Origin of the sequence: Bacteroides sp. MSSM.1001136sp1_RTP21357st2_D2_RTP21359_211015, from assembly GCF_040913205.1 — a bacterium.
Lineage (GTDB): Bacteria > Bacteroidota > Bacteroidia > Bacteroidales > Bacteroidaceae > Bacteroides > Bacteroides ovatus.
The window spans coordinates 1-57,671 of record NZ_JBDFVF010000024.1; the positions used below are offsets into that span (position 1 = coordinate 1).

Genomic DNA, 57,671 nt, shown 5'->3' on the forward strand with positions numbered 1-57,671 from the left:
GCTTTATGAAGCGTAGCATCACGACCACGACACAAAAAGATAGTACCATCTATAGGATGCGTGAATAATGTATTGAAATCATCTCCATTTAAAGCCGGATAAGAGTTTTTAAAATTTTCTTTACGAAGTAGGTAATAAGCTCCTGCACGTTCTACATTCCCCTGCGGACAGTTCACAAACATAGTATCCCTGTCCACATTCCAGCCAAGTCCACTCGGAGCACTACTCCAACCAGCAGCACCATTAGTAATCACAGTAGCTATGGAATCCTTATCTAGATAAATTTTACGTAAACTATGTTCATTCTCGAAAAAATAAATGCAACGTTCGCCTGATGATTCGTCATAGTACATGGCAAGAGGAGTTTGAGTTCCTGCTTTATCAAAATTACCATCCGTAATAGAAGTATTGCCTTCACTATCTACTACACCGCACAACGTGCCGACAACTACATTATACTGATAAGAGAACTTTTGGTCAAATGTATAGGTAGCATTCAAACTTTTATCTTTATTCAATATATCCACCTGCACAGACCCTCCATCCGCACGGGAAGGAACAATACAATAAATCTGTGTACCGGAAGAGCTAACAACCTTCGCTTCCTTACCACCGACAACCACTCGTATCAGTGAGGGATCAGTCCCAAAATTACTACCATTGATAAACATGTTCGTGCGTACAGCACCTTCCAAAGGAGAATAGTCAGTAAAAACAACTTCAACATTAGGATCAGAAGCTACATAAGACGGAAGATTTACTTCCACATTTTTGTCCATGCAACTACCCAATCCACCCAAGCAAATCAAGGAAAACAATACAAACCTAACCTGTTTCCCTCCTTTTTTTGTTTTAAAAAGGCTTTTCATTGTATTAAATTATTCGTTAAACAATAAATATAAAAATCAAAAGAAAAAATAACTATGCATTATTCCAATGTGCACTATTAACGAAATGCAAAATAAAACGCTATCCTATTAATAGAATAAAAATAACGGTTCAATAAATGACAAAAACAGGTCAAAAACCTATAAAACAGCTATCCTAGTATGTTTTGGAGCACTTTTACTATTTTAGCTTATGTTGTGTGCTTTTCTCTATTATCATCCAACCTATATCTCCCCCCCCGAAAGTGATATTACATATAGCATAGTTGTATAAATGGTCATAAAAATACAAACTCTTTCTAAAATGGAGCAACATCAGAAAATATCAACTACAGTAGTATCTGGCTTGCCCTTCATTACTTATATAAAAAAATAGTGGGAGCTTTTATCACCCCACTATTACATTTCTCATACTATTGCTTGCTCCAGCAAATAGATTGCAAAAACCAAGCTTTATTTTCGTCATTCAAACCCTGACGCTTCAAAACCTCCGGGAGGTCAGTATAACTTTTCCAAAAATCGGAAACTAAAGAAGAGATCTTCTCCGGTGCATAGATTACCGCTTCACTCAGACTTCCCATTTTACCAAATTCTTCCTTAAAGCAAATATATGAATCACGGTATTTTAACTGCTCCATAGATTTAGCTATTCGTCTAGATACTCCCAACAAGCCGTTCATATCAGCTGTTTCCGTAGGATAAACTATTTTAATAACCTTTTCCTGATCACATGACAAAACAGGCAAATCAACCGAAAGAGCAAACTCTTCACCCAAATATTCATATTTGGCAGGTTGACCATTTACAGTGACAGACTGAGGAACAAGTGATGAGAGCACTTTCACTTTGAATGAACGAGATTCAGGCATATCTTTATATCGGCCATCACGTTTACCGATAACAATCGTTCGTTCCTGCCCTTGGCTGAAAGATGTTAATTTAGTCACAGCATATTCCGAAGCATAGTTCTTATCATTTCCATTATCTTCATAAAAATTAAAGGACGAAATTCCATTTCCACCAGGGAATACGGTAACAACAACCTCCTCATCATTACCGTTCAGGTTCATCACCTTTCTTGTATACATCGGCAATACCGCTCCCGCTTTTACATAAATCGGATATTCGTCAATAGCAAAAGGACGTTCCACTATTTGTCCTCCTTTCAGTAAGGTACCTGTATGCAACTCATACCATTCACCTTCGGGCAGCCACACACGCACTTGTACATAACCATCTTTTGCAGGAGCTGTGGCAGGAGCAACCAGAATATCATCTCCAAACATATATTCATTACGGAACTCATATGCTTCCTTATTATCCGGATGATCATAATACATCGGACGGCAAAGTGATAATCCTTCATCATAACCTTTACGAGCCATTGTATAAATATAAGGCGCCATCTCATAACGTTGCTGGATTGTCTTACGAAGAACATCACAATATTCTTTGTTGAATACCCATGGTTCCTTATTCAAACCGGCACTTTTTTGAGAATGTGTACGCATAATCGGGCTTAAGGCTCCGAATTGCAACCAACGAGTGTACATTTCCGGATCTATACTTTCACCGATATGTCCTCCTAGGTCATGACTCCAATAACCATATAATACATTGGAAGCTGTCGAGTTGAAGTAAGGCTGAAAATCTAATGATTTCCATGAAACAACTGCATCACCGGAGAACCCCACCTGATAGCGATGATTACCCAAACCTCCCCAACGGTGATATAGCATCGGACGTGTGTCCCTGTTCTTTTCCATATTACTAAAGAAAGCATAATTAATCCACCAAGTGTTGCTCAAATTCTTCACCTTCGGATCATATATCCTTTGTTGCCAGTCCAGCCACCAAAAATCAACACCATCTTTCTCCATTGGCGTCAATACATTCTTAAACATATTTTTAATAAACTTCTTATCTGAATTTATCCATGGAATAGTCTGTTTGGACTGAGGATCAACTCCCATATCTTTTGCTAATCCAGAATATTTTTCTTCATAAGAAGCTACTCCATCCGCCGGATGTAAGTTAAGGGTGATTTTCACATCATTCTGTTTCAAGTATCCCAAAAACTCCTTTGGGTTCGGGAATAAATCACGATTCCATGTCCAACCGGTCCAACCACCTTTTCCTTGTTCTGTATAATGCCAGTCCATATCTACCACCAATACATCCAAAGGAATCTGATAAGTATGGAAATTATCAATCAGATTACGGAACTCCCTGTCAGAATATAACCAATAGCGTGACCACCAATAACCAAATGCATACCGGGGAGGTAATGGTACTTTTCCCGCAAAGAGGGTATAATCTTTCAAGGCAGCTTTATAGTCATGTCCATATGCCATGAAATACCAATCCTGTCCGCCATTAGCCGGACGCTCTTTCACCCAATCCCAATCTTTATTATCATCAAACAAAAGTCCCTGAGAATCATCAATCAGAGTCCAACCGTCCGTAGCCAACAGGCCATCTTCCAGTTTCAGTTTATCACCTTTCTTTGTATCAGCCACCCATGTTTGTGTCTGTGTATCACCATCCATACCATCCAATGTACGATAGGTTCCTTTCAAGTTGCCCTTCTGTTGCATACCGGGTTTCCAAGTAAAAGGTAATATTTCTTTAGAGGCAGTGATAACCAAGTTCTTATCTGTAAACTGTCCACTCTTTTTCTTATAACGCATCTTCATTTTGGAAGTCGTTATTTCAACCCATCCTCCTCTTGTTTTTAGCTTGTAATCTACCTGGGGATAGTTACGATTCACAACGATGTGAGATCTATCGTCCACGAATTTCCCATCCGGTGCATATTCCAGACGGATTGCTCCATCAGAAATGACTGTAAATCTTACATTGCCATCTGTATAAGCAATATTTCGCTGTGTGTTTTGCGCATGCAATACAAATATAAAACTCTGCATGACACAGAGTAAAAGCAATAATCCTCTTTTCATGATAACATTTAAAAGCAATAAATTTATAATTCGAGAATAAAATAGGGTCGTTGCAGTTATCATAGCTACAACCACCCTATGTCAACTACTTACTCTTCTTGAAAGTCGGAGCTTCCGCCTTCACAACCGGTCCGTCCCCTACGAGATACGGCCAATCATCGTCATCCCAATAAACTCTATCAAGCAATACTACACGACCTAAAGATGGATCGGCAGTCCGGTAAGCATGATAGATAATCCAATCTTTACCTTCATCATCCTGCACTATTTCAGCATTGTGCCCTGTCCCCAGAAACGCATCATTTCTGTGTATCAGTACCTCATGTTTATTATCATTCATGTTGTCACCTGATTTATTCAAATAAGGACCAAAAAGCTCGGTGGAACGACATACAACTGTTTGGTATGTACTATTTGCACCGTCACAGCAAGTACCTGTAGAGCAGAACAAATAATAGTATTTACCTCTTTTCAAGATATATGATCCTTCATAAGCATTGGTACCTCCAGTATTGGCAGCAACCTGTATTTTTGTCGCTTTTGCATTTTCAATACCTCCTTTCAGTCCAAGACCGTCTTCAGTCAATTCAATACCCCAAATACCATACCAGCTTCCCCAGAAAAGATATTTTTTACCATTATCTTCAATATAGAAAGGGTCGATACTATTATGAACATCGATCTCATTGCTACGGAATAATTTGCCTTGATCGGTAAACGGTCCTTCCGGCTTGTCCGAAACAGAAACACCAATACCACAAGTTGCTCCACCTCCCCACTTGGACAAGGAGTAATACATCACATATTTTCCATTGATATAATTGATATCCGGTGCCCAAATACCTGCTTCCGGTTCCCATGACGGTTTTTTATCATCCTCGTAAGCACCGCCCACATAAGTCCAGTGAACCAAGTCTTTGGATTTGTGTATCCATGTATTTCCTCCGGTAGCATACAAATAGAAATATCCGTCTTCCGCTTTTATCACTGTCGGATCCGGATTATCGGAATCGATGACAGGATTTGAATACCACACTTTGTCTGCCAATGGAGCTTGTTCTGCTTCACCTTTCTGTTTATCGCTGTTACCACACCCCCATGTAAGCAGGGAAAATATTCCAAGCGTAATTGTATGTTGTAAGTATAACATAAGTTCTCAGTTTTTATTAATTTTACTAATCTATTCCATACTCGAATTCAATTCAACACCAGGTCCCAATACAATATGGATTATGGAAGTCTTTGATTCTTTGTCCGTTTCTGAAGTAATTGGCATACCATCCGACTGAAACGCTTTCAATGTAATGCTAAACTGAGCTTCTTTTTCGTCCACTCCAAAAGCTTTCATATATTCCATTATCTGTTGATTGGTAAAAAGCTGTTCGCGTACTCCGTTATAAGTAAGTATGCTTTTATCTTCCACACCCATTGTTTCAGTTATTTCTCCATCTACCTGCAGTCCTAAAGTCATAACATACTTCGATGCTGTTTCTATATCCAGCCAACGGTAGACAAAAGCAACCCCATCCATATTTTCCTGTGTAATCTGTACATAATAATCATCAGATTCCACTTCTACTCTCGGTACACGTGGTTGTGGGTCACCCTCACTTTCCACATCTCCACATGCTCCCAATACAAATATATTAGTAAGCAGATATAGTATTATAAACAGTTTTTTCATGATTTTCATATTTTAATTTACTTCTTATGGAGATTATTCAGTCGGCTCCAAATATATCTTCATCTCATTAAGGTCTACTGTCAAAATGTATTTACCATCAGCAGCAACAATCCATTTCAAGTCACCGCCATTATCCTGATACCTTGCTTCTCCGAGTTCATGTTCTACGCCCGGATTTGCTCCTTGTGAAGGAGCAAAAAAGAATTTTCCTGCAAAATCTGCTCCATTCGGCTCCAACGCCAACTTAAACTCTTTACCGCCATAAAAGTTACCTGTATACGTCCAACGTTCTGGATGGCGTGGATCATTATTCACAAATGCACCTTCCTTTTTCATTTTACCCCAATCCCATCCGATGGTACTGGCATCGCCAACAATCCAAATCCCACCTTGCGGTAAAGGGTAAATACTAACGATATTCACATCCAAACGATTTAAGTCCACAACTATTGTATAGGTACCGCTTTTTGTGTTTTCAAACATCTCACCATTCCCTGCTTCTGCCACATATTGCAAAGAATTATCTCCATTCTCAGCTTTCATGTAGCATGGATAATCAGAATCCGGACTAAGTGCAAAGAAGTACTCACATGGCTTCAATTCTGCTGTCGACTGATATACTCCTGAACCCACAACCTTCTCGGTCATTCGGCGAACAGTTTTCTCTCCAGCATCATCCACCATCACCATATATATCGCAGTAGCATTCTTATCATATCCGATCACATTCAATTGCGTCTTCGACAACTCCGGTTTCAAGTATTCTACAGATGAATTGACCTGTCCTATAACCTCTGCTTCAATAGTCACCTTATCCCCAGGAAGTATACTCCAAGAAGCCAGTATATCATTTAACTCCTTATGCGTGAAACTAATGGAACGCTCTTCCGATTCAATCTCATACAAATCTGTCACATTAGAGTGTAAGTCTGCCATATACATTCTGAAAAAATAGGTGATAGTAGCATCAGCTCCTCCACGTTGAGCTGCAGCATCCCATGTAAATATAACAGCTGCTTCATTCTCTTTTTCTTTCTCCAAAGTAATTTCAGAAGAAGAAGCCTTCAAAAGCATCTGATCTACAGGAGTTTCAAGCGTGTAATACTCCGGATCTTTATTACAGCTCGCTACTATCAACATAAGAAAGAGCAAGCATATTAGTTTCATTATCTTATTCATAATTATGCTTTTCATTTAATTAATTCCAGAAAGGCGCCTGAACCAAGTTCGTGTTCTTATTCATTTCATCTATATATACCGGGAACCAGTACATCGCCCTTTTCCACACACGTGTCTGGAATACGGTTCTCTTATAAAATTCCTGACTATTTGTTCCTGCGAAATTCATACCATAATCATCTCCACACATCTCCGGGAGCTGTTCCACAATTCTCCATCGACGGATATCCGACCAGCGTGATCCTTCACAGCAAAGTTCAACACGGCGTTCCATACGAACTGCCTCACGTACTGCCAGTTGATTGTCATCTACATGAATGTATTTTGCATCATCTGCCGCTACGGCATCCAACGTATATTGGCGCACGCCTGCACGTTCACGGACTTTATTCACATATTTTAATGCATCCTCACGAGATGCTCTATTATCATAAGCCTCATTAACAGCCTCAGCATAATCCAAATAGGAAGCAGCTAAACGATATAGGAACATTTGACGCCATTTGTAACTACCATTCTTCGGATTATCCTGTGAATATACTTTCTTACGAACCAAATAACCATTTTGGGGTGCATCATGTGTATAATCATTATCTTTCTGATTCTTAAAGAATTCGAATTTACGCTCTGCCAAAGCATACCAAGAACCATTATAACTTACTGTAGTATAAAAACGAGGTTCGCGATTACAATACATATTATATGTACCTTCGGCAGTTATTTCTCCCTTTTGCCCTGTACCACCAGTCCAATTAGTAGATCGGGTTTCTGTCTCCGTTGAAAAACCTTCTTCTACATATTTCGAATTATCATCGTCTTTCGGAAGCCCATTCTTCATGAAGAACGCGTCCACCAAACCTTGATATACACCTAAACCATTTCCACCACCATATTCTTTAGTTACAGCTTTATTCGTATAGAACTGGTAACTTTGATAAGCATCTTCTTTTGTATATGGGAACAATATCTCCTTATTTCCATCTTGAAATTTCGTAAACCAAAGATTTTCAAGCGAAGTAAACGGGTCTATTTCTCCCTCATCATTATATTCTACGTACAAACGATAACCGGCTTGCTCTGCTACATCAAGCAATCGTTTGCAGGCTTCTGCCGCTTTCACCCATTTTTCCTGGCTATAAGTAGAATTGAACAATTCCTCACCTTCTTTATTCTTATGTCCAATGTACCACTCATTTCCATTTACCAACGGACTTGCAGCAAATAATAACATCTTCGCACGAACAGTTAGACACATAACTGAAGTTATACGACCATATTTCTCCACACTCTGCCATACAGCAGGCAATTGTTTAGATGCTTCCAACATCTCATTATCCAAATGGCTGACAATCTCATCAAAAGGTCTTTGTCCGACCATTAAATCTGAAAGAGTAAAGTCAGTCGGAGCAATGTAATTCGGTCTAAATGGGATAGGACCGTATGTCTCCAATAATTGCCACCAATAATAGGCCGCAAGGAAACGTGCTTCCGCTTTCATATAATCCACTTCTCTCTGAGGAAGGTCGGAATCAGGTAATGCATGTACACGTTCTATAAAAATATAAGCCTGACGTATTTTTCTCGGAAGACCATCCCAGAAATTTCCTGCCCATTGTGTATTCGGTGTCCATCCACCAAAAATCTTGGTGATATTGGGCCAGTCCCATTGCTGCCAACGTGCAGAAGCAGTCAAGTCATCTGCAAACACTTCCCAACCATACGTATTTAACCAGTCATTACCCGGATTAGGGATACGGCTGTATACATTGGCCAGCCATGATTCTACTTTTGTCTTATTCTCAAAGACCATGTCTATATCAATTTCCGTATCCGGTTCTTTATCAAGATACGTACAGGAACCCAACGATACGATGCCTATTAAACCAGCAACTATATATTTCTTAAGTTTCATTATCGTCATTTTTTTTAATTAGAAATTCAGGTCAACTCCAAACATTACAGAACGCATAGCCGGGTAACGCAGACCGGTGTTCGTATTTAATTCCGGATCCCACAGTTTGAAAGGAGAGAAACAGAATAAATTATTACCACTCACGTAAAAACGAATAGCTTTAGAATGTATCTTATCAGTTACAGATTGCGGTAAAGTATATCCAAGTTCCAGCGTTTTCAAACGCATAAAACGCATATTCTTTTTCCACCATGTAGAATTCCGGTAGTTCTGTCTGTTAGGTTCCTCCGTCAATCTCGGCCAGAATACATCTTGGGAAGGATTCTCTTCTGTCCATCTGTCGTTATAATTAGAGTAGACATTGCCTTGTAATGTTTGTCCACTGCCCGGAATGAAATACGTAGTTCCACCAATCACACGATAAGTATCACCTGTTCCCTGGAAGAAGAAATTCAAATCCCAGTTTTTGTAGCTCACATTACCTCCGAAACCATAAACAATACGCGGGTCTACCGTTCCACCAATGTATCCTTCATCCGCATCAGTGATAATGCCATCGCCATTCATATCTATATATTTGATATCACCGGGACGTACTTTTGAAGCTCCAACGTCCTGTGTCGGTATACCGAATTTCAAATTACCATTCGCATCGAAATCATCTTCTGTAAACAATCTTTCTGCCTGCAATCCATACAAAGTATTTAATGAACGGCCTGTCAATCCTCTGTATGTACCTTTCACAGTTTCTGGCTCATCGTATTCGTCCACCCTATTAATAGCATATGTGAAATTAGAACGGAAACCTACAAACCAATCTTTATTAATTTGTTTATTATAGTTTAAGGAGAATTCCACACCGCGGTTAGTCACTTCACCAAAATTGGCCCAAGGGTTAGTCAAGAATCCTGTCTGTGAAGGAATAATCTTACGCTGCATAAAGATATTGGTACGTTTTTCTTTGAAAACATCTACCTGTAATTCCAATTCATTCCATAATCCCAGTTCAAAACCAAGGTTCATTTTCAGAGCTGTTTCCCAGGTAAGATTTTCAACTCCAACTTCTCCTTCTGAAATACCGGTACGACCAATCTGTCCTGTATCACCCCAGTTATACTTATCTGCATTGGTATTCAATGTTGTTATATAGGCAAAACGGCGTCCTCCGATATCATCATTACCAACTTTTCCTATAGAACCTCTTAATTTCAATTTACTCAATGTATTTCTGAAACGATCCATGAAAGGTTCTTCAGACAATAACCATCCGACTGCCACAGAAGGGAAAAAGCCGAAACGTTTACCTTTAGCAAAATTCTCTGAACCATTATATCCAAAGTTGAACTCCGTCACATAACGGCTATCGAAAGTATAAGACAATCTACCCGCAATACCTTGTTTTCTATAAGGTTGTACACTACCATTATCATAACTTTGCTGATTATACAGAAACAATGCATCTACGTCATGCTTTCCGAAAGTGTGAGCATACGTTAATGTTCCTTCAAAATAAACCCTCGAATTTCCATATTCCCCTTTATTTCCATGTCCCAAAGAGTCATCTCCATATTTAAGTACAGAATGAATCAGATTACCTTCAATGTCACGTCCGGTAGCAATACTATGATAAGTAGCATCCTTTCCCCTTGTAATCGAACTCTGATTCCAACGGTCGAAAGAAAAGGTTACTTTCGCTTTTAATCCCGGCGTGATCATCTTCAGATTCTGTTCAATAGCAAAGAGTGACTGAATCTGTGAAGCTGTAACTACGTCGTAACCTCGCTGTGTCACCGCTGCCCAAGGGTTCACATCATTAATAGCCATAATTGGAATAGTCCCATCTGAATAGCGGGCAGGATACACGAAAGGAGAAGTTATAAACGCTCTATCAAAAGCATCGTCCGTACTAAATGCCTGTTTGCGGTGTGTTTGGAGGAACCCACCGACATTTAAACGCAGCACTGTTGTCTTAGTCACATCCAAGTCAACATTCGCACGCATATTATAACGAGTTAGTTTCGTTCCTGTATCATAAGGCAAAGACTTATCCGTCTCCATGATTCCCTTCTCACCGAAATAAGAACCAACCAACGAATAGCGCAGGAAATCGGAACCACCTGATACAGTCAGATTCGCACGAGTAGAATAAGCATAATCCTTTGTTATTTCATCCAGCCAATTTACATCCGGATACAAATCTCTGTCATAACCATATCTCGTTCTGTCAATCTGCTCCTGACTGAAAGGCAAACGCGACTTATTCTCTGTTATTTCATTTATCAATGCCATATGATCGGCTGCCCCAATAAAATCCGGAAGTTTTGTCGGCTCTGCAATAGAATGTTCCACACGCAAATTGACAGAAGGAGCTCCTACTTTACCACGCTTCGTATTGATAACAATGACACCATTTGCACCACGTACACCATACATAGCACTCGCCGATGCATCTTTCAATACTGAGAAAGATTCAATTTCAGCGGGGTCTATATTATTCAAGTCGCGCTCGATACCATCTACCAACACTAACGGAGATTGCCCACCGGAGAAAGAAGCAATACCGCGAATCCAAAAATTCGAGGAATCGTAACCCGGTTCTCCCGAACGTTGAACCGCTATCACACCGGCAATCTGTCCTGCCAGATTATTAGACAAAGAGCGTGTGGCACCAACCTGTAACTTCTTAGGCTGTAATGTCTCGATAGAACCGATAACCGACATTTTCTTCTGACTACCATATCCAGTAACTACAACTTCATCCAAGGCTTCAATATCTTCTTCTAAAATTACATCAAAATTAATCTTACTTCCAACTTTTATTTGTTGAGTTTTGAAGCCAATATACGAAATCTCTATTACAGAATTCTTTCCGGGTACATTCAAATAAAAATGTCCGTCCATATCCGTAATCACTCCAGTCCCTGTCTGTTCCAGTACACGTACATTCACACCAGGAAGAGGATTCTTGTCCTTATCGGTTATCGTACCACTGATACGAATACCTTTCGCTTGCTCCGACATATTAGTCTTACCAGACATAGAAGAATGTTCCGGTAAAGCGGAGTTAGCGCTTGTTCCATAATAGAACAACAAGCAAACAAACAATGCTTTCTTCAAGTCCATAATATTAAATTTAAAAAACTCATAATAAATACTTTATCTCATATTGAGTGAGAGCAAAAGTAGACAACTAATACAAAATGCAATAAAATAGATAGACCAATAATTAAAAAAAATCGTTCAAAATGAAATTAAAATATAATTGAGATATCTTCTGACCTATTTCTGTCATTTTAAGAAATGTTCCGCACGCCCCGGAGTCAATAACTCCCACAAAGAAGCGACTGTCCATCCCGGTGCGAAGATATCGTTATAATACCCTTTCCCATTTTTGCCATAATCCCAGTTGGTATGTTGAACGACTTCCGGATAAAAACCGGATTTGGCAATTCCACATAGATGCCCTTCATGAGGTAACAATTGGCGCATGGAAGTAGAAATCACCTCCGCGAAATGGGCAAAACGTGGCTCCTTATATTCCTTTGACAACCATTGCAGTACCGAAGCAAATTCAAAAACAAACACATCAATATGGTTATTTTCTACAGAAACATTACCCCAACCACGAGTTTTTAGACCGATATCACCCAACATCTGACCTTGAGCAAAAGGAACGTCCCATACATAATACCATGACAATGCAAAATAAGCAGCCTTTCTTGTCAGGTCGGCATAATGACGATGCTCATCTCCTTTCGTTATCAACGAAAGATAATAAGTTGCCGTAGCAGCATAAAGAGAAGCCTCTTTATCTTCACAATTGGCATCGAGAGTAGATGAAAAATAGTCAGCTTTAGATATCAAGACTTTCTCCAAATAATCTGCTGTCCTTTTAGCACTAGCTAAATAACGTTTATCCTTAAAATATTTATATCCCATTATTAAAGGTAAAGTGGCCGAGGGTGTACTTCCTCCACTATTATCGACTATTGTAAAATCATCGTGGAATTTACGGGGGAAACTGCCATCTTCATGTTGCAACTGCAGAAGTATATCGAGCATATTTTTCATCTTTTGTTCCCATTCAGGATGACGACGGCCATTCTCCCTTTCATAAGCAAGAAAATGAAGCATAGCATAAACTCCTTCTGATTGACGACGAATACTATGTACAGGATCTTCATACCCTCTATCAAAGTTTACCGATTCTTTAAAGAAACCAGCCTGGGTAAAGCCATTCTTCAAATAACTATCGAATACTTTCATACTGTTTTCTTTCAGATCTTCTCTGCCACATTGCCAACTATATTCCCAAGCATTGAATGCATTAAGGAGTACACGGCCAATAAAACCAACTTCTGCCTGACCGTTACTCTGACAATCAGCAGTCCGCAAATGAATACCCGAATTAAAAGTCAACGAATTACCAGTCACCAGACTATTCACAAAAAAACGGCTCATAACTTCTTTCATATCCTCAATAGAATAAGGAGTATCAACCGGAACCGGAGCATAAGTGTCATAGCTATACTCCCACGCATTCCGAATAAAATCAGAATAATCATCAGCTTTATTCTCCAAGATCTCCCATGTCAGTAACATTGTTTCTCCTTTTCTCAGAGACTGAAAAGCCTCTACCGCCGGAGCCAATGTTAATTTTCGAATATAGCTTTTAGGTGCTTCACGGTAAGGAAAACCGAAAGAAAGTGTTGCCACTCCATTCTGATTTTCGAATCCAGTAAAACCTATTGAAGTTTTACCTGAAAGAATGATTTCTCCCTCTCGATGAGTAGACAAAACCTCATTAGCAAAATTGTCTATACGACTCACCGTCACAAAGCTTTTTTCCTTTTCTGAATAAATACCTGTAAGAGGAGCACTCAATCTATCCTCACGCACCAACCAGCTGTCTGATGTATGAAATGAAGGTGCTTCCTTAGGAGATCGCAGATTGCGACGATACCAGAACCCCGGCATATAGAACTGGCAATCATCATGATTAAAACCGGTTGACAACTGCTCGCTAAAATTAAAATAAACATCCTCTAATGCAGTTAGACTGACATTGATACGTAACTTACCATTCATATCCTCCATTCTCTGAGTTATTACCATCGGAATACCTTTGGAAGGTTCCAACAGATAAGATGAACAGTCATTCTTCAACTGCCGCATATCCAGCGAGTATTTTTCCGATTCATTTCCCGGTACTTTTAAGGAAATAGATGCTGAAATCTTTTCTGGAGTATAATTGACGGCTTCAACAGCCTCAACATATAACCCAATAAGTATTCCACAAAATAAGCATTTTAAATTCATGTAAATTCAATTAAATGAATCAGTAATAAAATAAATACTGGTTCTGTTAATACACTAATAATTCATTTTCAAACTTGAGCAACAGCTAATATTTTGTAGCCTGTGTGATACGCAACAAAAGTATGGAATTCTACCAGCTTAGGATATTAAAAACAGGTCAATAAATGAAATTCCAGTCTCAATTTCCCTCCCAAAGTATACATCTTCTGACTCTTATTTACGCAACCGAAAAAATTGAACTCATTTCTGAAGCCGGACATATGTTTTACCATCCGGTCCGACTCCTTTAACTACCAACTTCTTCCAATGTCCTGGCAATTTCGAAGGCAATTGTTTAATACCGCTATCTGTAATTTCCAAACCACAAAAGCCATTGATTACAGCCTGCAAAAGTCCTCCCGCACCAGTTGAGAAATAAGGATTAGTACCTCCTGCACCTTCAGAAAGTACACCGAACGGAGGTAGCTGGTTGGGACGGAAGCTTTGCACAAATAATTCATAAGCCTTATCCCCTTCACCAAGACGTGCATATTGCAAAGCCAATACAGAGAATGACATTGCGGGGCCTCCTTTGTCAATCTTTCCCTCATAATACTCCAAATCCTTACGAATTTCTTCCGGACGGGTAATCAGGTTCAATGGATATACCAGTAAATTAGCATCCGCCTGCTTGATAACCTGTCCATTATAACCATCATACTCCATAGTCACTCCATTTTCAAATTTGGGGATGCGCAACTTTGCTGCTATTTCCTTCCAAATTACTGGAGCTTTAAGCCCACATATGGAAGCAGCTTTAGCAGCATCCTGTAATGCGCGTATAACAGTACCGTTCGTGAAGGCATTATCATCACCCTCTGCGTATTCATCGGCACAAACCACATTACGAATCGAATAAGAACCATCGTCATTCTTTTCTACACGACTTACCCAAAATTCTGCCACTTTCTCCATTAAAGGGAATCCTTCTTCACGCAACCATCGCTGATCGCCACTCATACAGTAATAATTCCAGGCCGCAATGGCGATATCAGCTGTGATATGATGTTCAAAAGGACCAGTCAACGCCCAAGTCGGACACGCTTCTTCTCCTGCATCATCACTTTCCCAAGGAAACATAGCCCCATCATATCCATAACTTAATGCTTTCTGGCAAGCAGCTTCCAGCCTATCTGTACGATAATCCATCATTGTTCGTGCAATGCCCTGATTCATAAAGAGCATAGGCGGATACATCCAAAATTCGGTATCCCAGAAAATATGCCCATTATATCCCTGTGAAGAAAGTCCAAAAGGAGGTATACTCAACCGACTTCCTTTGCGTGCATTGGAATACAGATTATAAAGTGCAAAACGCACAGTACGCTGTGCTTCATCATCCCCCTCAATCACAATATCACCTTTCCACATCTCGTTCCAGAGTTTCCGATGCCCATCCATCAGACGCGTCAATCCCTCTTTCGCACCATAAATCACTTCACGATCTGACTCATTGTATGGATCTATAAAATCACGTCCGGTACAAACAGCACCTAATAAAGTAAAAAAGAATTTCTCTCCTTTCTTTAATGAAATAGAAATCTGACCACTCCCATTATATTGTTGCTGCACACTGGAATTCTTATCATAAATAAATGCGGAAGAAGCTGAAACTTTTTGTTCGCGGTATTTTGATAAAGCCCAAGTACGCACTATTTTTATATCATTCCCATTAACATTCACATTGACCAGTTTCGAACCTATGTTTTTATACTCATCAGGTATCTCAATAGGATTTGACACTGTCAAATACATATCCCCCAGTGCCACAACCTCCACACGAACCAGTCCTGCATAAGGTAAATTTCTTAGAGCACAGATGCTATAAGATACATCCGCTTTTCCATCACAAGTGAAGTGCGTATTATGGGTAGCCTCTTTCATATCTATACACTGTTCCCATCTCGAAATATTATCACCATTTACAGTCTGTCCATTAATTTGCATTTGCAAATTGAATGGATTGATTCCTCGTAAAACACGACTCACATCTTGAGGAGTAGCAGAATCAAAAACATGGTTTAGCATGACATGGCGAATAGAAAACGGTTCTTTCCACGGCAGGATACCAATCCCCCCATTGGCAACTGTTGCCCCGTAATAAGTTCCGTGATAATCAGTTGTCTGTATCTTCCACAAACTATCCTGTCCATTTGCCTTAATAGTGAGAGCTGATACCAGACAATAAAATACGATAAATAGATTTCTCATATAAAAAATAAGATATTTAATTTGTTAATGACATCCGACACAAAAATAGGGCGTATCTGCCAGTCATTAGGAAATAACCTGACCAAATGATGTGACAAATAAACCAAAAGCGTACTAAAAATAATATTTAAGCCAATTTTGTTACCAAAATTGGCTTAAATCAAAAGACAGATTATTTTATCTTATTTAAATACGTACTTCAATCGGTTTTCCATTCGTAATCTTACTTCTTTTTACAATCTTATGATCCTTTTTTATCAGAACCAACAGTTTGTCATCTTTATCGCGCTTCACCTCAATATCGAATATGGAACCAAATGCACAGATACGTTTCAATGACATCGTATTCCAACTTTCCGGTAGCTGCGGTGTCATCATAAAAGCATCCAATGCAATGGGACGGATACCGAACAACCCCTCGGTCATAATGCGACAATACAAAGCACTTTCTGTGGATAAATGCCTTTGGTTTCCCTCCGGCCACGCTTCCACTGCGTAAGGAACATGATCACCCAACAAACGAGTAGCAGAGTATTTATCCAAATATTCAGTAGCTATATCTCTGGCACCACAAGAGTAAGCCCCCCGGAAAGCATAGAGTGTAGAACGATCCCAATAAGTAGAAGTACCCGATTGAGTTAACAACCCATTCTCCATCCACAGTTTATCAGAGAATAGAGCCTCCACAGTACCTTTCGCCTGATCATAAATACCCATAGTCAGAGGAATGCAAATCCATGAACGCAGCACTGTATTACCATCATAATAACGATAGGTATCATACCCCTCTACATTACGGGCAAAATATGCATCAATATTCTTATAAAGTTCAGCAGCCCTATCCTGATAAGACTTTATCTGTTTATGTTCTTTTTTCAGTGCCTTTCCCAAATAAGCAGCTGAAACCAAGGCATCATAATATAATGAAGATGTACATAGATTGGCTTTTCCGGCAGGAAAACGATTTTCAAGTTCATCAGAATCAGATTTTACCACCCCATCCGCATTCAGCTGGCGATGACAATATTCCAGACACCATTCAATCAGCGGCCACAATTTTTCAGCCTCATTACAATTACCGGATGCCAAAGCATAACGTGCTGCGCCATAGCCAACCATTGCTACATCACCACGATCACCCGCAACACCAAAACAATCAATCCCTTCTGCAATTATAGATGAAGGTAAAGGTTTATACTCATCATTCATATAGCGCATAAACAACCCGAATGAATCCATAGCCGAACGGTTTCCGGCTTGATAACCTAAATATGGAAAAAATGGATTGATATATTCGGCCTGATCATTCGCCCAAACAGCAGCGTAATAAGCTTCTCCACCTGGGCTCTGCATATATCCGCCTTTAGTATCAAATATGCTTTCCGAACCACGTATCTTGGCAAAAGAAAACATAGTATTGATTACGTCACTCGGAGTCTCTAACACAAGGTTACCCTGTATCTGACTCAAAAATCTCCGACGTGCCAGAAGTTCATTATTAACATCCAACGCCAACTCCTGATCATGTTTCTTATATCCTGCATAGATTACCTGAAACCAGGCCTTTTCTCCGGCTTTCAGTAGATAAGTACCATCTTTTACCGGAGAAGAAAGGGTAGCCGTTAATGTATAACTGCCTTCCACTCCTTTTGCCTCATCAGTATAATAAGAAAGAGTGGTCGATGGGAGCTGAACTGTCTGTGGGTGATCTGTCGTATTCTCCAACTCATATTTCTCACAGAAGGCCGGTTGTGACGTGGAAGGAAAAAGTGTACGTGTCAACGAAATCCCTCTAGTAGCATATACACTCTTTACAGTCATAATTCCATTCAGCGATACAGTCTCTACCTTTTCACCTACTAACGGCTGGCCATTTACAAGGCATAAATGTGCCCAGTCTCCATTAAAATGATGCTGCAAACTACCATGGGTATCATTAGGGATAGTACGAAAAGTAGGTAAAACCATATTCCGGTCAATCACCCATTCACCAGCTTCATTAACACCATAGCGCAATACTGTTGAAACTTTCAGTCCACTCATTTCAATATGGTCATTATGCACACCATTCACTCTCCAGCAAATACTGTCAGGTGAAGTAATCACCCATCTCGTTATCTCACTGGCATTCAGAAAACTGGTATACAATCCAATTAGTAATAGTGTAAACCACAAAGTCTTTTGTCTGGTCATCATATCTTATCGTATTATTAAAATTTTCACACTTATAAATTATAAATCCTCAATATAACAGATGATATAGAGTGAAATACAACTCTATATATAATCTACTCTTCTTTCGAATTAACAAAATCCTTAGGCAATACCCCAAATTGCTTTTGGAAACATTTAGCAAAGTAAGACGGAGAATTAAATCCCACCATGTAGCAGATTTCATTCACCCGGTTTTCTCCCTCTTTCAACAATTGAGCTGCCTTTTTCAAACGCTCCAGGCGTAAGAACTCATTCGGACTCAAATCCAACACTCCCTTTATTTTCCGATAAAAGTTAGACCTGCTCATATTCAGGTTATCTGCCATGTCATCCATGCTAAATTCAGGATTGGCATAATTAATCTGAATTACTTCGTTCAACCTTTTGATAAATTCCTCATCAGCTTTTGTTAAAGCCATTGTATTAGCAGCTATAAAAGGAGACTCCGCAAAAGCTTGACGCAGTTTCTCTCTATTCTGAATAAGGTTAGAAGCACACGCTTGTAAATATTCTACAGAGAAAGGTTTTTCAATATAAGCATCTGCTCCCAGTTCCATCCCCTCTATCTTTGATTGTATATTGGTCTTGGCAGTCAGCAGGATAACCGGAATATGGCTGTAATTCAAATCCGACTTAATCGTCTTACACAATTCGAAACCATCCATCACGGGCATCACAACATCACTTATCACCAGATTCACATAGTTACCATCAAGCACCTTCAATGCTTCTGCACCATTAGTAGCTGTCAACACTGTATAATCTCTCGACAATTGACGAACAACAAAAGTAAGCATATCAGGATTATCTTCTACTACCAGCACAGTGGGACGGTTATCTTTCCTTCCCGCCTGTTCGGCAGGGATTTCGTTTACCCTATCAATTTCCACCTCCGCCTCTGGGGTTAAAGTGATTGTCATATCCTGAACGACCGGTAAAGTCAGACAGAAAATGTTACTTTCTTCTCCTGTCTCCATAGCCAAAGTTCCCTGATGTAATTCAGCCAACGAGCGAGAGAGTGCCAAACCGATTCCAGTGCCAGTAGTCACCTTTCCATCCTCTTGCTCATTGAAACGAACAAAAGGTTTAAAAATCTCCTCTTTCATTTCATCAGGAATGATTACTCCATCGTTTACTGTGCGAATACGGAATAGATTATCATCATCAGTTTCGGGTATTTCCAGCATTACATGTACATAACTCTCGGCATATTTCATTCCATTGTTCAACAAGTTGCTGATGATCTTCGTAAATGCTTCCTGATTAACATGGGCATAGAAATCTTTTTCTGGTACCTGTAAGGTAAATTCCAACCCTTTCTGTTTTGCAAGAGAAGTGAAACGTACATGAGTTTCCTTCAATACCTCTGTTATATTGCATTTTGCAAAGTTCAACCGGAATCCCTGGCTTTCCGTCTTGCGGAAGTCAAGTAGCTGATTGGTCAGATTGAGTAATCGTTCCGTGTTCTGTTTCATGACGTTCAAGTCTTCACGGGTTTCAGCATCCACTTGTTTTTTCAGTATGATATTTTCCAACGGACCTTTAATCAATGTCAACGGTGTACGTATCTCATGAGCTACATTCGTAAAAAAGTCGATCTTTGCATGATAAACTTCACGTTCTTTCTCCTGCTCAAACTTCTCCATCTGCCTGCGATGCTTGTTGTTACTACGCCTCTTGAAATATATAATTACATACAAAGAACAACCTATAATCAACAAAGCATATACAAAATAAGCCCAAACAGAAAGATAGAAAGGAGGAAGAATATGTACTTTTAATGATATTCCATTTTCATTCCATACTCCATCACTATTAGAAACCTTCACTTTGAATGTATAATTGCCATATCGCAGATTGGAATAAGTAACAATAGGGCTTTCGCCAATTGTCAGCCAATCCGCATCAAAACCATCCAATTTATACATGATTTTACTCATTCTTGGAGCTTGAAAGTCCAATGCTGTTACCCGGAAAGAGAAAGAGTTCTGACTAGACTGAAGAATAAGTTCATCAGAGAAAGTGATACTCTTTTCCAATGGAGATCCCGGTTCACCGACATACACTTCTTTGCCAAACAATAGGAAATCCGTAATCACAATAGATGGGAGCGACCTATTCTCTGAAAAGGTCTTCGGATTGAAAGCGATAAAGCCGTCGATACTTCCCAGATAAATCGTACCATCTTCCGTCTCCAGGCTGGAGTGGTAATTAAACTGATCGCCCAGCAAACCATTGGAAGTAGTATATACTTTCATTGCTCCGGTAGTAGGTTGGAAACATACGAGGCCATTATTCGTTGTCAGCCAGAAAAGTCCATCTTTATCTTCCACAATCTGATAAACGACATCATTTGGCAATCCGTCTGCCAGATTATAGCTGGTAAAGGTTTCCGTTTCCGGATGAAACAAACAGAACCCTCCGCCTTGAGTTGTCAACCAAACTTGCCGGTGAGAATCTTCGAAGATACTTACCACTTTATCATAAGGAAGGCTTTTCGGATTATTTTCATTATGCAAATAATTCTTCCATTTCTTCTCACTTACATTATAACAGTAAGCACCGTTTGCGTAAGTGGCCAGCCAGAGGTTTCCTCCCGAATCTTCTTTTATATCATATACAAACCGGCCATTCAGTTCCGGTATCCGGTCAAAATCATCAGATTGTCTGTTGTAGCGCAACAAACCGAATAAAGTACCCAGATAAATATCCCCCGTCGTCGTTCGGCAAATGGAGAAAACGCTATTATCTATCAATGAACGGGGCGAGTCTGTCTTCTGATAGGTTTTCACAATAGCTCCTGTACGAGTATCCACCACTTTTACTCCTTTCGAGAAAGTTCCCACCCAAAGATTATCATCAACCAGGCACAGTCCGTGAACATTTGTAAAAGCATTACTTGGCGTAAAGAAAGAAAAAGTCTTGGTTTTAGGATTAAAACGATTCAAGCCACCATCTTCCGTACCAATCCATAGAATTCCCTGGTTATCTTGACAGAACTCACGCACTCGTTTCCCGTGCAGGCCATTCTCTATTCCTTTCGGATAATATTTCTCGAAGTTCGTATAAAAACGGGGATAGTAGTTTATACCGCCGAAGTAAGAGCCAATCCAAATGCCACCCTCACGATCTTTACACAATGAATAAATGGCATTATCGGATAAAGAATAAGGATCATTAATCGAACTGCGCAAATGAACGTACTTACCTAGCCGGAGATTATAGATATAAAGTCCCGACTCTGCACCAATCCATAGTTCATTGTCAGAAGCAACCAACAGTTCACGACAGAAAACAGACTCCCCGGATTCATCTTCGAAAAGTAAATCATGCAATTTGTTTGAAGTCAGATTCAATTCTTTCACTCCTCCTTTTAAAGAACTTATATACAAACAGTTGTATGCACCTTTTACAATACAGGTCACTACGTCGTTCGCATAAATTTCCTTGTTATTCACAGGCGATAAATAAGGATGGAGAGTTTTCAGACGGTCTTTCGAATAGAAAAGTCCATCGCCATAACAGCCGATCCAAAGGGTTCCGCTATTGTCAAAAGCAAAAGTCTCAACATTGGTGGTAAGAAAGGAGAAGTTCTGTAAGGTATAGTTCTGAAGCTCTCCTTTTTCCAGATTATAACAGAACAATCCCTGTGATTCCACTGCCATCCAGACACACCCCTGATTATCTCCGGAGATAGCCGTCACAGTATGTTCTATCCTTGTATTCTCTACACTTTGTTTGGTAAAATGCTCGAAAGAATCTTTTTCCGGATAATAGATATAAAGCCCTACGTCCGTACCCACCCAGATACTTCCTTTTTCATCCTCGTAAAGTGCCGTGATGAAATTATTGCCTATGCTCCGCTGACTACGGTCATCATGCTTAAATTTACGGAATGACAGACCGTCATATCTGTTCAGTCCATCCTTGGTGCCGAACCACATAAAGCCCTGCTTATCCTGTAAAATTGTATTTACTGTATTCTGCGATAATCCATTCTGTACACTTAGATTTTTGAAATAATAGTGTTCGTCTGCCACTTGAGCGTGACAGAGTATCTGATAACAAATAAGACAGATTAAAAGAGTCAGGGTTTTCTTCATACTATGTGTTTTCTATCCTTTCGTTTTGAGTTACCAAATGTAGGCAAAATCATAGCGGAAAGATAGTAAATATGTCTCAATGAATGAAAGAATAGTCCTATTTTTCTATTCGGATACACGCATCAACTGTTATAACGGCTCTTTGCGCAGCTAAAAACGGATTTATATCCATTTCTTTGATTTCTGTAGCGAAACGTAGCAAGGCGGACAAACGAACAATAGTTTCAGCAAATTTATCTTCTTTGACTCTCTTTTGTCCACGTGTTCCCTGAATAATTATATAAGCACGCAGTGAATGAATCAGAAATCTGCACCGACGAACGAAAGCTACTAGCTCCTCTTTATTATCGGAAACAAACTCATCTACCAGCGGAGTACCGGCAGCATGCAGTAATGCTTGTACGTAATTGGAAGCAATATAACCATTCTCCGGAATAGAATCAATAATGCGACGAATCCTCAAAATGTCTACCCCGCACCTTCGGCATAGACGATAATGTTCCTACAAAGACAAAATAAATTCCGAATAATGAAAAAGGTATATCAAAAATTCCATAATGAAAGTTTTTTTTAACATACCTCACATTCTTTTTACCTATCTGTTTCAGTCTTTACAGCTGAACCGTTACCCAAAAGATTAGGCCAAGCTTTATCATCCCAGTAAACTCTATCAAGCAATACCACACGCCCTAAAAAAATACCTAGTAACCAATAAAGAAAAAACGGTTTAATACAGAAGAAGATTCAGCCAGCAAAGCCTTACGCTGTTCGCTGTCAGCAGCAAATAAACTGGTAGACAAGATTTCCCCTATTGATCCGTTAGTTGTTACTACAGCAATTTGTTTGACGCCCTCCACCAATTTTCCATTTTGGGGAGAAACAATGTGCCGACCGTTGGGAGAGTCATTGCCGGAGGTTGTAAGGCATTCGTTGTGAAGAAGTATATCATTAATTTTCCATCCCGAACCTACCGGATGATTACCCAAAGCAAGAATAGAACTGTTTCCCATATTTATCAATGCATTTTCTATCAGAGCCTCATTCAATATACCTCTGATTGTTTCCAAAGCATATCCCTTGAGAAAGCCGGACAAATTGATAGTTACTCCCGGCTGTGAAAAAGCGACACTACGATCTCCGGCAGATAAATGTACTGAATGTATAGTGTTCTGGTTGTAATTCTCCGAATGAACTGTGATATCGAAGCATCCCAAAGTCCTGCCATTATATTCCAGACATAAATCGATCATTGAATAAAGTTCTTCGCTAAGAACAACAGGAGAAACAGAGGCTGTCCGGTTGAGAATAGACAATTCGCTGGCCGGATCATAAAAGTTCGCCATCTTTTCCAGCCGACACAATGCATCATAAATACGATTGACCACAAGCAGCAACTCCCCTTCCGGTTTCCGGCTGCATAAGATAATATCCACCCGTGTATGCATGGAAAGGAACCAGGCATAAAACAAGGAGTTACCATCATTTGACGGTTTGTATAGATGTTGAATAGTGGTCTGCATCGTATAAAACACAAATTAGGCACGGATTACACAGATTACGCGGTTTTTATTTCATTAGAGTAACCGTGAAACCCGTGTAATCCGTGCCTGAATAAAAATCATAAAGGAGTTTTGACGTATCTCCTAATAACTAGAAAACGGAACTATTTCAGTTCTTTAATCTTCACGTTCTTGAACCATACTTCATCTCCGTGGTCCTGAAGAAGTATATTACCTTCCTCCGGATTTCCGAAATTAGGCCAGTTTTTATATTTACTGTATGCTACCAATGCATTCCACATATCATTGTTACGATCATACTCAATCAGCTTAACTCCGTTCAGCCAATGTTCTACATGATTGCCTTTTACAATGATAGTAGCAGTATTGAATTCTTTCTTATTGAAAGGTTTATCTTTAGGAGCCGGAATCAAGTCATACAACGAACCCAGCTTTCTGTTGCCTTTCACACCCAGTTTTGCATCAGGATGCTTGTCATCGTCAAGAATCTGGAATTCGCAACCGATAGCAGAGCCCGCACCTTTATTCATATCCGGGTTTACGAAATATTTAATTCCGCTATTGGCACCTTCAGTAATCTTAAAATCTACTTTCAGAATAAAGTTCTTGTATTTACGGGTAGTCACAATATCACCGCCATTAGCAGATTCAGCGCCACCACTCTTCATTACTTTCAGAATACCATTTTCTATCTTCCAACCTTTCGCGGGGAAAGTAGAAAGTTTAGCACCTTTCCAGCCTTCAGTCGTTTTTCCGTCCCATAAAAGCGCCCATCCGTCTTGTGCTTCATTTGGTGAAATTGTATTGGCAATCAGATTCACTTCGGGTGCAGCTTGCGCTTTAGGAGTCTGATAGCGTTCTACGTCCGTCGTACAAATGCGGATATCTTTCCAACTAACTGTTTTACCTTCATCTGCCGCATTTCCAATAGCATGCACTTGCAAAGCAATAAAGCCCACAGGAGTCATATCATCCCAAATATTAGCACAAGGTACTCCGTTTATCCAGGTACGAATCGAATTACCAACAGCCTCAATACGGGCTTTATTCCATGCATTATTCTTAAAAGCGGTTTTTGCCGACGGATTCAACGTCAAAGGATAAAGCCAGTTTCTACGTGCCTCATCATAAATGCCACCCGACCAAGCGCGCTTCGAAGGATCAATCTCAAACTGATAACCGTGTACGCGGCCTTTCTTATAATCCTTCTTGCTTTCACTGCGAAGCTGTACGCCGGAATTTAAACCATCATCTATCTTGAAATCAAATTCAAGGATAAAGTCACCATAATTCTTTGTCGTTGCCAAGAATGTATTGGGAGTTCCCATCTTAGATACACCGACAATAGCGCCATCTACAATTTTATACTCGGCTTTGCCATTCAATTTCTTCCATCCTTTCAGGTTTTTCCCGTTGAAAAGAGGTTCCCAGTTTTGTGCGCCCAACGAAGCGGCACAAAATAAAAGTAAAGTTAATACAATATTTTTCATGATTATTTATTGGTCCTTCTCCATCCCCTTCTCCTAAAGAAAGGAATGGAAAAAGCTGTTTCTATTTATAATTTATAAAATTCATCCCAACCTTTACGCGGCGGAAGTCCCGCCAACATTGCATTAGCAAATTCATTATTTGTAATCTGTTTCGTGCGGCTGTCAAAGAACAGCTGTGTATTAAGCCGTTGAGCCATTACACCCAGTGAGAACACCTGACTCAAAACACCGTTGATTTCGAACGGTGAGCGCGTCTTTTCAATGCCGTTACATGCCAATAAGAAGTTCTCGAAGTGATTGGAAGGACTTTTAGGAACCTTCGGTAATTTGCCAGCCATCTCTTTCGCTTTCTCTTCCGGGATGATAGACAAAGTGCTTCCATGACTCCCCCCTTTAAAGATTAAATCTTTCGTATAGATAATCTTTCCCGGATTCAATTTAGCCGAAGGAGTATCTCCCTGATTCGTCGAAGGAATGTTCGGATCCAATCCCGAAACTCCATAACCGGCAGGAATAGGAGGAAGATTATCCAGACCGTCATACCAAGTAATGTCTACCGGTGGCATCCCTTTACGTTGCGGGAAACGGAAGAGAATCGTGGAAGAATAAGGGAAGAAATAATCATTATGACCATTTGCGTATTGCATGGTGACTTCATAAGGCAACCCCAGTTCCAGGAACTCGTGAGCCGTATCGAGGATATGCGCCCCCCAGTCGCCCAATGCACCCATACCAAAATCATACCAGCAACGCCATTGTCCTAAATGATAATCTTTATTATATTCGTGATAAGGGGTAACTCCGAGCCAGGTATCCCAGTCCATATCTTTCGGCAGTTGCTGTCCCGAAGGAAGTTTATAGATATTAGTGTCCCATTTATGCCAACGGCGCGGGTTATTCATGTGGGCAGTGATAGCAGTTACGTCTTTGATAATTCCCGCATCCATCCAAGCTTTAAACTGGAAATAGTTTGCTTCAGAATGTCCCTGATTTCCTACCTGGGTAACCAAGTTAGGACGTTTAAGCGCAGCTTGCATCAACAATTCCGCTTCATAGAAAGTACGGGCCAGCGGTTTTTCTACATATACATGTTTTCCGGATGCCAATGCCAGCATACTGATCGGGAAATGTGAATGGTCGGGAGTAGCAATCGCCACAGCATCAAACTCATTACCGGCTTTATCAAACATCTGGCGGAAATCTCTAAACTGTTTTGCCTTCGGATATTTAGCCATAATCTTTTGCGTATGTTTGGCACCCATGTCCACATCACATAACGCTACCACTTCTACCATACCTGTCCGCGCAAAATCTTCAATAATCTGTTCACCGCGGTTACCAATGCCGATATAGGCTATCTTTACCTTGTCACCTCTTCCTTTCTTGGGTGAAATCGTTTGAGCATGCAGTAAGTCACCTGCCCCCAACGCCAATCCGGCAGAAGCCATTGACATCGTTTTCAGAAAATCTCTTCGTGTTACCATAAGTTATTTATTTTCATTGATATTGATTAAGTTCGTGAACGAGTAAACAATGCCCGTAGCCCATTAAACAAGAGACGCAAAATCCCCCAAAAAGCATAAAGCACAAAAGTAAATATGATGATATAAAAAATAGAAGTTATCATCTCCGTAAATGGCGCATGATAAGCTATAATTGCATAGAGGTGTATCAAATTGGATACTACGAAACAAACGAGTAAAGTAATTAACTCTATTTTCTTTCGTCGTGCGGTTACAATCGTGTCTTTCATACTGCTTCGGGTGTTTTTACAGATTGATGGTTCAGATAATCTATTTTATATTCATCGGGGAAGTAGAGCATCCGCTCTTCCTCCAGTGCCTGATGTCCCAGCAAACAAAGCATACTTGCATAGTATCCTTCTTCCGCTATTCTTTCCGGTTGTTTTTGTGTTATGACGGCTTCAACGAACGCTTCCAGCAACAAGGACGTACCGTCACTCTTAGGACGTTCTCCAATAATGAACTCTCCAGTGTTCTCATTTGCAGTTTCCGGAGCCCAACTCGTTCCGGCAAAAGGAAGAGAATCGAAAACTTTGTTTTCCCAATCATTCACCATCTGCAGGAAAGCCGGTGCAGGAGCCACATTCTCAAAGTAATATTTTCCCTTTTCCGGTTCTACCGTACCAAGGTTACCCATGATCTGTTCTTCCAGTCCATAGAATTTATTGGATATAACGGAGTCGAACGTCATCTTCACCCCATCATCAAAGACATATACACAACTCACATTATCATACACATCCCTGCCATCCTTCCAATAAGTAATGGCACCATGCCCCATCACCTTCTCGGGAATCTTACGCAAAGCCCAACTTCCGATCTGAAGCTGGTGGCAAGCGAGTTCCGTCATCAGTCCCTTCGAGAATTCCTTGTAAAGACGCCAGTTTATCAGGCGTTCCAGATTGGGTGAAGGTACCGAGCGTCTCCAATCGCCATTCCGGTTCCAAAAGGTACGGATTGCATTTATTTCACCAAAGGTACCCGCATGAATCATCTCCATCGCTTTGATGTAACGAGGGTCGAACAAACGTTGTTGACCAGTGAAGAAAATCTTTCCCGTGCTACGATGTTTCTGATACATACGGTAACACTCTTCCATCGTAAAACCTATCGACTTCTCACAAAATACATGCTTTCCTGCGTCGAAAGCATCCAAGACGATTTTACAATGCGAACTAAGAGGGGTAGCTACGAGTATGGCATCTATCGACTTATCTTCCAGCACTTCTCGGTAGTCACCATACACTTTGGCATTAGGCACAAGTTCCAATGCGCTCTCGATAGACGGTTTATAAATGTCGCACAATGCTACGATCTCGACTTTGGGGTTCTTAGCCAGAAATCCCATTAAAAAACGTCCCCGGGAACCAGGACCGATTATTGCCAGACGGCACTTTTCGTTTGAGGTGTTCGTCACCTCCGAAAAAGCAGAAAGCCAAGGGCTTGCAGCAAGAAGAGTGCCAGCCCCGGCTATGCCTAAATTCTTTAGAAAATCCCGCCTGCTAATAGGGGTATGTTTCATGCTTGTGGTATTTAAGATTATAATTGGTTTATTTGAAAATCAGTTATTAAATACAGGTGCTTTTTGTGTTTCGTAAGAAGGAGATCCTCCCTCTACGTAAGGCCAACCTTCTTGGTCCCACTTGATTTGGTCCAACAACAGAATACGTCCGTTCTCCGGGGTCGATCTTGAAAAACCATGATACAGAAGCCAGTCTTGTCCGGCATCATCCCGGATAATCTGCGAACCGTGCCCATTGCCTACAAAATGATCATTCGCACCTATCACCAAAGAATAACCATTCTTCAACATCGGTTTACCGGTCTTGTCTTTGTACGGGCCCCATACTTTCTTGGAACGTCCCACTACGACTTTATATGTACTTTTCACTCCTTGACAACAACTTCCTATGGAGGCAAACATATAATAATAATCGCCGTGCTTATGGATATAAACAGCTTCAAAAGCAGTTCCCGCTATTCTCTTTTTTTTCGCTCCCGGCATGATCGACAGCCCATCCGCAGTCAGTTCAATAACATATATTCCCCGGAAGCTGCCCCATACCAAATAGTTTCTCCCCTCATACTGCAGGAAACTGGGATCGATCGAGTTCTGCACACCGATCTCATTACTGCGGAACATCTTGCCATGATCCGTAAAAGGTCCCTGCGGAGAGTCGGCCGTAGCCACCCCAATGCCGCACGTTTGTTCTCCTCCCCACACCGACATTGCATAATAAAGCACATATTTACCGTTAATATAATTAATGTCAGGTGCCCAGATTCCAGCTTTAGGTTCAAACCTGGGACGAGTTTTATTCGTGAATGCAGTGTTGCAATACGTCCATTCCACCAAATCTTTCGACTTCATTATCGGAACGTTTCTGGTAGATTCAGTAGCATACACATAAAAGTAACCATCTGCAGCTTTAATCACCGTAGGGTCGGGCATGGCAATATCTACAACCGGATTCTTATAACTCACTGCAGACTTTGTCTGTGCTCTCCCCTGCGAAAGACAAGCACCTATCATGAATACGAAAACGAACAAATTTACATACTTTTTCATCAAATCATTCTTTTAAAAGCTCCTTTTTACCTTATCTTTATAGCTATAAATTAATATTAACTTACAAAATCTTTGGGTAACACTCCAAATTGCTTCTGGAAACACTTGGCAAAATAAGACGGAGAATTAAACCCTACCATATAGCAAATCTCATTTACCCGGTTTTCTCCTTCTTTCAATAATTGAGCAGCCTTCTTCAAACGTTCCAGTCGAAGATATTCATTCGGACTCAAATCCAAGACTCCCTTTATCTTCCGATAGAAATTAGAACGGCTCATATTCAGGCTATCCGCCATATCATCCATACTAAATTCCGGATTACTATAATTCACCTGGATAACCTCATTCAACTTCTTTATAAAATCTTCGTCAGCTTTTGTCAACGCCATCGTATTGGCTGCCACAAAAGGAGACTGTGCAAAAGCCTTGCGCAGTTTCTCCCTATTCTGAATAAGGCTGGAAGCACAAGCCTGTAAATATTCCACAGAAAAAGGTTTCTCCAGATAAGCATCTGCTCCCAGTTCCATTCCCTCTATCTTAGACTGGATATTCGTCTTCGCAGTCAACAGTATAACGGGAATATGGCTATAATTCAAATCTGACTTAATTGTCTTGCACAGTTCAAAACCATCCATCACAGGCATCACAACGTCACTAACCACCAGATTCACATAATTACCATCCAACACTTGTAACGCTTCCTCCCCGTTAGTAGCAGTCAATACAGCATATTCTTTCGATAGCTGACGCACTACAAAGGCAAGCATATCCGGATTATCTTCCACAACCAGCACTGTAGGACGGTTATCTTTCTTTTCCGCCTCTCCAGCAGGAATTTCGCTCATCCTGTCTATTCCTGCTTCCGGTTCCGGTGTTAAAGTGATTGTCATATCCTGAACTATCGGCAAAGTCAGACAGAAGGTATTATTTTCTTCCCCTGCTCCCATAGCCAGGGTTCCTTGATGCAGTTCTGCCAATGAACGGGAAAGAGCTAAGCCGATTCCTGTTCCAGTGGTCACCTTTCCGTCTTCTTTTTCATTGAAACGAACGAAAGGTTTAAATATCTCCTCCTTCATCTCATTGGGAATAATCACCCCATCATTCTCTGTACGAATACGGAATGAATTATTATCATCCGCTTCCGGCACTTCCAAAGATATGTGTACGTAGCTTTCAGCATACTTCACCCCATTGTTCAACAAATTACTGATAATCTTCGTAAACGCCTCCCGGTTCACATGTGCATAAAAGTCCTTTTCAGGCACTTGCAAGGTGAATTCCAAACCTTTTTGTTTGGCAAGGGAAGTGAAACGTACATGAGTCTCCTTCAAGACCTCCGTTACATTACATTTCGCAAAATTCAAACGGAATCCCTGACTTTCCGTTTTACGGAAGTCAAGTAACTGGTTAGTCAGGTTCAACAATCGTTCCGTATTCTGTTTCATTACGTTCAGGTCTTCCCGTGTTTCCGCATCAACCTGTTTCTTCAATATAATGTTTTCCAACGGACCTTTAATCAATGTCAACGGCGTACGTATTTCATGGGCCACATTGGTAAAGAAATCAATCTTTGCATGGTAAACTTCACGTTCTTTCTCCTGCTCGAATTTTTCCATCTGCCTGCGGTGTTTGTTGTTACTACGCCTCTTGAAATACATAACTGTATATAAAGAACAGCCAATAATCAGCAAAGCATACACACAATACGCCCATATAGAAAGATAGAAAGGAGGAAGAATATGCACTTCCAATATCACTTCATCGTCACTCCATACTCCATCACTATTGGCAACTTTCACCCGGAAGGTATAATCACCATATCGAAGATTGGAGTAGGTAACAATAGGGCTTTCACCAACTGTCAACCAGTCTGTATCAAAGCCTTCCAACTTATACATAATCCGACTTGTCTTAGGAGCCTGAAAATCCAGCGCAGCTACACGGAAAGAGAAAGAATTCTGATTAGACTGGAGAACAAGCTGGTCAGAGAAAGTGATACTCTTTTCCAACGGAGAGCCCGGTTCACCAGCATATACTTCCTTTCCAAACAGAAAGAAATCAGTAATTACAATAGACGGGAGAAACTTGTTCTCCGAGAAATTCTTGGGATTAAAAGCGATAAATCCATCGATACTACCCAAATAAATCGTACCATCCTCGGCCTCAAAACTCGAACGATAATTAAACTGGTCGCCCAACAATCCATTGGAAGTGGTATATACTTTCATCACTCCGGTTGTGGGCTGGAAGCAGACCAAACCGTTGTTGGTTGTCAACCACAAAAGACCGTCCTTGTCTTCTACAATCTGATATACGACATCATTCGGCAAACCAGCAGATAAATTATAGTTGGCAAATGTCTCCGTATCCGGCTGAAAACGACAGAATCCTCCTCCTTGGGTAGTCAGCCAGATTTGCCGGTGAGAATCTTCAAAGATGCTCAAGACCTTGTCATACGGAAGGCTCTTCGGATTATTTTCATCGTGCAAATAATTCTTCCATTTCTTTTCACTCACATTGTAGCAATAGGCTCCATTAGCATAAGTTGCCAACCATAGATTTCCTCCGGAGTCCTCCTTTATGTCATACACAAACCGACCGTTCAGTTCCGGTATCCGGTCGAAATCATCAGACTGTTTATTATATCGGAGCAAGCCGAACAAAGTTCCCAAGTAAATATCACCAGTCGTTGTGCAGCAAATAGAGAAAACACTATTATCTATCAATGAACGGGGAGAATCCGTTTTCTGATAGGTTTTCACGATAGCTCCCGTACGCGTATCTACTACTTTCACTCCTTTTGAAAAGGTTCCTACCCAAAGATGATCTCCAATTAAACATAAACCATGCACATTGGTAAAAGCACTACTGGGCGTAAAGAAGGAGAATGTTTTGGTCTTGGGGTTGAAACGATTCAGACCACCGTCCTCCGTACCAATCCACAAAATACCTTGATTATCCTGACAGAACTCACGTACTCGTTTCCCACGCAAACCATTATCAGTCCCTTTGGGATAATATTTCTCGAAATACGTATAAAAACGAGGATAGTAATTCACACCGCCAAAATAAGAGCCAATCCAGATGCCACCCTCGCGATCCTTACACAATGAATAAATAGCATTGTCGGATAAAGAATAAGGGTCGTTGATCGAACTGCGCAAATGAACATACTTACCCATTCGGAGATTATAAATATAGAGTCCCGATTCTGCACCAATCCACAATTCATTGTCAGAAGCAACCAGCAGTTCACGACAAAAAACAGACTCTCCACTTTCATCTTTAGAGAGTAAATCATGCAGTTTGTTAGAGGTCAGGTTCAGTTCTTTCACTCCTCCTTTTAAAGAGCCTATATATAGACAATTATATGCTCCTTTCACCAGGCCTATCACGACATCATTCTCATAAGTTTTTTGATCGTCTACAGGTGATACATAAGGATGAAGGGTTTGCAAACGGTCTTTCGAATAGAAAAGTCCATCACCATAGCAGCCAATCCAAAGGGTTCCGCTATTATCGAAAACAAAAGACTGGACATTGGTGGAGATAAAAGAAAAGTTCTTCAATGTGTGGTTCTGGAGTATTCCTTCCTCCAGATCATAACAAAATAGCCCCTGCGACTCTACCGCTATCCAGACACATCCTTTGTTGTCTCCGGAGATTGCAGTTACGGTATGCTCTATTTTCGTGTTTTCTGCGCTCAATTCAGCAAAATGCCGGAAAGAATCTTTTTCCGGATTATAGATATAAAGTCCTACATCCGTACCTACCCAGATATTTCCTTTTGCATCCTCATAAAGAGCTGTGATAAAATTATTACCAATGCTCCGCCGTGTGCGGTCATCATGTTTGAATTTGCGGAATGACAAACCGTCATATCTATTCAAACCATCTTTTGTGCCGAACCACATAAAGCCCTGCTTATCCTGCAAAATCGCATTGACCGTATTTTGAGATAACCCGTTCTGTACACTAAGATTTTTGAAATAATAATGCTCGTCCGCCATTTGCGCATGGCAGCCGATCTGATAGCCGATTAAACAGATTAAAAATATGAGAACTTTCTTCATAAACATACGTGTTTTCTATCCTTCCGTTTGAGTTACCAAATGTAGGCAAAATCACAGCGGAAAGATAGTAAATATGTCTCAATGAATGAAAGAATAGTCCTATTTTTCTATTCTGATACGCGCGTCAACTGCTACAACGGCCTTTTGCGTTGCCAAGAGCGGATTTATATCCATTTCTTTGATCTCTGTAGCGAAACGTAGCAAAGTGGACAAACAGACAATAATTTCAGCAAATTTATCTTCGTTGACTCCCTTTTGCCCACGTGTTCCCTGAATGATTTTATAAGCACGCAAAGAATGAATCATTGAATAAGCTTCTTCGTAAGAAAGCGGAGCCAAACCGGAAGATACATCTTTCAGCACCTCCACAAAAATACCTCCCAAACCACAAAGTACCACGTGACCGAACTTCTCTTCATATTTTGCGCCAACAAACAGTTCCGTACCTTTCAGCATCGGCTGTACCATAATTGCTCTTGCATCAGGTATCTGCATCATACGATCAAATTCCAGTGCCAGATGTTGCTCACTTTTAATGTTCAGAACGACACCGCCGACATCTGATTTGTGCACAGGGCCAACCACTTTGGCAACTACCGGAAATCCGCACCGACGGGCAAAAGCTACTATCTCCTCTTTATTATCGGAAACAAATTCATCTACCAACGGAATACCGGCAGCGTGCAACAATGCCTGTACATAATTGGGAGCGATATAACCATCCTCCGGAATAGAATCAATAATACGACGAATCCTCGGAACGTCCACTCCGAACAATTCTATTTCAGGAACTGCCGGTTTAGGAGCATTGACGATACGTGAAAGGGCAGTACCCAAGGTCACTTCGTCTGCAAAATTCACATGCCCTTTTGCCAGGAAGGCGGAAACCTCCGCTCCGGCTGTATTAATGGAAGGAAGAATGGGAAAAATCGGTTTCTTGCAAGTCTGCATCTTTTCATGAAGCACATCATACATTTCAAACATAGTAACCAATCCCGGAGTTCCGAAGATAGCCATCATGGCGTCTATATTATCAAGCTTTTCCTCGCAGTAGTCAATGCAAAGGCGCAGATGTTCCGGTGTTCCGGTAGCCAGAATATCAATAGGATTCCCAACGGCAGCACCGGGGAATAGTTGGGCTTTTAGTTCCTCGGCTACTTCTCCCTCCAGCTTAGGCACATTCAGTCCGCCTTTACTCAAGGCATCTGTCAGCATCACTCCCGGGCCTCCGGCATGAGTGATAATGGCAAAATTCTTTCCTTTCAATTCGGGTAAAGTAAACACGCAACCTACGGTAGTCAATTCCTCACGAGAGAAACAGCGCACAATCCCTGCTTTACGGAACAAAGCCTCTACTGCCGAATCGGAACTGGCGATTGCTCCTGTATGGGAAGATGCCGCCCGGCTTCCGCTCTCCGAACTTCCGGCTTTGATTGCCGCAATCTTGCACCCTTTTCTAATCAAAGACGAAGCATGGAATAACAACCTGTCCGGATTCTGAATACTTTCAATATAGAGTAGTTTCAGATGAGAATCTTTTTCGGGATCGAAGTTCTCATCCATAAATTGCAATACATCTTCCACGCCGATCTGCTTGGCATTTCCCACCGACCAGACTGAATTGAACTGCAAACCTTTTGTTACGGCACTTTCGAGAATAAATACCGCCGTAGCACCGGAGCTAGAAATCAAGTCCACCCCTTTGGGGTTTAAGTTAGGAATCGGCTGGCTGAACACGCTATGATGCCATGTATTCATCAATCCGATGCAATTAGGACCAATCAGCGAAGCACCGTATTTATTGACTGTTTCCAAAATACGTTCTTCCAACAGTGCTCCTTCGTGAGTTTCTTCACCAAAACCTGCCGAGAGTATGATAAATGCCCTGGTTTGTTTCTTGCTAGCCAATGTTTCCACCATATCAGGACACATCGAGGCAGGCACAGCCAACACCGCCAGATCTGTGTCCGGCAGATCATTCACGTCCGCAAAGGCGGGAACTCCCTGTACTTCCTTTTCCTTCGGATTCACCGCCCGAAGTTCTCCCCGATAACCTCCATTTATCAAATTCTTTAATATTGCGCCACCCGGCTTATGCACATTATTCGATGCCCCTACTACGACAATGCTTTCAGGACGAAGCAACTGGGTTGTTATCATATCATGCTTTGGTTTTCGTTTAACTTAGGTACAAATATATTCTTTCTTACGAGAAAAAAGAAAGAAAAAGGGGAGAAATATAGATGGAAATAGATGATAAAAGAGGAAATGAGCAAGAAATTATATAGATTATACTGACTTATTGAAATGCAAAGCTATAATCTTACCATGTAATTCTTATCATTAGAACAGAATATTACTTTATGCAGAAAAAATGGACATAAAACTCATACAGAATCAAAAATATACAAGATGAGTCCGGAGTATATTGGAAAACTTGAAGGATAAGCAAGTTGCATAATCCATATTCACACAAAACAGACTTTAAATCATTCGATTCAACATCAAAAAGGCAAAATTCCTAATTTCAGGAGCAGATTATTGCAAATATAAGTTCAAATAGAAACAACTCACATGTTACCTATTCGACAGCAACCAGCACAAAACAAGTATTCTAAATGCCCTTTTGTCCTTTCGTTTAAAAGCAAGAAAGTACTTCTCACTGACCAATAAACCGTTTCTTTAAAAGGAACGAAGTCTTCCTTTAAAAGCAATGATTCATGATTCTATCAACAATCATGAATATTCACTCATTTGTATTCAAGAAAGATTACTTATTCCGCATATTCATACAGTATTTTATACGTCACTTCTTTTATTAGAATACAATTTAGATACTCCTAATCTGTTTCAATCTTAAAAATAGAACATAATAGAAAATATAAAAATACCCCGATACAAATTCGCTATTTTCTAGCCAACTTATATCAGGGTAAAACACTTTCTTTTTACCTGTTTTTTTATTACGAAACGTTCCTGTTTCATTCTGTGACCACTTTTCAATGAAATAATCTGTGTTAATCCGTGTAATCTGTGGTGAAAAGTCATTATCTTTGCACATTGCAAAGTTGAAAACAACAAAAATCACACTATATAATGGAAAAGAAATTCAAAAGAACCACCGTCACATCGGCACTGCCGTATGCGAACGGTCCTGTCCATATCGGTCACCTGGCGGGTGTATACGTGCCGGCAGATATCTATGTACGCTATCTGCGTCTGAAAAAAGAAGATGTATTATTCATCGGAGGTTCGGACGAACACGGAGTGCCTATCACCATCCGTGCCAAGAAAGAAGGAATTACTCCACAGGATGTAGTAGACCGTTATCATTCGCTGATTAAGGAATCATTCAAAGAGTTCGGTATCTCATTCGACGTGTATAGTCGCACCACTTCACCGACGCATCACCAACTGGCTTCGGATTTCTTCAAAACATTATACAATAAAGGAGAATTCATCGAAAAAACATCCGAACAATATTACGACGAGGAAGCAAAAACATTCCTTGCCGACCGTTATATCACCGGAGAATGTCCTCACTGCCATTCGGAAGGCGCTTACGGCGACCAATGCGAAAAGTGCGGAACCTCACTTTCTCCTACAGATCTTATCAACCCGAAAAGCGCCATCAGCGGTAGCAAACCGGTAATGAAAGAAACCAAACACTGGTATCTTCCTCTCGACAAACACGAAGCATGGCTGCGCAAATGGATTCTGGAAGATCACAAAGAATGGCGTCCGAACGTATACGGTCAATGCAAAAGCTGGCTCGACATGGGTCTGCAACCACGTGCCGTGAGCCGTGACCTTGATTGGGGTATCCCTGTTCCCGTAGAAGGAGCAGAAGGAAAAGTGCTCTATGTATGGTTTGACGCTCCGATCGGATACATCTCCAACACCAAAGAACTTCTTCCCGACAGCTGGGAAACATGGTGGAAAGATCCAGAAACGCGTCTGATTCACTTCATCGGAAAAGATAATATCGTATTCCATTGCATCGTATTCCCTGCCATGCTGAAAGCAGAAGGCAGCTATATCCTGCCGGACAACGTGCCGAGCAACGAATTCCTCAACCTCGAAGGAGACAAGATCTCTACTTCCCGCAATTGGGCCGTATGGTTGCACGAATATCTGGCTGATTTCCCCGGAAAGCAAGACGTACTCCGCTACGTACTGACCGCCAACGCACCGGAAACGAAAGACAACGACTTCACTTGGAAAGACTTCCAAGCACGCAATAACAACGAACTGGTAGCCGTATACGGCAACTTCGTAAACCGTGCAATGGTGCTGACTCAAAAATACTTCGACGGTCGCGTACCCGCACAGGGCAGCTTAACCGACTACGACAAGGAAACGCTGAAAGAATTCGCAGACGTGAAAGCAGAAGTAGAAAAACTGCTCGACGTATTCAAATTCCGCGATGCACAGAAAGAGGCCATGAATCTGGCACGTATCGGAAACAAATACCTGGCCGACACCGAACCGTGGAAACTGGCTAAGACAGATATGGAACGTGTAGGAACCATCCTCAACATTTCCCTGCAACTGGTTGCCAACCTTGCCATCGCCTTCGACCCATTCTTGCCGTTCAGCTCGGAAAAACTCCGCAAAATGCTGAACATGGATACTTTCGAATGGTCTGAACTGGGAAAAGATAACCTGCTTCCTGTAGGCCATCAGTTAAACAAACCGGAGTTATTGTTCGAGAAGATCGAAGACGCTACTATCGAAGCACAGGTACAAAAGCTGCTCGATACAAAGAAGGCAAATGAAGAAGCCAACTACAAAGCTAATCCTATCCGCCCGAACATCGAATTCGACGACTTCACGAAACTGGATATCCGTGTAGGTACCATTCTTGAATGTCAGAAAGTACCGAAAGCGGATAAATTGCTGCAATTCAAAATCGATGACGGACTGGAGACACGTACCATCGTATCAGGTATTGCCAAGCATTATCAACCGGAAGAGCTGGTAGGCAAACAAGTTTGCTTCATCGCTAATCTCGCTCCGCGCAAACTGAAAGGAATCGTCAGCGAAGGCATGATTCTTAGTGCCGAAAACAACGACGGCAGTCTGGCAGTTATCATGCCGGGACGTGAAGTGAAGCCGGGCAGCGAAGTAAAATAATAAAACTAGAATAGGGAATACATGAAAAGCTATCATCACGCATAGCCTTTTCATGTATTCTTTGCAAATAACATGAGCGAGAATCAGTCACTAAAAGAAAAGACAGCCAAAGGACTATTTTGGGGAGGATTCAGCAACGGCATACAGCAGTTGCTAAACCTACTTTTCGGAATATTCCTCGCGCGATTACTCACTCCGTCAGATTATGGAATGGTGGGAATGTTGGCCATCTTCTCCCTCATTGCCAGCTCGATACAAGAAAGTGGTTTCACAGCTGCCCTTGTTAATAAGAAAGAAGTGACGCACAATGATTACAATGCCGTATTCTGGTTCAACGCGGCCATCAGTCTGTCGCTGTACCTGCTGTTATTCCTCTGTGCACCGCTTATCGCTGACTTCTACGATACTCCCGAACTGACACCACTGGCACGTTATTCTTTTATCGGCTTCTTCATTGCCAGTCTGGGAATATCCCACAGTGCCTATCTCCTGCGTAATCTGATGGTCAAACAGCGGGCATTGTCTTCGGTTATCGGACTCACCGTGTCCGGAATCACCGGAGTCACTCTTGCCTACTTTGGTTTCTCTTATTGGGGAATTGCTACGCAAAGCATCGTTTACGTAACCATCAACACAGCCTGTTACTGGCATTTCACCCGTTGGCGACCAAGCTTGCAGTTCAACTTCACCCCGATTAAGGAAATGTTCGGATTCAGTGGGAAACTACTGGTTACCAATGTATTCAATCACATCAATAACAATCTGTTTTCCGTGATACTGGGTAAATTCTACAGCGAAAAAGAAGTAGGATATTACAACCAAGCCAATAAATGGTGCGGCATGGGACAACTCTTCATCTCCGGCATGATAAACGGAGTAGCGCAACCGGTACTCACCAAAGTGTCCGACGACCTTGAACGGCAAAAACGGGTATTTCGCAAAATGCTGCGTTTCACCGCTTTTGTCTCGTTTCCCGCCATGTTGGGATTGGGAATCGTATCGGAAGAGCTGATTATCATCACCATCACCGACAAGTGGTATTCCAGCATATTAATCATGCAAATACTGTGTATCAGCGGAGCCTTTGCTCCCATCGCATACCTCTATCAACAACTGATTATCAGTAAAGGAAAATCCCGCATCTATATGTGGAACACCATAGCGCTCGGCATAATTCTACTGTCAGGCGTTCTGTTAGTCCACTCACACGGTATCTATGCCATGCTCGCCGTCTATGTATCCACCAATATACTGTGGCTACTGATATGGCACTACTTTGTATGGCAGGAAATAGGATTGAAGCTTCGCCATGCCCTGATGGACATACTTCCTTATGCTGCCATTGCGGCTACGGTTATGGTAATCACCTATTACACCACCCGCTCCATCGAGAATATTTATCTCCGCCTGGCAAGCAAGATAGTGCTTGCTGCAGCACTCTACGTAGCAACCATGTGGGGCAGCCGATCGGTTACTTTTAAAGAAAGCATTCAATATTTCATCAAAAAGAAGACACATGAACCCAAATGACCTTGCCACCCGATACCATCTTCTGAATAGTTCTTTCAAAAAGACGATGATTTATCACATAGGTATAGACGCCGGATTCTTTACCGAATATACCTATATGCTCCATGCAATGCTCTATTGCCTGCAACACAAAATACAGTTCAAGCTTTACTCCGACGACGCCAACTTCGGATGGGAAAAAGGTTGGGAAGATTGTTTCGCCCCCTTCTGCGAGCAAGTGCACGAACCGTTTCATCACACTTATAACACCCATCGCCTCCCCTCCTGGCAGGCATTGATGAAAGACAAAAAGCTGCCTAAGACGAAGTTACTGAAATGGAAACTGAAAGTAACCTGTAAGAACATCATCGGAAAAACGATTGCCTTTTTCACATACGGCAAACCGGTCTTGCTCAACTTTCAACTGACATTCAACCCCAATCAGCACTTCCATATTCCCGAACTGGGAATAGACGGCGACTATCTCCATACCTTCCAAAAACTGACGGAAATCACTTGGAAACTCAACGACACCACCGCACAGGAATGTCGCCAATGTGCCGCCGACCTGCAACTTCCACCCCAATACGCAGGATGCCAGATACGGGGAGGAGACAAGATCACCGAAACCAACCTGCTTCCACCGGAACATTACATACGGCTTATTAAAGAAAAGACCGCCCTACGCGACGTCTTTGTATTAACGGACGATTACCGCCTTTTCGAACAAGTACAAACCCTTGCCCCGGACATACACTGGTACACCCTTTGCAGCCCCGACGAAAAAGGATACGTCAACAGCGCTTTCACGCAGACCACCAAAGAGCTGAAACAAAGACAAATGGCACGTTTCCTTTCCTCGATACAGATATTGATGGACGCCTCCGTCTTTATAGGAAGCATCACTACCGGCCCCAGCCTGTTCCTATTGAAGAAATTCTATCCGGACATCAATCCGGCAGACTGTCTGCTCAAGGACTTTCCGCAAGCATCCGTCCTTCCCATACCGGGACGCGGACAAGTGGCCACCGAATTTATGCAAGGAAACTTAAAGTTATAGTAACTTAGCAATATAATTACTACTTTTGTAGCACAACGTGCATTAACCATTTCCGATGAACAAGAAATATACAGCCGAAGAGCTTGATTTATTACATGCCGAACTCTACGACATATTGGGAGAAACCATCCGGGTGTGTCAGAAGCACAACATTCCCTATTTTGTGATTGGCGGCACGGCAATCGGTGCACTCTACGACCAAGCGATTCTCCCCTGGGATGATGATATTGACATAGGCATGACGCGGGAGAACTACAACAAATTTCTGAAAGTAGCTCCCGAGGAACTGGGTCCTTCCTACTTCCTTTCATGGATAGAGACAGACCCTCATACTCCGTATTATTTTGCCAAAGTCAAGAAAAACGACACCCTTTTTGTAGAAGAAATGTTCAAGAATGTCCCGATGCATCCGGGCATTTTTGTCGATATATTCCCATTCGACAAAATTCCCGACAACAAGCTGCTGCGAAGAATACAATCCGAAGCACTCGGCTTCCTCAAATGCTGCCTGATGGGAAAAGAGATATGGATGTGGAAACACTTCGGTACATGTGAAATAGAGAACCCCACGAACCGGGGAGCCTTCTCCTGTTTCCTGAACAGGGTAGTCGACCTGCTTTTCTCTAAAAAAGCAATCTACCGCATGCTGGTGTCAGTTCAAAGCTGTTTCAACTCACGAAACACCCGTTACTATAACAACGTAATGGCCACTGCCGACCACGTAACCGTAGAAAGCATCCGCCACCTGCAACCCGTGAAATTCGGCCCTCTCACAGTGACCGCCCCCGACGACCTGGAAGGATTTTTGCGTTACAACTATCCAACCCTGCATCGATTTACAGAAGAAGAGCAGGAAAAAGTGAACAACCACTATCCTGCCGCCCTGTCATTCAGTACAACCCCAAAACAAGAACTATGAATATGAAATCCGCTTTAGTAGACGTCCCGGTACTTATCCTGTTCTTCAACCGCCCGCAACAGTTGTCGCAAGTGTTCGAGCAAGTGAAGAAAGCGCGTCCGTCCCGCCTCTTCCTCTATCAGGACGGAGCACGAAACGAACGTGACCTGCCCGGAATAGAAGCCTGCCGTGAAATCGTATCACAGATAGACTGGGAATGTGAAGTAGAACGGCTTTATCAGGAAAAGAATTTCGGCTGCGACCCTTCGGAGTACATTTCGCAGAAATGGGCCTTTTCGAAAGTCGACAAGTGCATCGTATTGGAAGACGACGATGTGCCCGCCGTCTCCTTTTTCCAATTCTGCAAGGAGATGCTGGATAAATACGAATATGACACCCGCATCAGCATGATTGCCGGATTTAACCCCGAAGAAATCACCCAAGATATGCCCTATGACTATTTCTTTACCACCACCTTCTCTATCTGGGGATGGGCAAGCTGGAAACGGGTAGTCGACCAATGGGATGAGTTCTACAACTTCCTGGACGACTTCTTCAATATGCAACAACTGGAACAGCTTATCAAGGAACGCAAATTCCGGAGCGACTTTATCTACATGTGCCAGCGTCACCGGGAACAGCAGAAAGCCTTTTATGAAACGATCTTCCACGCCTCCATACTGTTCAACTCCGGGCTAAGCATCGTGCCTACCCGCAACATGATTAATAACTTGGGAGCAACGGCAGATTCCACCCATTTCGCCGGCTCGATTCATACCCTGCCCAAAGGTTACCGCCGCATCTTCACGATGAAGCGCTATGAGGTGGATTTTCCACTGAAACATCCCCGCTACGTCATCGAAAACGTTGCCTACAAAGAGAGCGTTTACCGCATCATGGGCTGGGATCATCCGTGGATCAAGATCGGACGTTCGTTCGAAGAACTGTTCCTCAACCTGAAATACGGCAATTTCTCCATCATTACGAAAGCTGTCAAAAACCGAATCAACAAATGGCTGAAAAGAAACAAGCACCACTAAATAAGTTGCTTACTATTTATTTTTACCATACCCGCCTCACACGGGAAAGCTACGAGGAATGGAAAGAATATAAATTCCCCGGACACATCTTATACGGACTTCCTTTACTGGAGAATTACGGAATACACTCCGTGATGCACAAATGCAAATATTTCTCCGGCCGTCTGAAACTCATGCTTTACGCCACCAAAGAGATTCTCTTCTGCAAGGAGAAATACGACGTCCTCTACGCCACCTCTTTCCGGGGTATAGAGCCCGTCATCTTCCTCCGTGCACTGGGACTGTACCGCAAGCCCATCGTGATCTGGCATCATACGGCAGTCGTGACCAATCCCAAACCGTGGCGCGAACAAATCTCCCGCCTTTTCTACAAAGGTATAGACCAAATGTTCCTGTTCAGTCGGAAACTGATTCAGGACTCGCAGAAAACCCGGAAAGCACCGTCCCACAAACTGAAACTCATCCATTGGGGACCGGATCTTCCTTTCTACGACCACCTGCTTGCAGAAATGCCCGACCGGAAGCCCGAAGGATTTATCTCCACCGGTAAAGAAAACCGGGACGTAGACACCTTGCTCCAGGCATTTGCCGCAACGAACGAGAAACTGGATTTGTACATTGCCGTCTCATGCGGTAACATCAACTATAAAAAGATCATCGACCCGTATGCATTGCCCGACTCCATTCGCATCCATTATACCGACGGAGTGATTCCCTACGAACTGGGGAAACTGGTGGCACGCAAAAGTTGCATCGTGATCTGCTGCCTGGACTTCCCCTATACCGTAGGACTGACCACGCTCGTGGAAGCATTCGCCCTCGGCATCCCCGTCATCTGTTCGCGCAACCCCAACTTCGAAATAGACATCGACAAGGAAGGAATAGGCATCACCGTAGAATATAACGACGTACAAGGCTGGATAGACGCTATCCGCTACATCGCCGACCACCCCGAAGAGGCACGGCGCATGGGAGAGAATGCCCGCAAACTGGCGGAAGAACGTTTCAACCTCGAAATCTTTTCACGCGAAATAGCAGAAAGCTTGCTGGAAATATCAAACATTTCCTCTAAAAACCGTACATTTGCATAAACTTTTGCCCATGAGAGTCCTGATTATAAATACATCTGAACGAATAGGAGGAGCAGCCATCGCAGCAAGCCGGTTGATGGAGTCACTGAAAAACAACGGCATCAAAGCCAAAATGCTGGTACGTGACAAACAGACCGACCAAATCAGTGTTGTCCGCTTAAAAAGTAACTGGTTGCAAGTGTGGAAGTTCATGTGGGAACGGATTGTGATCTGGAGTGCCAACCGTTTCCGGCGTTACCATTTGTTTGACGTAGACATCGCCAACACAGGTACAGACATCACCTCACTCCCGGAATTCCGCCAGGCCGACGTGATCCATCTGCATTGGATCAACCAGGGAATGCTCTCACTGAACGATATACGAAAGATACTGACCTCCGGCAAACCCGTAGTCTGGACCATGCACGATATGTGGCCATGCACCGGCATCTGCCATTACGCACGGGAGTGCAACAACTATCAGCAGGAATGTCACGACTGTCCGTACATCTACAAAGGCGGGGGACGAAAGGATTTATCCTATCGCACGTTCCGCAAAAAACAGAAGTTATACAGCTACGCTCCCATTCATTTCGTCACGTGCAGCCATTGGCTGAAGGAACAAGCCCAGACCAGTGCATTATTTGAAGGGAAAAGCGTGACCAATATTCCGAACGCTATTAATACCAACTTGTTCAAACCCATGAACAAGAAGGAAGCGCGTGCCAAATTCATGTTGCCGGAAGGTAAGAAACTAGTTTTGTTCGGCTCATTAAAGATCACCGATAAACGAAAAGGGGTCGACTATCTGATTGGGGCATGCAAACTGTTAGCAGAAAAGCATCCGGAATGGAAAGACTCACTGGGTGTAGTCGTATTCGGCAACCAGTCGCAGCAGTTACAGGAACAACTTCCTTTCCATGTATACCCGCTCCCTTATATCAAAAATGAGCATGAAGTAGTGAATATCTACAATGCCGTAGACCTCTTCGCCATCCCGTCTCTGGAAGAGAATCTTCCCAATATGATTATGGAAGCAATGGCCTGTGGAGTGCCTTGTGTCGGTTTTAATGTGGGAGGTATCCCCGAAATGATCGATCATCTGCACAACGGCTACGTGGCACAATACAAATCCTCGGAAGATTTTGCCAACGGCATACATTGGATATTGACGGAACCGGAATACAACGAACTCTCTGCACAGGCCTGCCGCAAGGTTCTGGGTAATTATTCGGAGAGTATCGTTGCAAAGAAATATACAGATGTCTACAATAAAATAACGGGGAAATATGCATAGTGTCCATCCTACTCCCAAGTTCTCTATCATTACGGTGACATACAATGCTGAAAAGGTATTGGAAGACACGATTCAAAGTGTAATCTCACAAACCTATCATCATATAGAATACATTATCGTGGATGGAGCTTCCAAGGATGGAACCCTCTCTATTATCAACCGCTACCGGTCACGCATACACACCGTCGTCAGCGAACCCGACAAAGGACTGTATGACGCCATGAATAAGGGCATCGCCCTTGCCAGCGGTGATTATCTCTGTTTCCTGAACGCGGGCGACTGTTTTCACGAGGACGACACACTGCAACAAATGGTGCATACCATCAACGGCAGCGAACTGCCCGATGTGCTTTACGGAGAAACCGCTATCGTAGACCAGGACAGGCATTTCCTGCGGATGCGCAGATTGTCCGCTCCCGAAACGCTTACCTGGAAAAGTTTCAAACAGGGTATGTTAGTCTGCCATCAGGCATTCTTTCCCCGTCATACGCTGGTAGAGCCCTACAACTTGAAATATCGTTTTTCTGCCGATTTCGACTGGTGCATCCGTATTATGAAGAAAGCGCGCACCTTACACAATACCCATCTGACGATTATCGATTATCTGGATGAAGGAATGACTACCCGCAATCAGAAAGCCTCCCTGAAAGAGAGATTTCGCATCATGGCAAAGCACTACGGGTTGATTGGCACCGTAGCACATCATATATGGTTTGTGATCCGTGCGGTGATTCACCGGTAAAGCTGGTTCTCTTTAAAATGTTGCAGGCAACGCAAGCAACTGGTACATCAGCGTACGTGCCATACGTATCTGCCCCTTTGTACTAGGATGTAAACGGTCATATCCTGCGTCGTAGAAGTAAATCAGTTGCTCTTCCACCATCGGGTTCAGCCCGGTTACCGCATTAAAATCAATTACGGGCACTCCCCACACATTACCGGCTTCCTTGACGGCCTGCACGTAGGCATCCACATATTCACCACAACTATTCTGATAGTTTTCATCCGGTTGCACGTTCTTCTCTCCAAAATCCGCCAGTGAGCGGTGCAACGGGGTTAATAGTACAATCTGCTTATCCGGAAACAGTTGTTTCAGCCTGTGGATTCCGATGTTGATACGTCCTTTATACGTGTTTCCATCCATTATAGGCGTACGTTTCTTGCGGGTTTCCAGCTTTTTGACCTGTCCGCGGGCTGCCATCACCTGTTCTTCTGTTTCCGTAAACCACTCTCCGATAGGCACACCGTCATTAAAATCATTCGTACCCATCAGAATCAAGATAGCATCCACTTCTCCACCGTGTTCCTGCTTTAGTTTCTCGGCCTGACGGGGCACATCATTCCATTGTCTGCCGCTGATACCATATACATAAGGAGTAATCCCCAGCCATTCCTGCAGGAAATCCCAGTATTTCTTTATTTTGTCACCATAGCAGTTGGGATCTGTAATAGAGTCTCCTAAATATCCCACTCTTTTTCCTTGCCACGGATGCCGGACAGCTCCATTATTCGTTTCAGCAGAGTTTGCAACTTTAGATGTTTGATTCTGTCCGCACAGAAAAGAGGAACAGAAAAACAGAATGGTACATGCGAGTAATAATTTGCTTTTCATCGGTATTATACATTAAATGAGAGATTTGTATCTAATATCCTGCAAATGTAATTCAAAAATAGGTAGTTTCAATCAATTTGGGCAGTCAATCTCATCCATACAACCGGACAGACAAACGGGTCTCTATTTGACGATTCTTGCTAAAATGCAGGTTTACAGTATTTTTTCATCAAAGTTATCATTGAGTTTTACACCTAAAATCCTATCTTTGTCACAAACTAAAAGAAAAATTGGATGTTTAACTCATTTTCATTCCATAAGGATTCCGTTCTGTAAATAATCTGTAAGCCTTCCTCTCATTACAGATTATCCCTTATGTTTTCTGACATATTCTTGTCAGAGTTATTTTCTATATCTAAATTTTAAACTATTTGTATGGTCAAATGGTCACAAGCATCGTCACATGCCTTCATTTACCGTACTGCTAAAACATTAAAAAACAATGAGTAACGAATTAAAAACAATCCACGAATTCGATTTTACACTGATATGTAATTACTTCAAAGGACTAAAACGTCAAGGTCCGGGAAGCCCTGAAGTCACACAAAAAGCCTTAAGTTTCACCAACGAACTGTCTGACAATGCCAGAATAGCCGATATTGGCTGTGGCACAGGCGGGCAGACAATGGCATTAGCCAACTATACGAAAGGGCAAATTACAGGCATCGATCTTTTCCCCGACTTCATCGAAATATTCAACAGAAATGCAATAGAAGCCCATTGCGAAGACAGAGTAAAAGGCATTGTCGGTTCTATGGACGCTTTGCCGTTTCAAGAGGAAGAACTCGATCTGATCTGGTCCGAAGGAGCTATCTATAATATAGGATTCGAACGCGGCATGAATGAATGGAATAAGTTCCTGAAAAAGAACGGATTCATCGCTGTAACGGAAGCATCCTGGTTCACCCCGGAACGCCCCTCCGAAATAGACGACTTCTGGATGGCTAATTACCCGGAAATCGATACGATTCCGAGAAAAATAGCACAAATGGAGAAAGCCGGATATATCCCGACAGCCCATTTCATCTTACCGGAAAATTGCTGGACCGAGCATTTCTATGCTCCCCAATTCCCGGTTCAGGAAGCCTTTCTGAAGGAATATGCAGGAAATGAAGCTGCCGCAGACCTCATCGCCGGTCAACGACACGAAGAGAGCCTATATAATAAGTATAAGGAATACTACGGCTATGTATTCTATATAGGACAAAAAAGATAATTGACTATCTGCCGGAGAAGTTAGCAAGATAGGATAACTCTCCGGCATTTATTATCCTTTATTTTGCAGAAGATATGGAAACGAAAGATATAAATAAGGAAGAATATCAGTTACGGATCAACAAAGTGACCGACTATATCCATCAAAACATTGACCAGCCGTTATCATTACAGAAAATGGCGGGTATCGCATGCTTTTCTCCTTTCCACTTCCACCGCGTATTTACAATCCTGACCGGCGAAACGCCTACGGATTATATCAAACGCACCCGGATTGAAAAAGCAGCCCTATTATTAAAACAAAACAAGGAACTTTCCGCCACCGAAATTGCCGCCCTTTGCGGCTTTAGCAGCCTTTCGCTGTTAAGTCGCAATTTCAGGCTGCATTTCAGTATGACGATCCGGGAGTTCCGCTCACTAAAATAAAACGCTAAAGAATATGGAAAAAGAAAATAAGATTCTGATTTTTCGAACTTCTATCACCAAAAGATGTGACATCAAACGCATAGGAAAACTTTTGGCAGAGTTCCCTCAAATAGACAAATGGAATGTGGACTTTGAGGACTGGGAGAAAATATTAAGAATCGAGTGCAGTGGTATCACTGCACTCGAAATATCGGAAGTACTCCGGAATAATCATATTTTTGCCAGCGAACTGGAATAAAACGGAGGGAAAGAAGTCTCAAACTCCCAACAATTGTTTCAATTCACCCATTCCTTCAGAAGCTCCCTTCTGAATTACATGTATCGAACGGGAAGTATGCGTATCTACCGGTTTCGGATCAATCAGATACACCTCTGCTCCTCTCGGTACATAATGAAGCAGCCCCGCCGCAGGATATACATTAAGCGATGTACCGATAATGACGAAAATATCCGCTTTCTCCACATAGCGGATAGCTGTTTCAATTTCCGGCACAGCTTCTCCAAACCATACAATGAAAGGTCGTAATTGAGTGCCGTCACCGGCCTTGTCTCCCATCTTCACTTCATATTCTTCCGGTTTCAGCTCTTTTATAAATTGAGGATTATATGGATCTCTGCTGGAACATACTTTTGTCAGTTCGCCATGCAGATGAATAATGTGGCTACTTCCGGCGCGTTCATGCAGATTATCAACATTCTGTGTCACCACCGTTACATGGAAACTTTTCTCCAGTTCCGCCAACAACTCATGTCCACGGTTCGGTTTCACCTCCAACAACTGTTTCCGGCGTTCATTATAGAAATTAATCACCAGAGCCGGGTCCCGCTGATAACCTTCAGGAGTAGCCACCTGCTCCACAGGATATTTATCCCACAAACCGCCCGCATCCCGAAATGTACTGATCCCACTCTCGGCACTCATACCGGCACCCGTCAAAACTACCAGATTTTTCATTACTATTCCTCCTTCTTTTTTTAATAGCCACACAAATGTAATCAGAATCATCGAATAAAAGAAGACTTTCTTACGCTTAATCTAACCTGATATATACGAAACTTTAAGATGAAAGATACAGATAGTTAGTGTCAGACATACTAAGATTTATTCGTCTGACTATAGTTATATTTACATCTGACTATAGTTATTCTTTCGTCTGACTATAGTTAGACGAAAAGTAAACTATAGTCAGACGATTAATTATCTGCATAAACAAACCTAAATAATCAGAATAAGCCGATTAAATCCTACGAACAAAAAACTAATTCTTTAAAGAAAAGCGATTAACTTTCACAGATATAAGAATTTTTAAATAGCAAATGCTAAATCATTCAAATAAAACACGTACTTTTGCGTTTCATAAATTTGCAATTGATTGAAAGCTAAAACCATGAAGGTGATACATTTCAATCGCCAACAAAAAACATTATATGGATAAATTCAGTTACTCTATTGGCCTCGGAATTGGTCAAAACTTATCAAGCATGGGAATCGGAAACCTTGCGGTAGATGATTTCGCACAAGCAATCAAAGATGTATTAGAAGGTAATCAGACGGCTATCAGCCACAATGAAGCCCGCGAAATAGTGAACAAATATTTCGAAGAATTGGAATCTAAGATGGGTGCCGTTGCTATTGAGCAGGGACAGGCATTCCTCGAAGAAAACAAAAAAGGACCGGGCGTAGTTGTCCTTCCCAGCGGACTACAATATGAAATCATCAAAGAAGGTACAGGTAAAAAGCCGAAAGCTACCGATCAGGTAAGATGCCACTATGAAGGTACATTGATCGACGGTACACTGTTCGACAGCTCTATCCAACGCGGAGAACCGGCTGTATTCGGCGTCAACCAAGTAATCCCGGGATGGGTGGAAGCTTTGCAGCTGATGCCGGAAGGTTCCAAATGGAAACTGTATATTCCGTCAGAACTCGCTTATGGCGCAAGAGGTGCCGGAGAAATGATTCCTCCTCACAGCACACTCATTTTTGAAGTAGAATTACTCGAAGTATTATAAATAAAAAATTTCAAAGCAAAATGAAAAAAGTTAGTATTTTTATGGCAATCGCCGCTGCAGCAAGCCTTGCTTCTTGTACAGCTCAAGCTCCTAAAGCAAATCTGAAAACAGACATCGACTCACTGTCGTATTCTATCGGTATGGCTCAGACTCAAGGTCTGAAAGGCTATCTGACAGGTCGTCTGGATGTTGATACTACTTACATGGCAGAATTCATCAAAGGTTTGAACGAAGGCGCAAACAAGACTAGCAAAAAAGACATCGCTTACATGGCAGGTCTGCAAATCGGTCAGCAAATCAGCAACCAGATGATGAAAGGTATCAACCAAGAATTGTTTGGTACAGACTCTACTAAAACTATCAGCAAAGAAAACTTCATGGCAGGTTTCATCGCAGGTACTTTGGAAAAAGGCGGCGTAATGACTATGGAAGCAGCTCAAGAATATACTCGTACAGCTATGGAAACTATCAAAGCAAAAGCTTTGGAAGAAAAATATGCTGACTATAAAGCTGAAAACGAAAAATTCCTTGCTGAAAACAAGACTAAAGACGGCGTAAAAACAACTGCAAGCGGTCTGCAATACAAAGTAATCACTGAAGGTAAAGGTGAAATTCCTGCTGACACTTGCAAAGTGAAAGTGAACTACAAAGGTACTTTGATCGACGGAACAGAATTCGACAGCTCTTACAAACGTAACGAACCGTCTACTTTCCGTGCTAACCAAGTAATCAAAGGTTGGACAGAAGCATTGACTATGATGCCTGTAGGTTCTAAATGGGAACTTTATATCCCGCAAGAACTTGCTTACGGTGCAAGAGAATCTGGCAACCAAATCAAACCGTTCTCTACTTTGATTTTCGAAGTTGAACTGTTGGGCATCGAAAAAGATAAGAAATAAGAAAGTTCTTTTCTAAATAGAAAAAGGAAAGAGGTGCAAAACGTTTGTGCCTCTTTTTTTTGCTTTTTCCTATTTTTTTTCTCCGAAAAGAAGAATAATTAAAATAAATCTCTATATTTGCTTACTATTTGATAACAACAGGAAATTACAATTTATTATTATGGAAAGAATAGACAACCTCGACAGGCAGATCCTAGAGATTATCTCCCAGAATGCCCGCATCCCTTTTAAAGACGTAGCAGCCGAATGTGGAGTGTCACGCGCAGCTATCCATCAGCGTGTGCAAAGACTGATTGACCTAGGTGTCATTGTAGGCTCTGGTTACCATGTGAACCCGAAATCATTGGGATACAGAACTTGTACCTACGTGGGTATCAAACTGGAAAAAGGCTCCATGTACAAATCTGTCGTAGCGGAACTACAAAAGATTCCCGAAATTGTGGAATGTCATTTCACTACAGGTCCGTACACAATGCTGACAAAGCTTTATGCATGCGACAACGAACATCTGATGGATTTGCTGAATAACAAAATGCAAGAAATACCGGGTGTGGTAGCTACCGAGACATTGATTTCTCTGGAACAGAGTATCAAGAAAGAAATCCCCATCCGCGTTGAAAAATAATTGTGATGGAATTTCTAAATGAATATCACCTTGCGGGGTTATTCATCGGAATATGTACCTTTTTGATTATCGGCCTTTTTCACCCCGTCGTGGTAAAGGCCGAATACTATTGGGGTACAAAATGCTGGTGGATATTCCTGGTACTCGGCATAGCCGGTGTGGTCGCCTCATTAAGCATCGATAATGTGATTTTATCTTCTTTGCTTGGCGTGTTTGCATTTTCTTCCTTCTGGACGATTAAAGAGGTCTTCGAACAGGAAGAACGGGTACAAAAAGGATGGTTCCCCAAGAACCCGAAGCGCAAATATAAGTTCTAAAAATAAAGTATCGTAGTTTTTTATCAAAAGGATTTGCATAATTCGAGGGAAAATACTACTTTTGTCACCGCATCCAACAAAGGATACATCGGACTTGTAGCTCAGTTGGTTAGAGCAACAGACTCATAATCTGGAGGTCCCTGGTTCAAGCCCAGGCTGGTCCACTTTAGAAATCAGCGACTTACGTTTGTGCGTAAATCGCTGATTTTCGTTTTGCGAAAACAATGCGAAAACAAAAGGTTTGAGTTTCACATTATTACAAATAGAATATTAGTTAATCTCTGTGATATTTTATTTGTTATTGGGTAGAATTTGATGTTATTCAAGTCCAAGTCGCTTTTCTAATTCTTGAATGTGATCATTCACTCTGCGTTTTCGTGTATCTTCCGAAACAAATTTATCACAATATACTTTTATGTTGCCACAAACAGAAAAGCAAACAGATGAAATGAAGAGTGTTATTGGTTTTACCAATTCTTGCTTTTCTTCATAAACAGCTCTTTTCGTTGCGTGTGACAATTCTCCGCGATAACAATACATTATGTCAATAAGAGAATCAAAATTCAGTTCTTTGTGTTTATCGGTGCATTCCTGTTTAATCTCTAAATACAAATCATAGTTCCGCTCTTTAATCATGCTTATTGTCGATAATACAGCATATTTAAGCATGTTAGATTTCTTAAAATTCTGTTTTTGCTCTCCAGAAAATTTACCCTTTGCAAAACAATATTCTAAAATCATGTAAAAATGAATATAAGCAGAAATATAATCTAGTTTGTCTAGATAGCTATTAGCTTCTCGAAAGAAATTATATGGAACTTTGGCTTCTGGTATAAATGTTTTATCAAGCATTAGTTTAGAGAAATTGTCACTAGTAATTAATATCTTTTTCTGTTTGTTTAATGATTTTCTCATAGAAAACAATAACTCGTTTTTAGCCTTGTCTGTCCATGATAAGTCTAAGTATTCATTATAATAGACTTTCATTATGCCATGTTGAAATCCACCATAAACTTCTATATTACGAAATATATCAAGCATCCTACTGTCAAGGTATTTGTCCACATTCATGGTAAATGATTTGTTTTCTCCATTTTTAGACAATTCGACTAAATCTGAATGCTCAATACTAATCTCTTTGGAAACAGATAACATGTACATTCCGCCCTCAAGATATAAACTAATTTTATGTAAACAATATAATATCTGTACTGGCTCTTTCAGTGCAAAGTTTCCATCAATAATTGTTTTGGCAGTAAATATAATATTCATATAGCCTATCTGATTTAAATATTCGAGTGTAAAGTTAATAAATTTATTTCCAAACAATAACGAAAATGAAAAATAATCATTATTTTTGCAATCAAAAGATGCAATAATGGAAGACGTAAACAGAATTAAACTCGTTTTAGTAGAGAAAAAACGTACCAGCAAATGGCTTTCAGAACAAATGGGGGTTAATCCATCAACTGTGTCAAAATGGTGTACAAACACATCGCAGCCAGATATAACCAGTTTGCTAAGGATTGCAGATTTGTTGGAAGTAGATATTAAAGAATTGATAGTTCGCGAGTATAAATCATATATATTGTCTCAAAAGGCATGAAGCAGTTTTCTGAAGCGACTCGGGTACAGATGCCTGCAATGGTTCATCTTACCCGAATAGGATATACTTACTTTGGTAAGCTGAGTGAAGATAAGAACGGCACAGTCTATGACGGTGACACGAATATTCTTTTACCTGTTTTTGAGCAACAGTTCAAAAAACTGAACCCTGGTCATGAGGGTGAATGGATGCAAGTGCTGAAAGACATCCGCAAAGAACTGAACGATGATGACCTTGGACGTGGCTTTTACAACCGCCTTAAAGTCGTATCTCCTGTAAAACTGATTGACTTTGACAATATCGAAAACAATACTTTCCATTTTACAGCTGAGTTTACTTGCAAGAATGGTCAGGATGAGTTCCGGCCAGACATCACCCTGTTTGTAAACGGACTGCCGCTTTGCTTCGTAGAAGTAAAGAAACCAAATAATCATGGTGGTATGCTGGCAGAAAGCGCACGGATGAACAAAGAGCGTTTCCCGAATAAGAAGTTCCGTCGCTTCATCAATATAACCCAACTGATGATTTTCAGTAATAATATGGAATACGATGCGTTGGGTGGTATCGTACCCATACAAGGGGCTTTCTATTGTACAGGCGCACGCACTTATTCTCCATTCAATTGCTTTCGTGAGGAAAACCCAAGCGGCCAGAAAATTGCTCCATACCATCATGATTATCCATATAAGGAGATTGACAGGGTAGCGGAAAAGAAAATACTGTCTGATTACAACTGTCAGGTAATCCATACCAGTCCCGAATATCAAACGAACCTCGATTTCAATACGCCCACCAACCGTATATTGACTTCCATGTGTTCGCCAGAACGCTTATTGTATATCATTAGATATGGTATCGCTTACGTCCGCATGGAGCGAGAGGTGGACGGCAAGATTGAATCTACCGACCAAAAGCATATCATGCGTTACCAGCAATTGTTTGCATCATTGGCTATTCGTAAGAAACTTGCCGAGGGAATAAAATCAGGAGTTGTTTGGCATACACAAGGTAGTGGAAAGACAGCTTTGTCTTATTATCTGACCTATATTCTCAATGACTTCTATTCTAAGCAGAACAAGGTCGCCAAATTCTATTTCATTGTTGACCGCCTTGATTTATTGGAGCAAGCCACACAGGAATTTGAAGCCCGTGGACTGGTGGTTTCAACTGCTAACACAAGGGCGGAACTGATGGAGCAGTTCCGCAGCAACCAAGCACTACAAGGAACAAGCGGCCAAGCTGAAATTACAGTCGTGAATATACAACGCTTTGCAGAGGATAAGGAAAAAGTACGCATCAATGACTATGCTACAAATCTGCAACGTATCTTCATTCTCGATGAAGCACACCGTGGCTATAAACCCGGTGGATGTTTTCTTGCCAACCTTTTTGATGCGGACACTGATTCGATAAAGATAGCTCTCACGGGTACTCCGCTGTTAAAAGAGGAACGTGCAAGTTGCAAGGTCTTCGGCACTTACCTGCATACCTATTATTATGACAAGTCCATTGCAGACGGTTATACGCTGAAAATCATTCGTGAGGATATAGAAACATCCTACAAAGAGCGACTTTCGGACGTGTACGACAAGCTGGACACATTGGTGCAAAAGAAAGACATCCGCAAATCGGAAATCATAGAGCACCCCAGCTATGTGAACGAGCTGGCTCACTATATCATGCAGGACTTGAAAGAGTTCCGTAAGATACAAGGAGACGATACATTAGGCGGTATGGTCATCTGCGAAACCAGTGAACAAGCAAGACGGCTTTATGATGTATTCCAAGAGGAGTGGCAGAAATACCAACCAAAGCCTATCAAGATTAAGCTCCCTGACGGGACGTTTGTGGTAGGTGAACCCGAAGTGGATTACAAATCAAAGTATAGACCACTGAAAGCCGGAATCATTCTCCACGACACAGACGACAAGGAAACGAGAAAACAGACAGTCAAGGATTTCAAAAAGAATATGACCGTAGATATTCTTATTGTCTTCAACATGCTATTGACTGGTTTTGATGCACCTCGTTTGAAGCGTTTGTATTTCGGTCGTAAGCTGAAAGACCATAATCTACTTCAAGCTATTACCCGTGTAAATCGTCCATATCCGGGAATGCGTTACGGATTTGTCATTGACTTTGCCGACATTAAACGTAACTTCAAAGAAACAAACGAGGCTTATCTGCAAGAGTTGAATCGTTTTAACGATGTGGAAGAGACTGGTGACGGCAATGCCACAGACACTTTCACTCAAGTGATTGAGGACAAGGACGAGATTGTGGCACAAATGAAAAAAGTACGCCAGACCCTCTTCGATTATTCCTACGATAATGCGGAAGAGTTTTCTTCGGAGATTTCCACGGAAGAAGACAAGGCTGTTCTGCTTGACCTAAAACAGGCTTTGGAATCTGCGAAAAATATGGCAAACCTCGTGCGTACTTTCGGCGATGAGGACATGAAGGAACAATTCGCTAAACTTGAAATCACGAAGTTGCCTCAGTTGCTTTCCGAAGTACAAAGGCGTATTGGCATCATCAACCAAAAGGAAGCTTTTAGCATCGGTGATGAAACAAAGACACTAATCAATGAGGCGATGATGGATATAGAGTTCACCTTCTCTAAGATTGGACAGGAAGAAATGCGCCTTATTTCGGGTGGAGCGGAGCTGAAAGAGAAATGGCAACGCACCATTGCCTCGTTTACCCAGAACTTCGACCAAGACGATCCTGAATTTATGTCGCTGCGTGATGCTTTTATGGAACGCTTCAAGGAGCATGGCTTTGTGATTGACAGCATAGCCAAGTTCAACGAAGAGACTCAGGCTTTGGATGAAATCATAACCCGTTTGCAGGACTTGCAAAAACGAAATAATGCTTTGGTAAAGAAATATAAAGGGGATGAGAAGTTTGCCCGAGTACACAAGCGCATCCGTGAGGTCAACAAACAAAGAGAAGAGAAAGGGCAGAAGCCGATGTTCTCATTCCTTGATGATGAGATTGTAGCCATTCTCAATATTATCAAAGAGGATGTGGATGCCAAAGTATATGACCGTAACGATATTTTGAAAAAAGATGCATACTTCGGGCGCACGGTAATGGCTCTTATCAATGGGTGCTTGTATCATTTTCCACAAATAAGGCCGGAAATGGACGATTATAAGTTCATCCAGCAACGAATTTCACAACAATATATCAACCAATACAATGCCACATACGGCATGGCTTAAAAAGAAGGAATTATGTCAGATATAAAAGAAAAAACATT

At 41.6% G+C, this 57,671-nt stretch carries 40 protein-coding genes, 1 tRNA gene and 1 pseudogene (1 of these 42 running past the window's edge); 19 read left to right on the forward strand and 23 right to left on the reverse strand.

The features are described from left to right. The 20 genes and pseudogenes from AB5217_RS15605 to AB5217_RS15700 form a co-directional block, all read right to left on the reverse strand. A partial coding sequence (locus tag AB5217_RS15605) for an IPT/TIG domain-containing protein (RefSeq protein WP_368117369.1) occupies positions 1-869 on the reverse strand: 869 nt, incomplete at its 3' end. 431 nt (positions 870-1,300) lie between these two features. Next, the gene (locus AB5217_RS15610; protein WP_004311159.1) at positions 1,301-3,847 is read right to left on the reverse strand and encodes a glycoside hydrolase family 31 protein; all 2,547 of its coding nucleotides are present in this window, start codon (positions 3,845-3,847) and stop codon (positions 1,301-1,303) included. Between the two features lie 85 nt (positions 3,848-3,932). Then, positions 3,933-4,997 (reverse strand): family 43 glycosylhydrolase, encoded by a 1,065-nt coding sequence (locus AB5217_RS15615; protein ID WP_008646550.1) that lies wholly within the window; start codon positions 4,995-4,997, stop codon positions 3,933-3,935. Positions 4,998-5,027: 30 nt separating this feature from the next. Beyond that, positions 5,028-5,540 (reverse strand): hypothetical protein, encoded by a 513-nt coding sequence (locus AB5217_RS15620; protein ID WP_032845100.1) that lies wholly within the window; start codon positions 5,538-5,540, stop codon positions 5,028-5,030. A 24-nt stretch (positions 5,541-5,564) separates the two neighbouring features. Beyond that, the gene (locus tag AB5217_RS15625; protein WP_004311155.1) at positions 5,565-6,710 is read right to left on the reverse strand and encodes a SusE domain-containing protein; all 1,146 of its coding nucleotides are present in this window, start codon (positions 6,708-6,710) and stop codon (positions 5,565-5,567) included. Between the two features lie 19 nt (positions 6,711-6,729). After that, positions 6,730-8,622, reverse strand: coding sequence for a RagB/SusD family nutrient uptake outer membrane protein (locus AB5217_RS15630; RefSeq protein ID WP_004311154.1), 1,893 nt, complete (start codon positions 8,620-8,622; stop codon positions 6,730-6,732). An 18-nt stretch (positions 8,623-8,640) separates the two neighbouring features. Continuing rightward, positions 8,641-11,745 (reverse strand): SusC/RagA family TonB-linked outer membrane protein, encoded by a 3,105-nt coding sequence (locus AB5217_RS15635; RefSeq protein ID WP_032845099.1) that lies wholly within the window; start codon positions 11,743-11,745, stop codon positions 8,641-8,643. A gap of 165 nt (positions 11,746-11,910) precedes the next feature. Next, a complete protein-coding gene (locus AB5217_RS15640; RefSeq protein ID WP_004311152.1) occupies positions 11,911-13,941 on the reverse strand; it encodes a hypothetical protein in 2,031 nt (676 codons plus the stop codon). A gap of 240 nt (positions 13,942-14,181) precedes the next feature. Beyond that, positions 14,182-16,191 carry a glycosyl hydrolase family 95 catalytic domain-containing protein gene (locus tag AB5217_RS15645; RefSeq protein ID WP_004311151.1) on the reverse strand — a complete coding sequence of 670 codons (2,010 nt, stop codon included), beginning with the start codon at positions 16,189-16,191 and terminating at the stop codon, positions 14,182-14,184. A 186-nt stretch (positions 16,192-16,377) separates the two neighbouring features. Then, on the reverse strand, positions 16,378-18,387 hold the full coding sequence (locus tag AB5217_RS15650) for a hypothetical protein (RefSeq protein WP_004311150.1): 2,010 nt from the start codon (positions 18,385-18,387) through the stop codon (positions 16,378-16,380). Between the two features lie 92 nt (positions 18,388-18,479). Further along, a complete protein-coding gene (locus tag AB5217_RS15655) occupies positions 18,480-22,508 on the reverse strand; it encodes a two-component regulator propeller domain-containing protein (protein WP_008646557.1) in 4,029 nt (1,342 codons plus the stop codon). Positions 22,509-22,605: 97 nt separating this feature from the next. Further along, positions 22,606-22,983: pseudogene (locus tag AB5217_RS15660) on the reverse strand (acetate--CoA ligase family protein); the annotation flags it as partial. A 226-nt stretch (positions 22,984-23,209) separates the two neighbouring features. Further along, entirely contained in the window at positions 23,210-24,028 is an 819-nt protein-coding gene (locus tag AB5217_RS15665) for an FAD:protein FMN transferase (RefSeq protein ID WP_032845109.1), read from the reverse strand. A 143-nt stretch (positions 24,029-24,171) separates the two neighbouring features. Further along, positions 24,172-25,521, reverse strand: a complete 1,350-nt coding sequence (locus AB5217_RS15670) for a DUF1080 domain-containing protein (RefSeq protein WP_032845097.1) — start codon at positions 25,519-25,521, stop codon at positions 24,172-24,174. 62 nt (positions 25,522-25,583) lie between these two features. Continuing rightward, a complete protein-coding gene (locus tag AB5217_RS15675) occupies positions 25,584-27,002 on the reverse strand; it encodes a Gfo/Idh/MocA family oxidoreductase (RefSeq protein WP_009001103.1) in 1,419 nt (472 codons plus the stop codon). Positions 27,003-27,028: 26 nt separating this feature from the next. Continuing rightward, positions 27,029-27,271 (reverse strand): hypothetical protein, encoded by a 243-nt coding sequence (locus tag AB5217_RS15680; protein ID WP_008646559.1) that lies wholly within the window; start codon positions 27,269-27,271, stop codon positions 27,029-27,031. Continuing rightward, the gene (locus AB5217_RS15685) at positions 27,268-28,563 is read right to left on the reverse strand and encodes a Gfo/Idh/MocA family oxidoreductase (protein WP_004311144.1); all 1,296 of its coding nucleotides are present in this window, start codon (positions 28,561-28,563) and stop codon (positions 27,268-27,270) included. The genes AB5217_RS15680 and AB5217_RS15685 overlap by 4 nt, the downstream gene beginning before the upstream one ends. Before the next feature lie 39 nt (positions 28,564-28,602). Further along, a complete protein-coding gene (locus tag AB5217_RS15690; RefSeq protein ID WP_032845096.1) occupies positions 28,603-29,610 on the reverse strand; it encodes a family 43 glycosylhydrolase in 1,008 nt (335 codons plus the stop codon). A gap of 56 nt (positions 29,611-29,666) precedes the next feature. Further along, complete coding sequence (locus tag AB5217_RS15695; RefSeq protein ID WP_368112633.1) at positions 29,667-33,683, reverse strand: two-component regulator propeller domain-containing protein; 4,017 nt, start codon at positions 33,681-33,683, stop codon at positions 29,667-29,669. Positions 33,684-33,782: 99 nt separating this feature from the next. Beyond that, positions 33,783-35,843 carry an acetate--CoA ligase family protein gene (locus AB5217_RS15700; RefSeq protein ID WP_368117370.1) on the reverse strand — a complete coding sequence of 687 codons (2,061 nt, stop codon included), beginning with the start codon at positions 35,841-35,843 and terminating at the stop codon, positions 33,783-33,785. 936 nt (positions 35,844-36,779) lie between these two features. Between AB5217_RS15700 and metG the strand changes: the two genes are divergently transcribed. From metG to AB5217_RS15740, 8 genes are all read left to right on the forward strand, one after another. Beyond that, on the forward strand, positions 36,780-38,819 hold the full coding sequence (metG, locus tag AB5217_RS15705; RefSeq protein ID WP_004323920.1) for a methionine--tRNA ligase: 2,040 nt from the start codon (positions 36,780-36,782) through the stop codon (positions 38,817-38,819). A gap of 72 nt (positions 38,820-38,891) precedes the next feature. Continuing rightward, the gene (locus AB5217_RS15710) at positions 38,892-40,349 is read left to right on the forward strand and encodes a lipopolysaccharide biosynthesis protein (RefSeq protein WP_032845730.1); all 1,458 of its coding nucleotides are present in this window, start codon (positions 38,892-38,894) and stop codon (positions 40,347-40,349) included. Beyond that, a complete protein-coding gene (locus tag AB5217_RS15715; RefSeq protein ID WP_032845728.1) occupies positions 40,336-41,388 on the forward strand; it encodes a hypothetical protein in 1,053 nt (350 codons plus the stop codon). Before AB5217_RS15710 ends, AB5217_RS15715 begins: the two co-directional genes overlap by 14 nt. A 55-nt stretch (positions 41,389-41,443) precedes the next feature. Then, complete coding sequence (locus tag AB5217_RS15720; protein ID WP_032845727.1) at positions 41,444-42,307, forward strand: phosphorylcholine transferase LicD; 864 nt, start codon at positions 41,444-41,446, stop codon at positions 42,305-42,307. Further along, complete coding sequence (locus tag AB5217_RS15725; RefSeq protein ID WP_185968686.1) at positions 42,304-43,326, forward strand: hemolysin activation protein; 1,023 nt, start codon at positions 42,304-42,306, stop codon at positions 43,324-43,326. The genes AB5217_RS15720 and AB5217_RS15725 overlap by 4 nt, the downstream gene beginning before the upstream one ends. Further along, positions 43,299-44,417 carry a glycosyltransferase family 4 protein gene (locus AB5217_RS15730; RefSeq protein WP_004296594.1) on the forward strand — a complete coding sequence of 373 codons (1,119 nt, stop codon included), beginning with the start codon at positions 43,299-43,301 and terminating at the stop codon, positions 44,415-44,417. Before AB5217_RS15725 ends, AB5217_RS15730 begins: the two co-directional genes overlap by 28 nt. Positions 44,418-44,427: 10 nt before the next feature. Continuing rightward, positions 44,428-45,693 (forward strand): glycosyltransferase family 4 protein, encoded by a 1,266-nt coding sequence (locus AB5217_RS15735; protein WP_004296595.1) that lies wholly within the window; start codon positions 44,428-44,430, stop codon positions 45,691-45,693. After that, a complete protein-coding gene (locus AB5217_RS15740; RefSeq protein ID WP_004296596.1) occupies positions 45,686-46,435 on the forward strand; it encodes a glycosyltransferase family 2 protein in 750 nt (249 codons plus the stop codon). The genes AB5217_RS15735 and AB5217_RS15740 overlap by 8 nt, the downstream gene beginning before the upstream one ends. Positions 46,436-46,447: 12 nt before the next feature. Here AB5217_RS15740 and AB5217_RS15745 read toward each other — a convergent pair whose 3' ends face one another. Further along, positions 46,448-47,305, reverse strand: coding sequence for an SGNH/GDSL hydrolase family protein (locus AB5217_RS15745; protein ID WP_004296597.1), 858 nt, complete (start codon positions 47,303-47,305; stop codon positions 46,448-46,450). A gap of 442 nt (positions 47,306-47,747) precedes the next feature. Between AB5217_RS15745 and AB5217_RS15750 the strand changes: the two genes are divergently transcribed. The 3 genes from AB5217_RS15750 to AB5217_RS15760 all read left to right on the forward strand — a co-directional run bounded on the left by AB5217_RS15750 (position 47,748) and on the right by AB5217_RS15760 (position 49,184). Continuing rightward, entirely contained in the window at positions 47,748-48,521 is a 774-nt protein-coding gene (locus AB5217_RS15750; RefSeq protein ID WP_008642334.1) for a class I SAM-dependent methyltransferase, read from the forward strand. Positions 48,522-48,595: 74 nt separating this feature from the next. Further along, complete coding sequence (locus AB5217_RS15755; RefSeq protein ID WP_004296599.1) at positions 48,596-48,946, forward strand: helix-turn-helix domain-containing protein; 351 nt, start codon at positions 48,596-48,598, stop codon at positions 48,944-48,946. A gap of 13 nt (positions 48,947-48,959) precedes the next feature. Continuing rightward, a complete protein-coding gene (locus AB5217_RS15760) occupies positions 48,960-49,184 on the forward strand; it encodes a hypothetical protein (protein ID WP_004296600.1) in 225 nt (74 codons plus the stop codon). Between the two features lie 18 nt (positions 49,185-49,202). On the opposite strand, the gene AB5217_RS15765 is transcribed toward AB5217_RS15760, so the two are convergent. After that, positions 49,203-49,901, reverse strand: coding sequence for an SIR2 family NAD-dependent protein deacylase (locus tag AB5217_RS15765; RefSeq protein WP_008023339.1), 699 nt, complete (start codon positions 49,899-49,901; stop codon positions 49,203-49,205). A 473-nt stretch (positions 49,902-50,374) separates the two neighbouring features. On the opposite strand from AB5217_RS15765, the gene AB5217_RS15770 reads away from it, so the two are divergent. From AB5217_RS15770 to AB5217_RS15790, 5 genes are all read left to right on the forward strand, one after another. Beyond that, on the forward strand, positions 50,375-50,959 hold the full coding sequence (locus tag AB5217_RS15770) for an FKBP-type peptidyl-prolyl cis-trans isomerase (protein WP_004296602.1): 585 nt from the start codon (positions 50,375-50,377) through the stop codon (positions 50,957-50,959). Positions 50,960-50,979: 20 nt separating this feature from the next. Continuing rightward, positions 50,980-51,858 carry an FKBP-type peptidyl-prolyl cis-trans isomerase gene (locus AB5217_RS15775; RefSeq protein WP_032845924.1) on the forward strand — a complete coding sequence of 293 codons (879 nt, stop codon included), beginning with the start codon at positions 50,980-50,982 and terminating at the stop codon, positions 51,856-51,858. A 160-nt stretch (positions 51,859-52,018) separates the two neighbouring features. Continuing rightward, positions 52,019-52,483: an Lrp/AsnC family transcriptional regulator gene (locus AB5217_RS15780; RefSeq protein WP_004302580.1), complete on the forward strand. Its 465-nt coding sequence runs from the start codon at positions 52,019-52,021 to the stop codon at positions 52,481-52,483. A gap of 5 nt (positions 52,484-52,488) precedes the next feature. Continuing rightward, positions 52,489-52,800 carry a DUF4491 family protein gene (locus tag AB5217_RS15785; RefSeq protein ID WP_004302581.1) on the forward strand — a complete coding sequence of 104 codons (312 nt, stop codon included), beginning with the start codon at positions 52,489-52,491 and terminating at the stop codon, positions 52,798-52,800. A gap of 90 nt (positions 52,801-52,890) precedes the next feature. Next, positions 52,891-52,964: transfer RNA gene (locus tag AB5217_RS15790), tRNA-Ile, on the forward strand. Between the two features lie 154 nt (positions 52,965-53,118). Here AB5217_RS15790 and AB5217_RS15795 read toward each other — a convergent pair. Then, the gene (locus AB5217_RS15795; RefSeq protein WP_032856141.1) at positions 53,119-54,072 is read right to left on the reverse strand and encodes a hypothetical protein; all 954 of its coding nucleotides are present in this window, start codon (positions 54,070-54,072) and stop codon (positions 53,119-53,121) included. A 106-nt stretch (positions 54,073-54,178) separates the two neighbouring features. On the opposite strand from AB5217_RS15795, the gene AB5217_RS15800 reads away from it, so the two are divergent. The 3 genes in view from AB5217_RS15800 to AB5217_RS15810 are tightly spaced (at most 12 nt apart) and all read left to right on the forward strand, a layout consistent with a single transcriptional unit that may run on beyond the window. Then, positions 54,179-54,406, forward strand: coding sequence for a helix-turn-helix transcriptional regulator (locus AB5217_RS15800; protein ID WP_021980359.1), 228 nt, complete (start codon positions 54,179-54,181; stop codon positions 54,404-54,406). Beyond that, positions 54,403-57,633, forward strand: a complete 3,231-nt coding sequence (locus tag AB5217_RS15805; RefSeq protein WP_032844359.1) for a type I restriction endonuclease subunit R — start codon at positions 54,403-54,405, stop codon at positions 57,631-57,633. The genes AB5217_RS15800 and AB5217_RS15805 overlap by 4 nt, the downstream gene beginning before the upstream one ends. Before the next feature lie 12 nt (positions 57,634-57,645). After that, positions 57,646-57,671: the beginning of an N-6 DNA methylase gene (locus AB5217_RS15810; RefSeq protein ID WP_004311126.1), read on the forward strand. It continues 1,636 nt past the right edge of the window; 26 of the gene's 1,662 nt are visible here — the first part of the coding sequence; the start codon lies at positions 57,646-57,648; its stop codon lies off the right edge, out of view.

Coding starts and splice junctions, on each gene's coding strand:
- AB5217_RS15675 (WP_009001103.1), bottom strand. CDS start 27,002: ATGGTAACACGAAGAGATTTTCTGAAAACGATGTCAATGGCTTCTGCC.
- AB5217_RS15615 (WP_008646550.1), bottom strand. CDS start 4,997: ATGTTATACTTACAACATACAATTACGCTTGGAATATTTTCCCTGCTT.
- AB5217_RS15650 (WP_004311150.1), bottom strand. CDS start 18,387: ATGATGACCAGACAAAAGACTTTGTGGTTTACACTATTACTAATTGGA.
- AB5217_RS15765 (WP_008023339.1), bottom strand. CDS start 49,901: ATGAAAAATCTGGTAGTTTTGACGGGTGCCGGTATGAGTGCCGAGAGT.
- AB5217_RS15645 (WP_004311151.1), bottom strand. CDS start 16,191: ATGAGAAATCTATTTATCGTATTTTATTGTCTGGTATCAGCTCTCACT.
- metG (WP_004323920.1), top strand. CDS start 36,780: ATGGAAAAGAAATTCAAAAGAACCACCGTCACATCGGCACTGCCGTAT.
- AB5217_RS15785 (WP_004302581.1), top strand. CDS start 52,489: ATGGAATTTCTAAATGAATATCACCTTGCGGGGTTATTCATCGGAATA.
- AB5217_RS15750 (WP_008642334.1), top strand. CDS start 47,748: ATGAGTAACGAATTAAAAACAATCCACGAATTCGATTTTACACTGATA.
- AB5217_RS15665 (WP_032845109.1), bottom strand. CDS start 24,028: ATGCAGACCACTATTCAACATCTATACAAACCGTCAAATGATGGTAAC.
- AB5217_RS15680 (WP_008646559.1), bottom strand. CDS start 27,271: ATGAAAGACACGATTGTAACCGCACGACGAAAGAAAATAGAGTTAATT.
- AB5217_RS15715 (WP_032845728.1), top strand. CDS start 40,336: ATGAACCCAAATGACCTTGCCACCCGATACCATCTTCTGAATAGTTCT.
- AB5217_RS15740 (WP_004296596.1), top strand. CDS start 45,686: ATGCATAGTGTCCATCCTACTCCCAAGTTCTCTATCATTACGGTGACA.
- AB5217_RS15635 (WP_032845099.1), bottom strand. CDS start 11,745: ATGGACTTGAAGAAAGCATTGTTTGTTTGCTTGTTGTTCTATTATGGA.
- AB5217_RS15770 (WP_004296602.1), top strand. CDS start 50,375: ATGGATAAATTCAGTTACTCTATTGGCCTCGGAATTGGTCAAAACTTA.
- AB5217_RS15780 (WP_004302580.1), top strand. CDS start 52,019: ATGGAAAGAATAGACAACCTCGACAGGCAGATCCTAGAGATTATCTCC.
- AB5217_RS15655 (WP_008646557.1), bottom strand. CDS start 22,508: ATGAAGAAAACCCTGACTCTTTTAATCTGTCTTATTTGTTATCAGATA.
- AB5217_RS15630 (WP_004311154.1), bottom strand. CDS start 8,622: ATGAAACTTAAGAAATATATAGTTGCTGGTTTAATAGGCATCGTATCG.
- AB5217_RS15710 (WP_032845730.1), top strand. CDS start 38,892: ATGAGCGAGAATCAGTCACTAAAAGAAAAGACAGCCAAAGGACTATTT.
- AB5217_RS15805 (WP_032844359.1), top strand. CDS start 54,403: ATGAAGCAGTTTTCTGAAGCGACTCGGGTACAGATGCCTGCAATGGTT.
- AB5217_RS15735 (WP_004296595.1), top strand. CDS start 44,428: ATGAGAGTCCTGATTATAAATACATCTGAACGAATAGGAGGAGCAGCC.
- AB5217_RS15690 (WP_032845096.1), bottom strand. CDS start 29,610: ATGAAAAAGTATGTAAATTTGTTCGTTTTCGTATTCATGATAGGTGCT.
- AB5217_RS15800 (WP_021980359.1), top strand. CDS start 54,179: ATGGAAGACGTAAACAGAATTAAACTCGTTTTAGTAGAGAAAAAACGT.
- AB5217_RS15775 (WP_032845924.1), top strand. CDS start 50,980: ATGAAAAAAGTTAGTATTTTTATGGCAATCGCCGCTGCAGCAAGCCTT.
- AB5217_RS15720 (WP_032845727.1), top strand. CDS start 41,444: ATGAACAAGAAATATACAGCCGAAGAGCTTGATTTATTACATGCCGAA.
- AB5217_RS15685 (WP_004311144.1), bottom strand. CDS start 28,563: ATGAAACATACCCCTATTAGCAGGCGGGATTTTCTAAAGAATTTAGGC.
- AB5217_RS15620 (WP_032845100.1), bottom strand. CDS start 5,540: ATGAAAATCATGAAAAAACTGTTTATAATACTATATCTGCTTACTAAT.
- AB5217_RS15695 (WP_368112633.1), bottom strand. CDS start 33,683: ATGAAGAAAGTTCTCATATTTTTAATCTGTTTAATCGGCTATCAGATC.
- AB5217_RS15610 (WP_004311159.1), bottom strand. CDS start 3,847: ATGAAAAGAGGATTATTGCTTTTACTCTGTGTCATGCAGAGTTTTATA.
- AB5217_RS15730 (WP_004296594.1), top strand. CDS start 43,299: ATGGCTGAAAAGAAACAAGCACCACTAAATAAGTTGCTTACTATTTAT.
- AB5217_RS15745 (WP_004296597.1), bottom strand. CDS start 47,305: ATGAAAAGCAAATTATTACTCGCATGTACCATTCTGTTTTTCTGTTCC.
- AB5217_RS15755 (WP_004296599.1), top strand. CDS start 48,596: ATGGAAACGAAAGATATAAATAAGGAAGAATATCAGTTACGGATCAAC.
- AB5217_RS15760 (WP_004296600.1), top strand. CDS start 48,960: ATGGAAAAAGAAAATAAGATTCTGATTTTTCGAACTTCTATCACCAAA.
- AB5217_RS15640 (WP_004311152.1), bottom strand. CDS start 13,941: ATGAATTTAAAATGCTTATTTTGTGGAATACTTATTGGGTTATATGTT.
- AB5217_RS15700 (WP_368117370.1), bottom strand. CDS start 35,843: ATGATAACAACCCAGTTGCTTCGTCCTGAAAGCATTGTCGTAGTAGGG.
- AB5217_RS15725 (WP_185968686.1), top strand. CDS start 42,304: ATGAATATGAAATCCGCTTTAGTAGACGTCCCGGTACTTATCCTGTTC.
- AB5217_RS15795 (WP_032856141.1), bottom strand. CDS start 54,072: ATGAATATTATATTTACTGCCAAAACAATTATTGATGGAAACTTTGCA.
- AB5217_RS15625 (WP_004311155.1), bottom strand. CDS start 6,710: ATGAATAAGATAATGAAACTAATATGCTTGCTCTTTCTTATGTTGATA.